At 61.8% G+C, this 57,671-nt stretch carries 50 protein-coding genes (2 of these 50 running past the window's edge); 17 read left to right on the forward strand and 33 right to left on the reverse strand.

From position 1 onward, the window contains the following. The 4 genes from cyoB to hmpA all read right to left on the reverse strand — a co-directional run. Window positions 1–701: the start of a cytochrome o ubiquinol oxidase subunit I gene (gene cyoB, locus BBI10_RS16280; RefSeq protein WP_065990059.1), read on the reverse strand. The gene continues 1,318 nt to the left of window position 1, outside the view; only the first 701 of its 2,019 coding nucleotides appear in the window; it begins with the start codon at window positions 699–701; the stop codon falls past the left edge of the window. 3 nt (window positions 702–704) lie between these two features. After that, complete coding sequence (cyoA, locus tag BBI10_RS16285; RefSeq protein ID WP_065990061.1) at window positions 705–1,640, reverse strand: ubiquinol oxidase subunit II; 936 nt, start codon at window positions 1,638–1,640, stop codon at window positions 705–707. 470 nt (window positions 1,641–2,110) lie between these two features. Further along, window positions 2,111–2,620 (reverse strand): disulfide bond formation protein B, encoded by a 510-nt coding sequence (locus tag BBI10_RS16290; protein WP_065990066.1) that lies wholly within the window; start codon window positions 2,618–2,620, stop codon window positions 2,111–2,113. A 331-nt stretch (window positions 2,621–2,951) separates the two neighbouring features. Beyond that, entirely contained in the window at window positions 2,952–4,133 is a 1,182-nt protein-coding gene (hmpA, locus tag BBI10_RS16295; protein WP_065990068.1) for an NO-inducible flavohemoprotein, read from the reverse strand. Between the two features lie 287 nt (window positions 4,134–4,420). On the opposite strand from hmpA, the gene BBI10_RS16300 reads away from it, so the two are divergent. Genes BBI10_RS16300 through BBI10_RS16310 form a run of 3 tightly spaced genes read left to right on the forward strand, consistent with a single transcriptional unit; the run spans window position 4,421 to window position 6,195 of the window. Then, window positions 4,421–5,317, forward strand: a complete 897-nt coding sequence (locus tag BBI10_RS16300; RefSeq protein ID WP_065990071.1) for a chemotaxis protein — start codon at window positions 4,421–4,423, stop codon at window positions 5,315–5,317. A 41-nt stretch (window positions 5,318–5,358) separates the two neighbouring features. Next, entirely contained in the window at window positions 5,359–5,820 is a 462-nt protein-coding gene (locus tag BBI10_RS16305; protein ID WP_065990072.1) for a GNAT family N-acetyltransferase, read from the forward strand. Between the two features lie 48 nt (window positions 5,821–5,868). Further along, entirely contained in the window at window positions 5,869–6,195 is a 327-nt protein-coding gene (locus BBI10_RS16310; RefSeq protein WP_065990073.1) for a hypothetical protein, read from the forward strand. A gap of 86 nt (window positions 6,196–6,281) precedes the next feature. Here BBI10_RS16310 and BBI10_RS16315 read toward each other — a convergent pair whose 3' ends face one another. From BBI10_RS16315 to BBI10_RS16345, 7 genes are all read right to left on the reverse strand, one after another. Further along, window positions 6,282–6,524, reverse strand: a complete 243-nt coding sequence (locus BBI10_RS16315) for a hypothetical protein (protein WP_065990075.1) — start codon at window positions 6,522–6,524, stop codon at window positions 6,282–6,284. A 109-nt stretch (window positions 6,525–6,633) separates the two neighbouring features. Further along, window positions 6,634–7,626, reverse strand: a complete 993-nt coding sequence (locus BBI10_RS16320; protein ID WP_065990077.1) for a fimbrial protein — start codon at window positions 7,624–7,626, stop codon at window positions 6,634–6,636. Window position 7,627: 1 nt separating this feature from the next. Further along, window positions 7,628–8,407: a fimbrial biogenesis chaperone gene (locus tag BBI10_RS16325; RefSeq protein ID WP_065990081.1), complete on the reverse strand. Its 780-nt coding sequence runs from the start codon at window positions 8,405–8,407 to the stop codon at window positions 7,628–7,630. Next, the gene (locus tag BBI10_RS16330) at window positions 8,398–10,851 is read right to left on the reverse strand and encodes a fimbria/pilus outer membrane usher protein (protein WP_065990082.1); all 2,454 of its coding nucleotides are present in this window, start codon (window positions 10,849–10,851) and stop codon (window positions 8,398–8,400) included. The genes BBI10_RS16325 and BBI10_RS16330 overlap by 10 nt, the downstream gene beginning before the upstream one ends. A 260-nt stretch (window positions 10,852–11,111) precedes the next feature. Beyond that, window positions 11,112–11,855, reverse strand: coding sequence for a fimbrial biogenesis chaperone (locus tag BBI10_RS16335; RefSeq protein WP_065990083.1), 744 nt, complete (start codon window positions 11,853–11,855; stop codon window positions 11,112–11,114). A 72-nt stretch (window positions 11,856–11,927) separates the two neighbouring features. Beyond that, a complete protein-coding gene (locus BBI10_RS16340) occupies window positions 11,928–12,512 on the reverse strand; it encodes a fimbrial protein (RefSeq protein ID WP_065990085.1) in 585 nt (194 codons plus the stop codon). A 338-nt stretch (window positions 12,513–12,850) separates the two neighbouring features. Next, window positions 12,851–13,180 carry a hypothetical protein gene (locus tag BBI10_RS16345; RefSeq protein WP_065990086.1) on the reverse strand — a complete coding sequence of 110 codons (330 nt, stop codon included), beginning with the start codon at window positions 13,178–13,180 and terminating at the stop codon, window positions 12,851–12,853. Between the two features lie 301 nt (window positions 13,181–13,481). Between BBI10_RS16345 and BBI10_RS16350 the strand changes: the two genes are divergently transcribed. The 4 genes from BBI10_RS16350 to BBI10_RS16365 are packed head-to-tail and all read left to right on the forward strand — an operon-like array spanning window position 13,482 to window position 19,868. Continuing rightward, window positions 13,482–14,642, forward strand: a complete 1,161-nt coding sequence (locus BBI10_RS16350) for an efflux RND transporter periplasmic adaptor subunit (RefSeq protein WP_065990088.1) — start codon at window positions 13,482–13,484, stop codon at window positions 14,640–14,642. After that, the gene (locus BBI10_RS16355; protein WP_065990089.1) at window positions 14,639–17,782 is read left to right on the forward strand and encodes a multidrug efflux RND transporter permease subunit; all 3,144 of its coding nucleotides are present in this window, start codon (window positions 14,639–14,641) and stop codon (window positions 17,780–17,782) included. The genes BBI10_RS16350 and BBI10_RS16355 overlap by 4 nt, the downstream gene beginning before the upstream one ends. A gap of 54 nt (window positions 17,783–17,836) precedes the next feature. Beyond that, window positions 17,837–18,514 carry a heavy metal response regulator transcription factor gene (locus BBI10_RS16360; protein ID WP_065990091.1) on the forward strand — a complete coding sequence of 226 codons (678 nt, stop codon included), beginning with the start codon at window positions 17,837–17,839 and terminating at the stop codon, window positions 18,512–18,514. Further along, window positions 18,504–19,868, forward strand: coding sequence for a heavy metal sensor histidine kinase (locus BBI10_RS16365; protein WP_065990093.1), 1,365 nt, complete (start codon window positions 18,504–18,506; stop codon window positions 19,866–19,868). The genes BBI10_RS16360 and BBI10_RS16365 overlap by 11 nt, the downstream gene beginning before the upstream one ends. Before the next feature lie 499 nt (window positions 19,869–20,367). Here BBI10_RS16365 and BBI10_RS16370 read toward each other — a convergent pair whose 3' ends face one another. After that, entirely contained in the window at window positions 20,368–20,793 is a 426-nt protein-coding gene (locus tag BBI10_RS16370) for a hypothetical protein (protein ID WP_065990095.1), read from the reverse strand. A 268-nt stretch (window positions 20,794–21,061) separates the two neighbouring features. Continuing rightward, the gene (locus BBI10_RS16375) at window positions 21,062–21,403 is read right to left on the reverse strand and encodes a zinc ribbon domain-containing protein YjdM (protein ID WP_065990097.1); all 342 of its coding nucleotides are present in this window, start codon (window positions 21,401–21,403) and stop codon (window positions 21,062–21,064) included. Window positions 21,404–21,555: 152 nt separating this feature from the next. Here BBI10_RS16375 and BBI10_RS16380 point away from each other — a divergent pair, with 152 nt between their 5' ends. Beyond that, window positions 21,556–21,990, forward strand: a complete 435-nt coding sequence (locus BBI10_RS16380) for a DUF1810 domain-containing protein (RefSeq protein ID WP_065990098.1) — start codon at window positions 21,556–21,558, stop codon at window positions 21,988–21,990. A gap of 12 nt (window positions 21,991–22,002) precedes the next feature. Here BBI10_RS16380 and BBI10_RS16385 read toward each other — a convergent pair whose 3' ends face one another. The 5 genes from BBI10_RS16385 to pmbA all read right to left on the reverse strand — a co-directional run bounded on the left by BBI10_RS16385 (window position 22,003) and on the right by pmbA (window position 25,950). Continuing rightward, window positions 22,003–22,890 (reverse strand): ZIP family metal transporter, encoded by an 888-nt coding sequence (locus BBI10_RS16385; RefSeq protein WP_065990099.1) that lies wholly within the window; start codon window positions 22,888–22,890, stop codon window positions 22,003–22,005. A 29-nt stretch (window positions 22,891–22,919) separates the two neighbouring features. Beyond that, complete coding sequence (locus BBI10_RS16390; RefSeq protein ID WP_065990100.1) at window positions 22,920–23,531, reverse strand: superoxide dismutase; 612 nt, start codon at window positions 23,529–23,531, stop codon at window positions 22,920–22,922. A gap of 1 nt (window position 23,532) precedes the next feature. After that, window positions 23,533–23,994: a hypothetical protein gene (locus BBI10_RS16395; RefSeq protein ID WP_065990102.1), complete on the reverse strand. Its 462-nt coding sequence runs from the start codon at window positions 23,992–23,994 to the stop codon at window positions 23,533–23,535. 11 nt (window positions 23,995–24,005) lie between these two features. Further along, entirely contained in the window at window positions 24,006–24,437 is a 432-nt protein-coding gene (locus BBI10_RS16400; protein WP_244160381.1) for a FagA protein, read from the reverse strand. 166 nt (window positions 24,438–24,603) lie between these two features. Then, the gene (gene pmbA, locus BBI10_RS16405; RefSeq protein ID WP_065990104.1) at window positions 24,604–25,950 is read right to left on the reverse strand and encodes a metalloprotease PmbA; all 1,347 of its coding nucleotides are present in this window, start codon (window positions 25,948–25,950) and stop codon (window positions 24,604–24,606) included. Window positions 25,951–26,043: 93 nt separating this feature from the next. Between pmbA and yjgA the strand changes: the two genes are divergently transcribed. Then, the gene (yjgA, locus tag BBI10_RS16410; RefSeq protein ID WP_065990105.1) at window positions 26,044–26,565 is read left to right on the forward strand and encodes a ribosome biogenesis factor YjgA; all 522 of its coding nucleotides are present in this window, start codon (window positions 26,044–26,046) and stop codon (window positions 26,563–26,565) included. A 48-nt stretch (window positions 26,566–26,613) separates the two neighbouring features. Here yjgA and tldD read toward each other — a convergent pair whose 3' ends face one another. The 8 genes from tldD to mreB form a co-directional block, all read right to left on the reverse strand. Continuing rightward, window positions 26,614–28,056 carry a metalloprotease TldD gene (tldD, locus tag BBI10_RS16415; protein WP_065990106.1) on the reverse strand — a complete coding sequence of 481 codons (1,443 nt, stop codon included), beginning with the start codon at window positions 28,054–28,056 and terminating at the stop codon, window positions 26,614–26,616. Between the two features lie 2 nt (window positions 28,057–28,058). After that, window positions 28,059–28,910 (reverse strand): carbon-nitrogen hydrolase family protein, encoded by an 852-nt coding sequence (locus BBI10_RS16420; RefSeq protein ID WP_065990108.1) that lies wholly within the window; start codon window positions 28,908–28,910, stop codon window positions 28,059–28,061. A gap of 505 nt (window positions 28,911–29,415) precedes the next feature. Beyond that, complete coding sequence (locus BBI10_RS16425; RefSeq protein ID WP_065990109.1) at window positions 29,416–33,231, reverse strand: YhdP family protein; 3,816 nt, start codon at window positions 33,229–33,231, stop codon at window positions 29,416–29,418. Between the two features lie 190 nt (window positions 33,232–33,421). Beyond that, window positions 33,422–34,879 carry a ribonuclease G gene (gene rng / locus BBI10_RS16430; RefSeq protein ID WP_037012596.1) on the reverse strand — a complete coding sequence of 486 codons (1,458 nt, stop codon included), beginning with the start codon at window positions 34,877–34,879 and terminating at the stop codon, window positions 33,422–33,424. Further along, on the reverse strand, window positions 34,876–35,487 hold the full coding sequence (locus BBI10_RS16435) for a Maf family protein (RefSeq protein WP_065990110.1): 612 nt from the start codon (window positions 35,485–35,487) through the stop codon (window positions 34,876–34,878). The genes rng and BBI10_RS16435 overlap by 4 nt, the downstream gene beginning before the upstream one ends. A 338-nt stretch (window positions 35,488–35,825) precedes the next feature. Beyond that, a complete protein-coding gene (gene mreD, locus BBI10_RS16440) occupies window positions 35,826–36,317 on the reverse strand; it encodes a rod shape-determining protein MreD (protein WP_065990112.1) in 492 nt (163 codons plus the stop codon). Next, on the reverse strand, window positions 36,317–37,459 hold the full coding sequence (mreC, locus tag BBI10_RS16445; protein ID WP_244160382.1) for a rod shape-determining protein MreC: 1,143 nt from the start codon (window positions 37,457–37,459) through the stop codon (window positions 36,317–36,319). Before mreC ends, mreD begins: the two co-directional genes overlap by 1 nt. 234 nt (window positions 37,460–37,693) lie before the next feature. Then, window positions 37,694–38,731 (reverse strand): rod shape-determining protein MreB, encoded by a 1,038-nt coding sequence (mreB, locus tag BBI10_RS16450; protein WP_020292894.1) that lies wholly within the window; start codon window positions 38,729–38,731, stop codon window positions 37,694–37,696. Window positions 38,732–38,938: 207 nt separating this feature from the next. Here mreB and gatC point away from each other — a divergent pair, with 207 nt between their 5' ends. The 5 genes from gatC to BBI10_RS16475 all read left to right on the forward strand — a co-directional run bounded on the left by gatC (window position 38,939) and on the right by BBI10_RS16475 (window position 43,696). Beyond that, window positions 38,939–39,226, forward strand: a complete 288-nt coding sequence (gatC, locus tag BBI10_RS16455) for an Asp-tRNA(Asn)/Glu-tRNA(Gln) amidotransferase subunit GatC (protein ID WP_065990114.1) — start codon at window positions 38,939–38,941, stop codon at window positions 39,224–39,226. A 15-nt stretch (window positions 39,227–39,241) separates the two neighbouring features. After that, window positions 39,242–40,693, forward strand: a complete 1,452-nt coding sequence (gene gatA / locus BBI10_RS16460; protein WP_065990116.1) for an Asp-tRNA(Asn)/Glu-tRNA(Gln) amidotransferase subunit GatA — start codon at window positions 39,242–39,244, stop codon at window positions 40,691–40,693. An 11-nt stretch (window positions 40,694–40,704) separates the two neighbouring features. Beyond that, complete coding sequence (gene gatB / locus BBI10_RS16465; RefSeq protein WP_065990118.1) at window positions 40,705–42,150, forward strand: Asp-tRNA(Asn)/Glu-tRNA(Gln) amidotransferase subunit GatB; 1,446 nt, start codon at window positions 40,705–40,707, stop codon at window positions 42,148–42,150. Between the two features lie 73 nt (window positions 42,151–42,223). Continuing rightward, complete coding sequence (locus tag BBI10_RS16470) at window positions 42,224–42,598, forward strand: septal ring lytic transglycosylase RlpA family protein (RefSeq protein ID WP_065990120.1); 375 nt, start codon at window positions 42,224–42,226, stop codon at window positions 42,596–42,598. Between the two features lie 45 nt (window positions 42,599–42,643). After that, complete coding sequence (locus BBI10_RS16475) at window positions 42,644–43,696, forward strand: calcium/sodium antiporter (protein WP_065990122.1); 1,053 nt, start codon at window positions 42,644–42,646, stop codon at window positions 43,694–43,696. A 21-nt stretch (window positions 43,697–43,717) separates the two neighbouring features. On the opposite strand, the gene BBI10_RS16480 is transcribed toward BBI10_RS16475, so the two are convergent. From BBI10_RS16480 to ptsP, 5 genes are all read right to left on the reverse strand, one after another. After that, window positions 43,718–44,659, reverse strand: a complete 942-nt coding sequence (locus tag BBI10_RS16480) for an AEC family transporter (protein ID WP_065990124.1) — start codon at window positions 44,657–44,659, stop codon at window positions 43,718–43,720. 125 nt (window positions 44,660–44,784) lie between these two features. Then, on the reverse strand, window positions 44,785–46,347 hold the full coding sequence (locus BBI10_RS16485) for an alkaline phosphatase D family protein (protein WP_065990125.1): 1,563 nt from the start codon (window positions 46,345–46,347) through the stop codon (window positions 44,785–44,787). Window positions 46,348–46,656: 309 nt separating this feature from the next. Beyond that, window positions 46,657–48,387 (reverse strand): PTS fructose-like transporter subunit IIB, encoded by a 1,731-nt coding sequence (locus tag BBI10_RS16490; protein ID WP_065990127.1) that lies wholly within the window; start codon window positions 48,385–48,387, stop codon window positions 46,657–46,659. 16 nt (window positions 48,388–48,403) lie between these two features. Beyond that, window positions 48,404–49,342, reverse strand: a complete 939-nt coding sequence (gene pfkB, locus BBI10_RS16495) for a 1-phosphofructokinase (RefSeq protein ID WP_065990129.1) — start codon at window positions 49,340–49,342, stop codon at window positions 48,404–48,406. Next, on the reverse strand, window positions 49,342–52,203 hold the full coding sequence (gene ptsP / locus BBI10_RS16500; protein ID WP_065990133.1) for a phosphoenolpyruvate--protein phosphotransferase: 2,862 nt from the start codon (window positions 52,201–52,203) through the stop codon (window positions 49,342–49,344). Before ptsP ends, pfkB begins: the two co-directional genes overlap by 1 nt. A 352-nt stretch (window positions 52,204–52,555) precedes the next feature. Between ptsP and cra the strand changes: the two genes are divergently transcribed. The 3 genes from cra to BBI10_RS16515 all read left to right on the forward strand — a co-directional run bounded on the left by cra (window position 52,556) and on the right by BBI10_RS16515 (window position 54,879). After that, a complete protein-coding gene (gene cra, locus BBI10_RS16505; protein WP_065990136.1) occupies window positions 52,556–53,551 on the forward strand; it encodes a catabolite repressor/activator in 996 nt (331 codons plus the stop codon). A gap of 5 nt (window positions 53,552–53,556) precedes the next feature. Further along, entirely contained in the window at window positions 53,557–54,336 is a 780-nt protein-coding gene (locus tag BBI10_RS16510; protein ID WP_065990137.1) for a TatD family hydrolase, read from the forward strand. 93 nt (window positions 54,337–54,429) lie between these two features. Beyond that, window positions 54,430–54,879, forward strand: a complete 450-nt coding sequence (locus BBI10_RS16515) for a low affinity iron permease family protein (protein WP_065990139.1) — start codon at window positions 54,430–54,432, stop codon at window positions 54,877–54,879. 73 nt (window positions 54,880–54,952) lie between these two features. Here BBI10_RS16515 and garD read toward each other — a convergent pair whose 3' ends face one another. Both garD and BBI10_RS16525 read right to left on the reverse strand, forming a co-directional pair. Next, entirely contained in the window at window positions 54,953–56,506 is a 1,554-nt protein-coding gene (gene garD, locus BBI10_RS16520; RefSeq protein WP_065990140.1) for a galactarate dehydratase, read from the reverse strand. 12 nt (window positions 56,507–56,518) lie between these two features. Beyond that, a protein-coding gene (locus tag BBI10_RS16525) for an MFS transporter (protein WP_065990145.1) crosses the window boundary here: on the reverse strand, window positions 56,519–57,671 show its 3' portion. It continues 218 nt past the right edge of the window; the window shows 1,153 of its 1,371 coding nt (coding positions 219–1,371); its start codon lies off the right edge, out of view — the gene reads right to left on this strand; its stop codon occupies window positions 56,519–56,521.

A 57,671-nucleotide genomic window follows, 5' to 3' on the forward strand; every position in this document is an offset into this window, starting at 1 on the left:
CAGGTGCAGGTCCAGGTGAAGATCGGCATGTCCATCAGTTTCATGCCAGGGGTGCGCATCTTCAGAACGGTGACCAGGAAGTTAACCCCGGTTAACGTCGTCCCCAGTCCTGAGAGCTGCAGTGCCCAGATGTAGTAATCCACACCCACGCCCGGGCTATAGCCGAGTTCGGAAAGCGGTGGATAGGCAACCCAGCCAGTGCGTGCGAACTCGCCGACGCCCAGAGACACGTTCACCAGAATCACGCCGGAGATCAGCAGATAGAGGCTCAAGGAGTTCAGGAACGGGAAGGCAACGTCGCGAGCGCCGATCTGCAGAGGCACGACGATGTTCATCAGGCCGGTGAAGAAAGGCATCGCCATGAAGATGATCATGATCACACCGTGAGCGGTGAAGATCTGGTCATAGTGCTCAGGCGGCAGGTAGCCGGGCGAGCCTTCAGTGGCCATGGCCAATTGCGAACGCATCAGTACGGCGTCGGCAAAGCCGCGCAGCAGCATGACCATTGCAATGATGATGTACATGACACCGATTTTCTTGTGGTCGACGGACGTCAGCCACTCGGTGTAGAGGTAAGTCCATTTCTTAAAGTACGTGATCAGGCCCAACAACGCCGCGCCACCGATCGCGATCATGGCGACCGTGATCATGACTATCGGCTCGTGGAACGGAATCGCGTCCAGACTTAATTTACCAAACATTGCTTACTCCTCTGCCTGCGCAGCTGACTGCTTACCCATGTCCATCTCTTCCGTACCTGCTACTTCTTTCTTCTCATGGACAATCTTGCCCGGCTTCATACCTTCATACTTGTCGATGATGATCTGGAACAGGTTCGGAGTGACCGAGGAGTAGAGTTCAACGGGGTTACGTTCGCTAGGCTTGGCCAGCGCGGCGTATTCGGCCGTTGCCAGTGTTTTAGGTGAGTTCTTGACGTCGGCAACCCAGGTGTCGAAATCAGCCTGTGAGGTGGCTGTCGCCTTGAACTTCATGCCGGTGAAACCTGCGCCACTGTAGTTGGCGGAGATGCCATCGAACTCGCCGTTTTCATTGGCGATCAAGTGCAGCTTGGTCTGCATGCCGGCCATCGCGTAGATCTGGCCGCCCAGTGCAGGGATGAAGAACGAGTTCATGACCGAATCGGACGTGATGCGGAAATTGATCGGCGTGTTGGCCGGGAACACGATCTTGTTGACGGTGGCGATGCCCTGTTCCGGATAGATGAACAGCCACTTCCAGTCCAGTGCGACCACTTCAATGGTCAGCGGCTTGACGTCCGACTCGAGTGGGCGGTAAGGATCCAGCGCGTGGGTCGACTTGTAGGTCACATAGCCGAGCACGATGATGATGGCCAATGGAACCAGCCAGACCACCAGTTCAATGCGGGTCGAATGCGCCCAGTCAGGCGTGTACGTCGCGCTCTTGTTCGTAGCGCGATACTTCCAGGCGAAGATGATGGTCATGAAAATGACCGGCACCACTACCAAAAGCATCAGCAAGGTAGCAGTGATGATCAGGTCACGCTCTTGAACGCCGACATGCCCTTTGGGATCCAGCAGGGTGTAATCGCACCCGCTGAGCAGGAGCATGCTGAAAAGGGCCAAGAAGCCAAAAAACCTGGGGTACCTTTTTTTACTCATCTCACGACCTCTAAAAGCAGCTTTCGCATCGCAGTTGGGTTTCGACCGCCAACACTTCACCCTGCCAGGTGCTGGCAAATGCTTGGATTGAAAAGGGGCCTGTCAGGAAGCATGTGGGCCTCACAACAAATCCGGGTTGAGCTTTGGTTTCTTATTCGAATGGTGGCACCCGCTAATGCGGACCAGATCCTTTGGCGCAGACATTCAGAACGTGACTCAGGAGGCCATTCGAACCGCGTCTACTAGAGCGAAAAGACGCTCAATAACCTCGATTTACACCGTCCCGCAAATGAGGGGGGGCGTGAATTGGGGGCGATTGTAGATACGTAAAGTTTTATTGACTATAAGTTTCTGCGCAACAGTTAATTTCGGAATCGGTAAAAATGCGGTGTTATGTCGCACCCTGAAAAGGCGGAAAGCCCCGGTTCCCGTGGAGGAGCACAGGGGCTTTGTTACGCAACACTTTGTAATCAGCGTGCTTTCATCCTGTTACGAATGATTCCCGCCGGAACCAGCACGACAGTCAGAACAAACGCTACCAATGCCCACTGCGCCAGAGACAAACCGAGAACTGGCGGATATGGCGTCTCGCAGAAACCACCTACCTGAAAGCCTAGCGGAAATAGCGACGCCAGAGGCAGACCGTCGACGATCGGCTGAAGCACGTCGATCCCGCAGCTCTCTGTCGGATGGGTCTGGATATACACATGACGCCCCGCTGCAACGAGGCCGCCCACTGCGCTCAAGGTGACCAGCGCTTCACAGATCGTCAGGCTCAGACGCCCGGGCATCGCTGCGCCGATGAACGCAAACACCGCGATGAACAACAGCGCATATCGCTGCAGAATGCACAGCGGGCAAGGCGCTTCGCCCAGCACCACCTGCATGTACAGGGCGCCGCCGATCAGGGCCAGGCAGATGATCCCGAGCACCACCAGAAGCTGCTTTTCACGCCGCAGGTACACCATCTCGTCAGTCATTCACATATCCTTTGAATTGGAGTCATCCGGATCGACGGATGCGTTGTGTTGCGGCCCGGACGCCCCGGAAAGCCGGCGATTCTACCACCGTCGTGCCCGTCCGTTCACAGAACGCCCGCCGTAGCACAACAGCAGCAGGCCAACGCCCGGCACCGCAACCGGCGCAATGGTGGACACTTGCGCATTACCTGAGCGTTAACATCCCCATACACAGCCCCCACCCGGCCTGACACCTTGCTTATATATAGAAGAGTGCGGCTTTTTGTCGCAGACGCGCATCGCCGCGAACTCCTTCTATATATATGTAGGATGCGTCTAATTGTCGCAGCGATCATTCCAGCGCCGATGCAGGCCCGAAGAATTCGTAACGCGTCTGCGCATCGGGTACGCCCGCCGTTTTCAATTCACGCTTGATCGCAGACATGAAGCCTTTGGGCCCCAGAAAGTAGGCGTCAACATCCCGGTTCTCCGGAAGCCACTGTTCCAGCCGCGTCTGATCGAGAAGCCCTGTCCCATGGGGTGCGGGGCTTACGCCATCATCTTGCGCGTAGCAGTAGAAACGCTTGAGTTGGGGATGCCGGGTGGCGAGGTTTTCGATCCAGTCGCGAAACGCGTGCACCGAACCATTGCGAGCGCAGTGGATGAAGTAGATCGGACGCTGGGTATGCAGCGCGGCTTCCAGCATCGCCAGGGTCGGCGTGATGCCGACGCCGCCGCTGATCAACACCAGCGGTTTGTCGCTGTGGGTCAGGATGAATTCCCCTGACGGCGGAAACAGATTGATGCTGTCCCCCAGCTGCAGGTGATCGTGAAGGTAATTGGAGGCAACGCCGCCAGGCTCGCGCTTGACGCTGATGCGGTACTGATTGTTCCCCGCAAGCGCTGACAGCGAGTAGTTCCGGCGGATTTCTTCGCCCCCCACCTGCAGTTGCAGGCCGATGTACTGGCCGGCAGTGAATTGCAGAATCGGGTGGCCGTCTGCGGGGGCGAAGTAGAACGAAGTGATTTCTGCGCTCTCCGGTGTCTTGGCGACGACCTTGAATTCCCGTGCGCCGCGCCAGCCGCCCACTGCCTGGGCCTTCTCGTCGTAGATGGCTTTTTCTGCACCGATCAAAATGTCGGCGAGCTGGCCGTAGGCGTTGCCCCACGCGGTAATCACCTCGTCAGTGGCGATCTCGGCACCCAACACTTCGCGAATGGACTCAAGCAGACATTCCCCGACGAGAGGGTAGTGCTCGGGAAGGATCTGCAGTGCCACGTGCTTGTTGATGATCTTGGCGACCAGATCGCCCAGCTGATCAAGCTGATCGATGTGCCGCGCATACATCAATACGCCGTTCGCCAGCGCGCGTGGCTGATCCCCGCTCACCTGGTGGGCCTGATTGAACAGAGGACGCACCTGCGGGTATCGATCGAGCAGCATTTTGTAGAAATGGGTGATCAGCGCTTCGCCCCCGCTTTCCAGCAGTGGCACTGTCGACTTGACGATGGCACGATCCGATGCAGACAACATAGAAAACTCCTGAGAAAGAATGAGCTGGCAATACCTCGGCAGTTCATGAACCGTGCCAGCTGTTCGACCCCCTGAAACCGGCCTCCGCGAAGAGGTTGAGTCAAGTTGACTCCTCGCATTGCGTGTCAAAATGACCCTGACGAGGTCAATTTGACTGTGCAGGATGTGCACCGAAATGAGCCTTCAGGTCGAAAGGGTTAAAGCCTGACTTGCGCAGGTCGATAAACCGTCATCGAAAGCTTTTGGCCGATTCCACGCGGCCAGGCAACGCATCACAGAAGGTTTATATGTCCAAGAACGTCCGCGCAGATTCACTCTCGCTTCTGCTGTTCACGTTACGCAGCGGAAAGCTGATGGCGATCAACCTGCTCAAGGTCAGTGAAATCATCCCCTGCCCTCCCCTCACGCGCTTGCCCGAATCCCACCCGCACGTCAAAGGCGTCGCGACCCTGCGCGGCAACCCGCTGTCGGTGATTGACCTGAGTCGCGCGATTGGCGAGCGTCCGTTGGTGGACCCGGATGGCGGCTGCCTGATCGTCACCGATGTCAGCCGCTCCAAGCAGGGGTTGCATGTACAGGCCGTCAGCAAGATCGTTCACTGCCTGACCACTGACATTCGCCCCCCACCCTTCGGCTCCGGCAACAAGTCGTTCATCACCGGCGTGACGCAGGTGGACGGGACGCTGGTTCAGGTGCTGGACATCGAGAAGGTCATTCACGGCATCGCGCCGGCGCGGATCGTCGCCGAACGTGCCGAGCTGAGTACCGAAGACGCTGCCGTGCTGGCCAAGGCGCGCATTCTGGTGGTCGATGACAGTCAGGTGGCGCTGCAACAATCGGTGATCACCCTGCGCAACCTGGGCATCGAATGCCACACCGCCCGCAGCGCGCGGGAAGCCATTGATCAGTTACTTGAACTGCAAGGCACGGCGAAGCAGATCAACGTCCTGGTGTCCGACATCGAGATGTCGGAGATGGACGGCTACGCGCTCACCCGCACACTTCGGGAGACCCCGGACTTCCAGGAGCTGTACGTCCTGCTGCACACTTCACTGGACAGCGCGATGAACGCCGAGAAGGCCAATGCCGCCGGCGCCAACGCTGTTCTGACCAAGTTCTCCTCGCCCGAGCTGACACGATGCTTGATCGAAGCCGCCCGCACGGTCGAAGCTCAGGGAATCTGAGACCGGCCACAGGCGATGCCTCCACTGCGCATTACTGGCTGATGCGCCGCCACCTTGTCCCAGCCCCTGACGATGCGGTCTGGCCCGCTGGTGTGCGCCCCGTTGAGCTCAGTGCGCAGAACGCCCCGGCGGTTCATCAATTGCTGATGCTGGGACGCGAATACGGCGGCGGCCGGGCGCCCGACTATGCCACCTGGCTGGACGCCTTCGAGACTGATCCCGAGTTTGACCAGGCGCTGTGTTTCGTTGTGGAGGATGCTCAAGGCGTGGTGGCCGTGGTGCAATGCTGGACCAGCGCGTTCATCCGCAATCTGGTGGTTCACCCGCGCGCGCACCGTCAAGGCCTGGGTCTGGCGTTGCTGAATCAGGCGTTCTCGGCCTTCCGCCAGCGGGGCGAAGGCCACGTCGATCTCAAGGTGATGGAAAGCAACCTGGGCGCACGCCGACTGTATGAGCGCGCCGGTATGCAATATATTCAGCGCCACGAACTCGAACCGCGCTGAATCTGCGCCGAGACGCGTTCCCCCCTCATGCCATGGAGAGCCCTACCCATGAAGATGCACGCCGCGCTGTTACTCGTTCTCACCGCCTGCGCCGCCGGCCAGGCCAATGCCTCCAGCCCGGACGCCTGGGCCGGCTTCAACAAAACCCTGGTCGACAGTTGTGTCAGCGCCAGCTCCCTGAAGAATGCCAAACCTGCCGGCGCCGATGCGGCCTTCGATGACAGCGTCGGCTTCAACGCGCTGTTGATCAAAGGCCAGTACAAACAGGCGTTCATGAAGAACAAGACGGGCACCGAGCTGTGCCTCTACGACCGCAAGAACAAGAAAGCGGTGATCACCGAATGGGATAACGTCACCACGTTGCCGAAGAAGTAAGGCTCAGTATCAGGACAGTTTTCGTAAAGAAGCATGACCACGGCGGGGGTCGGATGACCCTGCCGTGCGCGCCAGCGAAGGTGTGATCAGCGCTTGCCCATCGACCGACGGGTGCCTGATGGCGCGACGCCCGGACGCTTGTCGTGGTTCGATTTGCCCGAGCCTTTGTAGTGCTGCTGGTCCTTCTTGGCCTGCAGCAGCTCGCCCGGTTTGAACGGGAAGCTGAAGGCCGGGATCGCAGGTTTTGTGTCCGCCGCCGCAGCGTTGGCGTCGACCGAAGCGTGCGAATCACGAGCATCAGGAGCGGGCGTGTGTTCGGGGGTGGTCATGAAAGCTCCGGAATGGCAGACGTTCGAGAATACGGGCGGCGCCCGAGGGCCGCGCAGCATACCTGAATCGCCAGCGGATCGCTTCTGCCAACAGACCGGCTGCGCGCGCCTATTTGTAGAACAGATCCACCATCACTTCCGCCGAAAACGGGCCTGCGGTCGGCTTACTGGTTTGCCAGAGCAGCTCGGCGTTGAAGTCAGCGGTCTCCGAGTAATTGCCCTCCAGCAGATCGGTCAGGTGGAAGGGTTCGAGGAACGGCACGGGCGAGCTGTCCCGGGCATGGGTGATGCGAACGCCGATGCTGTCGTTGTTGATGGGCACCAGCACGTCGCCCTTGAGTGTTCCAGACACAGGCGTGATGCGCGCATTGAGGCTGAACGGCGATTCGCAGGTGCGGCTGGTCGCCAGGGCGAAGCGTTGAAAGGTGGCGACTTCTCCCACCCGTACGTTGCGGATGGCCACGTCGCCGAAATCCACGGTCTCGGGCATGACTCGCAACTCAGCATCGCAGGCGACGAAGCGCAGCCCCTCAAGGTTGTTGATGACGTAGCTGAGCGTGCGGTCTCCCCCCGGACTCTGCCCGCTGCCAGCCTCGAGCTGGAACAATCGATAGTCGTGCAGATCACTGGCGACGCCGGAGGGCGGGGTCGGACCGTACTTCTGGATGAACACCGAAAACGCCAGGTTGAACGCGACGCTCGGGCAGGCCGAGCTTGCCTCCGTGCAGGCTGGGGCTTGTTGACGCGTGGGAATACGCCCGCTGGTTTGCACGAAGTCGACGCCGCTCAACGTGAGTCCGGCGCGAATGCCTTGTCCGATCTGCAGGTTGTCAGGGTTCAGATAAATCAACACATCCTCGGGACCACCCGGTTCGTCCCTCGCACATTCGACGGCAAGGTTCAGTCGCTCCGAACGCCAGACCGCGCTGCCATCGGGCAGATTCGCCGGGATGGCGACGGTGCTGCCGAGGTCCGCGCGCACCACCGTCTCGCCGGCGCCCTGGGTCTTGCAGGTCAGCGCCAGTGCGCAGCCGGGCATCAACAGCATCAGCAGCGGCGTCGTCAGCAACGTCAACCACCCTCGGATGATGGTTCTTTTCATGTCAGCATTTCCCTATGGGTGAGTGTGAATCCGGCGTGCGCAGCGGCACCGTGAACGGCTGCCCTCCCTGAAGCGGCGCACAGTAATCGCGCTGTCCCCCGTAATCAGTCATGGCCTTGAAACTCAGGATGAAGGGCACCGGGACTTTTGTGCCGAGGACAGGGAGGGGCAGCGATGCGTCCGAAAAAGGCGCCAGCAACCGGTGGTCTGCGACCTCGATTCCATTGAGGCGCAGGTCCAGCAGCGAAACGTGATACGGCGTCGGGTTGCGCACCGAAAGCCTGTGGCTCGCCGATGGCGCGCGTTGCCAGAGGAGCGTTTGTGCCGCATCCGCCGGGTCGCCGGTCAGCCCCGCTGGCCGATAGAACACGTTGATGCGCTGGCGGATGGCAATGCTCAACTGCTGAACCGCCGGGCTGCGCCGAGGGATTTCCAGCACGAACAGGTGCAGCATCGATTCCCGGTCCTGGGGCATGCCGATGCCTTCATACAGCAGGCGCAGGGTCTGCTTGCCCTTGGCTGGCAGGCGCACCAGATGCGGGGTCAACGCGAACGGCAGGTCGGCCGCACGCCCATCGCCTGGCTGATCGTCGCCGCGGGGCGCATCGAGCCAGGCCTGAATCAAGGCCTCGGCATCACTGCGGTTGCTGACCTCGATCGTCGCCTCCTTGTCGCGACCGTCGAAGATCAACCGGGTACCTGACAGCGAGACCGCGCCTTGGGCCATGCCGCTGATCACGGCCAGAAATAACCCTGACAGACAGGCGCGTTTCATAGGCATTGCACCTTCAGGCGATCGTAGCTGCGATGGGTTTCCTTGGGCGGCAGCACGAACGATGCACGGCACTGCTGATCGGTCCATTTGACAATGAGTTCGCCGCTGTCCCGCTCGCTCAGCACCAGCGCACGCCCGCTGGGGTCGACGGTTGCCAGCGGCTTGCCCTGCTCGTCTTCCACCGCTGCGCCCATGGGCAAGCGGCTGCCATCGGCCCGCACCAGTTCGAATTGCACACGCCGGCCGATTGCCGTGCGAAAGCTGATCAGGGGAGCCGCGCCGCGTCGGGGCACGACTTGGTCCACGGCATTTTCCAGCTCGACATCGGCGCCCAACTGGCGAGTATCGAGGTTGACCCAATTGGTTCGATAGGGCTGGGCGTAAGGCAGGATGGCATAGCCGTTATCGGCGGTTTCGACGTTGCTGAAATTGCTCAGCCGCGCACCGCTGACGTCTTTTACCTGCACCAGAGCGAAGGTCTCGCCCAGGGGCTGGCCCAAATTCACCCCGCCGCCGTGAGCAACCACCGAACCCGAAGCGCCCAGGCTCAACGCCTGATAATCCCTGCCCTGTCCGTAGCCCGCATCGAAACGCCCGTAGGCCGTGGTGGTGCTGAGCTTGCCGAACCCTGACGACCCAGACTCACTGTCGTAACCCGCCTGTACCGAGTAGAAGCTGTTGCGGTCGTCGAAGAGTTGCCCGTTGAGGCCCGACTGCACGCTGGACGCGCCGGAGCTGTCGCGAACGGCATTCCCGAACACCCGCGACGAACCGGATTCGCTCCCCAGCGGCAGGCTCAATGTCAGCGCGATACGGTTGTCCGATCGATTGTCTCCGCTGCGCTCGAAGGTCTGGTTACGCTCGACCGACAGGCTGTAGCTGAGGCTGCGCCACGCCGAGTTCCACGACAGAAAAAACTGGCGCGTCTTGCTGCCCCGGTCCCAGTAACGTTGTTCGGATCCGGTAAAGCTTAGCGACGCGCCCTGCGCCGGCAGCGATTGGGTCAGGCTGATTTCGAGGCGATCCTTGGCCCGCGCGCTGGCGGATCCGTCACGCGCCTGCAACGCATCCACATGGTCGTCGAACGTCAGGTATTGATTCGTTGAATAGCGATAGCCGGCCACGGCGAGGGTGGTTTGGGTCAGGTCCAGCGTGTTGGCGTAGCGCACCCGCAGGCTCTGCCCGCTGTAGCGTTGCTCACGCTGGCGGCTGAGGGATTGGGTCACGTCCAGCGACACCGCGCCGAGCCCGGTGTTAACGCCCGCCCCGATGTTGCCGGCCTGGTAATCCTCGGCGATTTGCACGCCGCCCGCTGCCGTTACCCGCTCGGTCAGGCCGTACACCGCTGTGCCGGAGGTGAAGCCGGGAGAGAGACCGTCCTCGGTGTTGCTGTCGTATTGGCCGGCGGCGAGGCTGTAACGCAACGCGCCTTTGGGCACCATGATGGGCAGCGATGCGTAGGCCTGGACGAACACGCGCTTGCTGCCGTCGGCTTCGACCACCGTCACTTCCAGATCGCCGTTCGACCCGCTGGGATAGATGTCGGTGATTTCGAACGGGCCCGGCGAGACGTTGCCGCTGTACAGCATGAAACCGTTCTGACGCACTTCCACCAACGCGTTGGTGTCGGCGATGCCACGAATGACCGGCGCGAAAATTCGCTCGCTGTCGGGCAGCATGCCTTCGTCGGACATCACCATGGCGCCGAGGAATCGAACGCTGTCGAAGACTTGCGAATCGGTAAAGGTTTCGCCCAGGGTCAGCTGGCCTTTCATTGCCGTGAGGTCGCGCTGCACGAAGGTCCGGTTGCTGCGAAAGCGGTACGGCTGATCATTGCCATAGGTCAGCGAGGACTCGTTGCGCAGTCGCCAGGCACCGAGGTTCACGCCGTTGCGCAGGCTCAGGTAATACTGATCCTGGGCGTGAGAGCGACCCTGGCCACTGCGGGTACGGCGCGCGCCGCTGAAGTTGTAATTGACGAAACCGACCGTCTCGCCCTCGTCCCATAACTCCGGCGGCACGTAGCCGCGAGCGCTGCGCAACATCATGGCCTGGGGAATGCTGATGTTCAGACGCAGGCTCGCCGGCTGGTAGTCGACGCGGGCGAATTCGACCCGCGCCGGGAGATCGAAACATTCCGTCGACGAGGCATCGCCGGCGTGCACAGCCTCCGGATTCATGCCGAACTGGCGAAGCATGTCCAGGGTGAGGCAGGCCTCGACGGTGCCTTTTGCAGGGTTGGCGATGAAGCTGATGTCACGCCGCCCGCTCAGCACACGATTGACGTAGACATCCACCCGATAGGTCCCGGGGACCACGCTGTTACCGTGCAAAAAGGTCGCGAGATCAGCAGGCTGATCGGTGCCCTGGATGAACGAGGTGTTGAATTTCACATCGGTCGCGGCGCTGGTTTGATCAGTCATTGCAGTCGCGGACGAAGCCAGTGCCATGCCTGCCGAGGCAAGAATAATCCTCGCCAGGGGGCTGATCCGGACAGGCAGGTGCGCCAGATGTCTGCGGTCGATGCGGGACGAGCATGCTGCGATCCGTGCATCTCCCTGGGTGTGATCTCGGGGTTCCATTGGCTGGTTTCACTCGTGTTCTCGATTCCGACGCGCTGGCAAATCATGTTTGGCAGGCGCAAGGCGCTGGAGCCGCATGACTGCGACCGAAGAAAGACCTGGGTAAAATCCGGCCCGCGACTGAGTGGCTACTCGGCCCGGGTAATGACGTTGGCGGCCTTGATGGCTTGAGTCGTCTGGCCACCGGACACCTTTGCGGTGTACGGCTCCTGCGCGCCGAAATCGTTGATGCTGATGAACCGCAGGTCCACCGCGTGACCACTGGCCGATTGAGTAAGCGGCAATTGAACGGTCTGCTTTGGCGCCAGCATCCTGCTGTCCGCCTTGAACAGCGTCTTGCCCTGCTGGCGGGCGTCGATCTGAATCATCGAAACGTGATACGACGTCGGATTGCTGACTTCCAGCTGGCCGTCATGCATGCGCCATTTGAGGTTTTTGGCAGCGTCGAGCGGATCGTCACTCAAACCAGCGGGCCGGTAGAAGAGTTTGATGCGCTGACGAATCGCAATCTGCAGCTGATTATCCTTCGCCGATTGCGGGATCTCCTGGACGTTGAGCCAGAACACCGACTCGCGATCCTGAGGCAAACCTTCGCCGGCGTAGATCACCCGAATCATTTGCCGGGCACTGCCCGCCATTCGCGCCAGCGGCGGAGTGACGACAAAAGGCAGATTCTCGGTGTCGTTCTGCGCTTCGAGCCATGACTGGGCGAGGATGTCAGCCGTCCCGCTGTTGTTCACAACGAAACTGACTTCCTTGTCTTTGGCTTGGTAGATGACACGCGTGGTGTTGAGCACGATACCCGCCTGCGCCGGGGCAGCCAGGAGCAGGCCCAGCCATAGGGCCGAGCCGCGAATGAAATCAGGAAACATGGTGAGACCGTCTTGGGCTGTGGGGTGGACACGCCAGGAAGGCGAGCGAGCTACGCCCGCTCGCCCGCTACATCACTGGTAATCCATCACGAACGGCAGGAAGCCGTCGGCATTACCCGGGTTGGTGGCCGCGCCGTTGAGGACGTACACCGCACCGAAGTTGATCTCGGCGGTCGCGCCATCGGCACCGTCCTTGACCAGTGGCGTGTCGATGGTTTCGTTGCCGCTCAGGTCCATCAACTGATTGGATGCATTGAGCAGACCGATGCCCACACCGTCCGCCGCGCCGGTGGCCCGCAGCAGTTTCTGATCGAGGTTATCCAGACCGCTGCCCTGGCGAGCAACGAAGCGCATGTTCACAGTGTTGTATTGAGAGGCGCCGCCGGTGCAATTGACCAACAGCTGGATGGGCGATGCGGTTTCAAGTTTGTTGTCGGCGAAGAGACCGATGTCGGAAAACGAGACGTTGCCTAGGTCTACGTTGATCTCGCCGGGGTTGTTGCCAGGGGTGGCGCCCGTTCCGGCGCCGATGTCACACGTGATATTGGTCAGGGTACCGGTGAAAACAAGTTTGCCGTTGTTCGCAGCATTCGCGGTCCCGGAAATGCCAAGCCCCATTGCGGCCACGATAGCCAGGGTAAGAGAAAGCTTTTTCATATAACGACGTTCCTTGTGTCGATTCGTGTGTGCCCAAAAGGACGACACGAACTATAAGCAGCGTCTTCAAGGTCGGCTGTCAGGCGATCTACCTCTTTTGGATTGAAAACACAGTTGCGCGTGTGGGACCTTTCAGTAGGAGGTGACGCTTCTGTGTCAGACCCCAGGCAGGCCGCGGCTTGCGGCATTACGTCCTCAGAAAACCTGAGGCGAACGTTTGCACGGTGCCCCGAAAGGCCTGGCCGCAGACGAGCCCCTTTAAAGCGTTCACCCACAAAAAACCCGGCTCGATTGAGCCGGGTTCGTCAGCAGATAGCTTCGGGTGAGCGCGAAAGCGCTTATGGATAAGTCAGCGTGACGATGCCCGCATGAGCCTCAGACCCGGCTGCGGACAGCGCGTTGTACGTCACCTGTACGGGCCCGACTCGCTGAGCGCACGCGTCATCACCACGGCTTGCGCCCAAGGTGAGATAAGTGTCGGCTGGCAAGGTATTAAAGGAGCCGGTTGAAGACGGAGCGCTATAAACCTGCGCGTCGCACGTCGCATTGACCACGCTACCGTGAAACATTAGCGCGCCTTGGGCAGCCCAGGCGGCAGGCGCCGTCATGGCACACGCACCGATGACCGCGATCGAGAAAAACAGCGAAACAGCCTTTTGGCTTTTCATCGCACTACTCCGGAGTAGGGACCTGCTGAGCGAAATCAGTCCAGCCCCTGGTGAACCAGCATTCAGAACTCACGAAGTTTATGTAGGAATTTTCCCCGTCACAGTAGAACTCGTTCATCGAAACTCGTGGCTTCTATCTGGGTATCGCCCTGCGGCGTTGTTTCTTTACCCACGTTCATCGTCTGCCCTTATTCACCTGACAATATTGACAGGCAGCAGTCATTTTGCTGACCGGGTCAAAGGGTTATAAAGGACGCTCTCGGTTACCCGCCCCTCATTCACTGGTTGGCCCTGTCCCTGTATGCAGAAGAAGAACAACGTTGTGATGCTTGCGACCCTGTTGGTCGTGCTCGTGGTGATAGGCGTCTGGGCAGTGACACGTCCCGCGGCAAAGAAGGTCAGCGCCCCGGTTGCCGTGCCGGTGCGCGTGATCAACGTCATGCAGGAAGACGTGCCGCGTTACGTCACCGGCATCGGCTCGGTGCTGTCGCTGCAAAGCGTGGTGATTCGTCCTCAGGTGGACGGGATTTTGACCAGGGTGCTGGTGAAGGAAGGGCAGCAGGTCAAGGCGGGTGATCTGCTGGCGACCATCGATGATCGCTCGATCCGCGCCGCACTCGATCAGGCCAAAGCGCTGTTGACCCAGAGCCAGGCGCAGCTGAACGTGGCCAATGTCGACCTCAAGCGCTACAAGCTGCTGACCGTCGACAACAGCATCTCGAAACAGCAGTACGATCAGCAGCAAGCGCTGGTCGACCAACTCAAGGCCACGGCGCTGGGCAATCAGGCGTCGATCAATGCCTCGCAAGTGCAGCTGTCCTACACGCAAATACGCTCGTCGGTGACAGGTCGGGTCGGCATCCGCAACGTCGATGAAGGCAACTTCCTGCGCGTCAGCGATGCGACCGGGCTCTTCTCGGTGACGCAGATCGACCCGGTGTCGGTGGAGTTTTCCCTGCCGCAGCAGATGCTGCCCACGCTGCACGATCTGATTGCCTCCAACACGCCCGCACCGGTCAATGCCTACCTCGGCGAAGGCGCAACTGGCACGCTGCTGGGTCAGGGGAAGTTGCTGTTGATCGACAATCAGGTGGCGGCCAGCACGGGCACCATCCGCGCCAAGGCGATATTCGACAATGCGGACGAGAAGCTGTGGCCAGGGCAGCTGGTGACCGTGCGCATTCAGACCGCCATCGATCGCAATGCCCTGAAGGTTCCGCCACAGGTGGTGCAGCGCGGCATCGACCAGCATTACGTGTATCGGGTCAAGGGCGACACGGCCGAGGTGGTGCCGGTCAAGGTGCTGTATCAGGACAGCGACCTGATGCTGATCAGCGGGGTGGAGGCCAATGACGTGCTGGTCAGCGACGGTCAGTCGCGTCTGAAAAACGGTTCGCACATCGAGGTGGTCAAGGGTGATCCTGTGGACACCCTGGCCGACTCCACCGGGGCGGCGAAATGAACAGCCGCGGGTCCATTTCCGCGTGGTGCGTCAACCACCCGATCGCCACGGTTCTGCTGACCTTCGCGCTGGTGCTGCTGGGCTGCATCGCCTTCCCTCGCCTGCCGGTGGCGCCGCTGCCGGAAGCCGAGTTTCCGACGATTCAAGTGGCTGCGCAGTTGCCCGGCGCCAGCCCGGAAACCATGGCATCGTCGGTGGCGACACCGCTCGAAGTGCAGTTCAGCGCCATCCCCGGCATGACCCAGATGACGTCGAGCAGCGCGCTGGGCTCCACCAACCTGACGCTGCAGTTCACCCTCAACAAAAGCATCGACACCGCCGCGCAGGAAGTGCAGGCGGCCATCAACACGGCGGCCGGCCGTTTACCCGCAGACCTGCCGACGCTGCCAACCTGGCGCAAGGTCAACCCGGCGGACAGCCCGGTGCTGATCCTCAGCGTCAGCTCGAACCTGATGCCCGCCACCGAACTCAGCGACGTCACCGAATCCCTGCTGGCGCGTCAGTTGAGTCAGATCGATGGCGTCGGACAGGTCAACATCACCGGTCAGCAACGTCCGGCAATTCGTGTGCAGGCGGCGCCTGAAAAACTTGCGTCCATCGGGCTGACCCTCGCCGATCTGCGGGAATCCCTGCAGCAGACCAGCCTGAACCTGGCCAAGGGCGCGCTGTACGGCAAAGACAGCATTTCCACCCTCGCCTCTAACGACCAACTGTTTCAGGCAAAGGACTACGAACAACTGATCGTTTCCTACAAAGATGGCGCACCGGTTCATTTACGTGACGTGGCGCGGGTCATCAACGGTTCGGAAAACGCCTACGTGCGGGCCTGGTCCGGGGATCAGCAGGGCGTGAACATCGTGGTGTTCCGCCAGCCCGGCGCGAACATCGTCGAGACGGTCGACCGGGTGCTCGGCCAGTTGCCCAAATTGCAGGAAATGCTCCCGGCGTCGGTGGACGTCTCGGTGCTCAGCGACCGCACCAAAACCATTCGTGCATCGCTGCATGAAGTGGAGATGACGCTGTTGATTGCCATCGCGCTGGTGATCGCGGTCATGGCGCTGTTCCTGCGCCAGCTCTCTGCGACGCTGATCGTGACCGCCGTGCTGGGCGTGTCCCTCGTTGCCAGTTTCGCGCTGATGTACGTGCTCGGCTTCAGCCTGAACAACCTGACACTGGTGGCCATCGTGGTGGCGGTGGGGTTTGTCGTCGACGATGCGATTGTCGTCGTGGAGAACATCCACCGGCACCTGGAAGCCGGCGAAAGCAAGCGCGACGCGGCGATCAAAGGGTCCAGCGAAATCGGCTTCACCGTGGTGTCGATCAGCTTTTCGCTGGTCGCGGCATTCATTCCGCTGCTGTTCATGGGCGGCGTGGTCGGCAGGCTGTTCAAGGAGTTCGCGCTGACCGCGACATCGACCATTCTGATTTCGGTGGTGGTCTCGCTGACCCTGGCGCCAACCTTGGCGGCACTGTTCATGCGCGCACCGAAACACGATCCCCACGCCAAGCCCGGCTTCGGCGAGCGACTGCTCGCGCGGTATGCCCGCGGCGTGCGCTTTGCCCTTGCGCACCAGCGATTGATGCTGGGTATTTTCGGCCTGACGTTGGCGCTTGCGGTGGTCGGCTATGTGCTGATCCCCAAGGGATTTTTCCCGGTTCAGGACACCGGCATGGTGCTGGGCACCAGTGAAGCGGCGGCGGATATTTCCTTCCCGGACATGATCGAGAAACACAAACAGCTGGCGAAAATCATCGCCGCGGATCCGGCGGTCAAGGCGTTTTCCCATTCGGTCGGTGTCAGCGGCAGTAACCAGACGATCGCCAACGGCCGGGTGTGGATCGCCCTCAAGGACCGTGCAGACCGTGACGTTTCCGCCAGCCAGTTCATCGACCGGATCCGGCCGAAACTCGCGCAGATCCCCGGCATCGTCCTGTACCTGCGCGCGGGGCAGGACATCAACCTGAGTTCCGGTCCGAGCCGCGCGCAGTACCAATACGTGCTCAAGAGCAACGACGGCGCGCTGCTGAATGTCTGGACGCAAAAGCTGACCGATAAACTGAAGACCCTGCCGGCCTTCCGCGACCTCTCCAACGACCTGCAACTGGGCGGCAGCGTCACGCACCTCGACATCGACCGCAGCGCCGCCGCGCGTTTCGGCCTCACCACGGCGGACGTCGATCAGGCGCTGTACGACGCCTTTGGTCAGCGCCAGATCAACGAATACCAGACCGACATCAACCAGTACAAAGTCATCCTGGAGCTGGAGCCGCAGCAGCGCGGCAAGGCCGAAAGCCTCAATTACTTCTACCTGCGCTCGCCGCTGACCAATGAAATGGTGCCGCTGTCGGCGCTTGCCAAGGTCGGCGCGCCGAAGATGGGACCGTTGTCGATCAGCCATGACGGCATGTTCCCGGCCGCGAACCTGTCGTTCAACCTGTCGGCGGGCGTTGCCTTGGGTGATGCGGTGGTGCTGCTCGATCAGGCGAAGAACGAGATCGGCATGCCCGCCTCGATCATCGGCAACTTCCAGGGCGCGGCCCAGGCGTTCCAGAGTTCGCTGGCCAACCAGCCGTGGCTGATTATCGCGGCGCTGGTAGCGGTGTACATCATTCTGGGCGTGCTGTATGAAAGCTTCGTCCATCCGCTGACGATCATTTCCACCCTGCCCTCCGCCGGTATCGGTGCGCTGTTGCTGCTGTGGCTGATGGGTCAGGACTTTTCGATCATGGGCCTGATCGGGATCGTGCTGCTGATCGGCATCGTCAAGAAGAACGGCATCCTGCTGGTGGACTTCGCGCTGGACGCCCAGCGCAATCGAGGCATGTCCCCGCGTGACGCCATTTATGAAGCCTGTCTGACGCGCTTTCGGCCCATCATCATGACCACGCTGGCGGCATTGCTCGGCGCGCTGCCGTTGATGCTCGGTTATGGTGTCGGTGCGGAGCTGCGTCAGCCCTTGGGCATTGCCGTTGTCGGAGGGTTGCTGGTGAGCCAGGCGCTGACGCTGTTCACCACGCCCGTGATCTACCTGCAACTGGAGCGACTGTTCCACCGCCCGCGTCAGACGCCTGCTTCGACAGCGCCGGGCGCGACAGCATCCGGTAAGCCGGCGGTTGCGGAACTGGCCACTGAAAAGTAAGCCGTTGAAACCAAGTACCTAATAAGCAAGCAGTGAAAAAGTGAGCGTGGACCGATGCGTGTCCTGATTATCGAAGACGAAGAGAAAACCGCCGATTACCTGCACCGGGGCCTGACCGAGCAGGGTTACACCACCGACGTCGCGCGCGAAGGCATCGAAGGCCTGCACATGGCGCTGGAAAGCGACTACGCGGTGATCATTCTCGACGTCATGCTGCCCGGCCTCGATGGCTATGGCGTGCTGCGAGCCCTGCGTGCGCGTAAACAGACGCCGGTGATCATGCTCACCGCCCGCGAGAACGTCGACGATCGCATTCGCGGCCTGCGCGAAGGGGCTGACGATTATTTGGGCAAGCCGTTTTCGTTTCTGGAGTTGGTGGCTCGCCTGCAGGCTTTGACCCGGCGCAGTGGCGGCCACGAGCCGGTGCAGATCAGCGTCGCTGATTTGTGGATCGACCTGATCAGCCGCAAGGCCACGCGGGCCGGCGCACGTCTGGATCTCACGGCGAAGGAGTTTTCGCTGCTGAGCGTACTGGCTCGGCGTCAGGGGGAAATCCTGTCGAAGACGTCGATTGCCGAGATGGTCTGGGACGTGAATTTCGACAGCGATGCCAACGTCGTCGAAGTCGCGATCAAACGCCTGCGTGCCAAGCTCGACGGGCCGTTCGAGCAAAAACTGCTGCACACCATTCGCGGCATGGGTTACGTGCTGGAGAGCCGTCGTGTCGACTAATTCCATCGCCCTGCGCCTGAGCGGCATGTTCGCCCTCGTGGCGCTGCTGGTGTTTCTGTTGATCGGCTGGGCGCTTTACCTGCAAGTGGACAAGGGCCTCGGGCTGTTGCCGGAAGCCGAAGTCGACGCCCGTTACAGCGTGCTCGAATCGGCCGTCCAGCGTTATGGAACGCCCGAGCACTGGGCCAAAATCAACGCCAAGCTCAGGCTGCTCAGTGAGGAAGACAAACGCCTGCGCTTTTGGGTGGTCAGCGACAACCCGACCTATGAATTCGGCAACCCGGACACCGAGATCCGCGCTTTCGCCAAAGGCCCGCTGGGCATGCGCGACTTGAACCTGAGCGGCCATGATTACCCGTTCAAAGTGCTGGTCAGTCAGTTCCCGGCGAAAGATCAACGTCCGCCGCTGCGTTTTCTGACAGCGGTGGACACCGAAACCTTCTGGCAGACCCAACATTCCCTGCTCATCGCGCTGATCAGTCTGGCCGCCGTCGGCATCCTGCTCGCGTCTGCTCTGGGTTACTGGGTGGCGCGCATCGGCCTGAAGCCGCTGACGGAGTTGTCTCTGGAGGCGCGCAAACTGACGCCGCCACGACTGAGCGGGCGCCTGAAATTGTCGCATCTGCCGCCTGAACTGGATCAGTTCGTGACCTCGTTCAACTCGACGCTGGATAGGGTCGAGCAGGCCTATTCACGGCTGGAGTCATTCAACGCCGACGTTGCCCATGAACTGCGCTCTCCCCTGACCAACCTCATCGGTCAGACCCAGGTGGCGCTGACCCGCGGGCGCTCGGCCGAGCATTACTTCGAGGTGCTGCAATCCAACCTCGAAGAGCTCGAACGGCTGCGCTCGATCATCAATGACATGCTGTTTCTGGCCAGCGCCGATCAAGGCAGCAAAGCCACTCAACTGACCCAGGCCTCACTCGCCCAGGAAGTGGCGAAGACCCTGGATTATCTGGACTTCATTCTGGAAGACGCCCAAGTGCATGTTGAAGTGCGGGGTGATGCCAACGCGCCCATCGAAACCGCGCACTTGCGCCGGGCGCTGATCAACCTGCTGCACAACGCGGTGCAGCACACCTCGCCGGGGCAGTTGATTCAGGTGGATATTCGCGATGAGGGCGATCACGTCAGCATCGGCGTGACCAACCCCGGCGCGCCGATCGCCGGGGAACATCTGCCCAAACTGTTCGAGCGCTTCTATCGCGTCGATGCCTCGCGCAGCAACAGCGGCGCCAACCACGGGCTTGGCCTGGCGATCGTCAAAGCCATCGCCCTGATGCACGGCGGCACCGTGTTCGTGCGCAGCGAGCATGGAGTGAATACGTTCGGGATTAATTTGCCGAGTTGAGGCGGGCATCTGGGTTGGCGTGCGGAAAAACCATGCCGCACACAATCCATTGTGGGAGTGAGCTTGCTCACGAAGCGGTGGGTGCATCCGCATCGTCTTCAGCGGCCGGAAGGCAGTCTTCGCGAGCAAGCTCACTCCCACAGGTCCAGCAGCGTCACCGAGCTACCGACTTCACCCCCTTGATGATCGTTCCCACGCTCTGCTTGGTAACGCCGCCGGGGATGCTCCGCGTTTGAATAACGCGGAGCATCATGAGCGGCATTCCCACGCGGAGCGTGAGGAACGATCACAGCGCACAATAGCGAGGCCGCATGAATCGCACCTACCGACTAAGCTCTGCGCTTTTTCAACTCGCGCCTCAAGCGCGTGTTGTCCACGGCAAGCGACACAACTATCAAAGTGCTCAGTAGCTCAAAACCGCTCAGCCCGGCGTAGTGCCAAAACACCCAAGCGGCAAAGGCGACGATCACCGCGACTGTCAGTAGCAAGACTGAGTCTTTCACACTACATGTCCCAAGAATCGATAAGTGGTTTTGCCCGGAGTGGCGGCTTGGTATATGCCTGGATACATGTGTAGGCAATGGACAAGCCAGTCAGTCCTCAGGTTATGTGTTTGGGCGGTGAGAAGCACGTCGGATAAAGTCGCGCCGTTACCAAGCACTCTTCCGGTAGCAACGGCAATGCTTCCAATCACCGCACCCAAATAGAACGCCGCCGAGCATGCTCCGACGATTGCCAGTTGCTCTAATTTGGTACCCGCGCGCAAAAGCTCATTAATGGTCACTTTTTTACCGAATTTCTCGACCTGGCTGAGAAGCGTCGTCGCTGTCGCAACCGCGCTCGTGACAGAGCCAAAAAGCGATTGAGGCGCAGGCAGGCCCATGCTCTCCATGTTTTCTTTGAAGTACTGGTAGAAATCTGACACCGAAGCAATTCCCGCATAACCAATCCAAGGTGGCAGATGCTATGGGACTTGCGGCGGGATGGATGGGCGGTAATGCCACTCTGATGGTAGGAAGTTTCCGAACCCCTAGGAGGATCAGGCCTACATAATTTCGAAGTTCGTTCCCAAGTCCGCCTCCACATTAAAGGAACTCGGAGAGTCATGAGCGGCATGCCCACACGGAGCGTAAGGAACGATCAGCAGGTAAACCGTGAGGAACGATCAATCTGCCGATCAGGCCGGACGGCGATCAACCCTTCTTCACAAACTCCGACTTCAGCTTCATCGCGCCGATGCCGTCGATTTTGCAGTCGATGTCGTGATCGCCGTCCACCAGGCGGATGTTTTTGACTTTGGTGCCGACCTTGACCACCAGCGACGAGCCTTTGACCTTCAGGTCTTTGATGACTGTGACGGTGTCGCCGTCCTGCAGGGTGTTGCCCACAGCGTCCTTGATCACCTTGGTGTCATCGCCCGCTTCGGCGCTGGCGCCGTCAGCCGACCACTCGTGGGCGCATTCCGGGCACACGAGCTGGCTGCCATCTTCGTAGGTGTACTCGGAACTGCATTTTGGGCACGGCGGTAAGCTCACGGCGGATCTCGCATCAGAGGAATAGGCGCAGGATTATAAGGGTTTTTACGCGGTTGAGGAGCAGGCGCCTGAAAGTGCTGGAAACATCACTCGCTGCTGTAGTCTCAATCGCAAGCGCGGCGAGGTGCCGCGATCAGGGCGAGGCGTCAGCAATGAACGATTCATTTGACCTGCAACGATTTGTCGAAGCGCAAGCGTCGATGCACGAACGCGCACTGGCGGAACTGAAGTCCGGGCGCAAGCAGTCGCACTGGATGTGGTTCGTGTTCCCGCAACTGGCCGGTCTGGGCCACAGCGACATGGCTCGGCGGTACGCGATCAGTGGGCGTGACGAGGCGATTGCCTATTTGCAGCATCCGGTATTGGGCGAACGGTTGGCGCGCTGCTGCGAGGCGTTGCTTGAATGGAAAAACCGCAGCGCAATGCAGATCATGGGCTCGCCGGATGACATGAAGCTGCGATCGAGCATGACGCTGTTCGCAGCGGTGGCGCCGGATACGCCGGTTTTCCAGCAGGTGCTTGAGGCGTTTTTCGACGGCAAGCCGGATGCCGTCACGCTGTCGAAGCTGGGCGGAGGCAGGCTGTAGCCGCCCGCCCCCTCAGGCCAGCGCCGTGTCCATCACCATCATCAAGCAGAACCCGACCAGCAATCCGAAGCTGGCGATTTTGTCGTGACCGTTGCGGCGGGATTCGGGGATGACTTCGTGGGTCACCACCAACAGCATCGCCCCCGCCGCCAACGCCAGTCCTACCGGCAACAGTAACGCAGCCACCTCCACCAGCCAGGCGCAGAGCACGGCGAACACCGGCTCGACCAACCCAGACGCCGCGCCGATCAAAAACGCCTTGAGCCGCGACATGCCGGCAGACGCCAGCACCAGCGCGATGACCAGCCCTTCCGGCACGTCCTGAATGGCAATACCCATTGCCAGGCTGTCGGCGTGGGCCAGACCACCACCCGCCGACACGCCCACCGCCATCCCTTCGGGAATGTTGTGGGCAATGATGGCGATGACAAACAGCCAGATGTTCGAGGGGATCGTCGGTTTCCCGGCCACCTCCGATAACGGTGACCCTCTGGAAATCAGCGTGTCGACCAGAAACAAACCGGCCGCGCCGAGCAGTATCCCGAAGCTGATCAACGCTCCCGCGCCCCACGGGGTAAAGCCCAGATCATGGGCCGCGCCCAGGCCCGGCACAATCAACGAAAACGCTGTCGCCGCCAGCATGATGCCGGCGCCGAAACCCAGCAGGCCATCGGACACTGCCACCGGCATGCCGCGGATCACCAGCACCGGCACGGCGCCCAGGGCAGTGCCCAACGCGCAGATGGCGCCGCCTTCCAGCGCTCGCAACATTCTCGGCTCAAGTGCAACCCATGAGAGTCCCTGGGCCACCAGCAGAGCGGTGCCCACGAGGACCAGAATCGAGCCCAATGCCAGCCGCAATAACCGCACGCTGCCGAGAGCCAGTATGTCCGAACGCATAAATCGCCTTATCCGGGGTCTGGTAGGGATCAGCCGAGCGCCGCTGCGTAGCGCTTGGCAACTTCATCCCAGTTGACGACGTTGTAGAACGCAGCGATGTAGTCCGGACGACGGTTCTGGTAGCGCAGGTAATAGGCGTGCTCCCAGACGTCCAGCCCGAGGATCGGCGTGTTGCCCTTCATGAGCGGGCTGTCCTGATTGCCGCTGCTTTCCACGATGAGTTTTTTGTCCGGCGTGACGCTCAGCCAGGCCCAGCCGCTGCCGAAGCGCGTCAACGCTGCTTTGGTGAAAGCGTCCTTGAACGCCTCGAATCCGCCCACTTGCTCGTCAATCGCCTTCGCCAGCGCACCGCTTGGCACGCCGCCACCTTGGGGGCTCATCACCTCCCAGAATAGCGAATGGTTGGCATGCCCGCCGCCCTGATTGATCACCGCCGGGCGCAGTTTTTCCGGAAGCTCGGCCACGCTGGCAACCAGCTTCTCGATCGGCCACTCCGCGTATTCGGTGCCCTCGACGGCTGCGTTGAGGTTGTTGATGTAGGTCTGGTGGTGCTTGCTGTAGTGAATTTCCATGGTCTGCGCGTCGATGTGGGGTTCGAGCGCATCGTAGGCGTAGGGCAAGGCAGGCAAGGTAAAGGGCATGTCAGTGGACTCCATACGAGAGGGTGCCGGCGCGAGCGGCGTGGTGCTGAAGCGCCGAGCGGGAATGTTCGCCGCGGCTGTTGAGCAGGCGTTGGGTGCGTGGGTACTCGCCGTATTGGCCGACGAAACCCAAGAGTTCGCTGTAGGTTTTATTACTGTGCCGCAGCGCTGCCTGTCGCAGGGCGGGCGTCATTTGCGGGTCCTGAATCACATTCAGCATCCGCTGATGCACGGCGCAGAGGTATTCGGCGCTCTCCTCGGGCTGACCCAGACTCAGGTGCAGATCCGCCAGGTTGTGATGAGAAATCACGAACGCCGCAACGGCCTCATCGGCGACGCTCCAACGGTCGAAGAGCACCTGCGCCAGCGCGAGGGCTTGCAGGTACAGCTCGCGCGCATCGATCAAGTCGCCTCGGTTAAAGCAACTGTTACCGCTCAGGATGGTACGTTTCCATTGCTCCATGGCGCAGGTCCTCACGAGTGGCGCCGGCGATCAAAAGCCGTCGGCAGGGCGTTTTGCGGATTCGATGGCGCGGGGTCGGTCAGAGGAATCGACGGCAGCAGTGCGCAGGTCGCCAGACGCTGAGCGAAGGCCTGAACCCGTTGCTGTTGCGCAGCGGATTTGGCGAGCGCCTGCATGTCACGCAGCGGACGCCATGCCTGGTCCAGGCACAGACAACGCCAATGCCAGGGCAGCGCGGTGTCGCTGGCGGTGTCGACCAGCAGGCGAAAGGTGCTTTCACAGATGAGGGATTTGGGCGTGGCGGTGAAGCGCGCCAGATAGCGGCCTTCCGCAAGGTAGTGTTCGATGAGCCGCGGCTCGTCCGGATCCAGCGCGCAGCGAATCCGCAGACTCAATGCGCGCCAGTGTTCCAGGTACGGCGACTCGTGCAGAACAGTGCCCATGACCGAGGCCCACTTAACGAATGAGATTTATTATTAAATGAGTTTAAGAATCAACACAACCCCGGAGATGTATTGAGTCAGCTGCAGTGTCTGAAAGCGCCCATAAAAAAGGCCCGCACCGAAATCGGGGCAGGCCTTGGGGGTGAAGCGCTAACGCAGAGCGGAATCAGCTACCCGCCACCATCATCTTCTCGATCAGCACAGAACCGGTGCGGATGTTGCTGCGCAGCTCCAGATCACTGCCCACGGCAACGATTTGCTTGAACATGTCGCGCATGTTGCCGGCGATGGTCACTTCCTGAACCGGGAACTGGATCTCGCCATTCTCGACCCAGAAACCCGCAGCGCCACGGGAATAATCGCCGGTGACCATGTTCAGGCCGCTGCCCATCAACTCGGTGACCAGCAGCCCGCGCCCCATGCGGCGGATCAGCGCCGCCTGGTCTTCGGTGCCGTGGCTGACGAACAGGTTATGCACGCCACCCGCGTTCGCGGTGCTCGGCAGGCCCAGTTTGCGGCCCGAATAGGTGCTGAGGATGTAGGAAACCAGATCGCCATTTTCGACAAACGGCTTGGCGTAGGTCGCCAAGCCATCGCCGTCGAACGCGGAACTGCCCATGGCGCCGATTAGATGCGGACGCTCGTCGATGGTCATCCACTCGGGGAACAGACGCTGACCGATCGCGCCTTCGAGGAATGAAGACTTGCGGTACAGGTTGCCGCCAGAGATCGCGCCCAGCAAACTGCCGAACAGACCGCCCGCCAGCTCGGCGGAGAACAGCACAGGCACTTCGCAGGTCGGCACCGGCCGCGCGCCCAGCCGGCTTGCGGCACGCTCGGCGGCTTTCTGGCCGATCAGCCGGGCGTCCATCAACAGCTCGCCACGGCGATTGACGTCATACCAGTAGTCGCGCTGCATCTGCCCTTCGCCTTCGGCGATCATCACGCAGCTCAGGCTGTGGCGGGTCGACGCGTAGCCGCCGATGAAGCCGTGGCTGTTGCCATAAACGCGGCAGCCCTGATGCACGTTCAGCGTGGTGCCGTCGGCGTTCTTGATCCGGCTGTCGGCGTCGAAGGCGGCCGCTTCACAGACCAGCGCACGTTCGATGGCCTGCTCGGGGGTGATGTTCCACGGGTGATAAAGGTCGAAATTCGGCTGGTCTTTGGCCATCAACGCAGCGTCGGCGAGCCCCGAGGCCTCGTCTTCCGACGTGTGCTTGGCGATGGCCAGCGCGGCGGCAACGGTCTCGCGAATGGCGTCGGGGCCGCTCGCGGAAGTGCTGGCTGAACCCTTGCGGTGGCCTACGTACAAGGTGATGCCGAAACCTTGATCGCGGTTGAATTCGACAGTCTCGACTTCGCGCTGGCGAACCGTGGTGGACAGGCCCTGCTCCAGCGACACGGCGACTTCACACGCGGTCGCGCCCTGACGTTTGGCTTCAGCGACGATCTGCTCGACCTGCTGTTGCAATGCCGGCAAAGCCTGCGGGCCGACGCTTTCTGATGCACTCATGACGTTCTCCATCAAATTCTGATTTCAGCAGCCGGGCCGGACAACCGGGCCCTGACTGGTTATCATGGCGGCGTTTATTTGCGGACGGCCCCCATGGTTGATTCTTACGACGACTCCTTCGACGGAGAGAAAAGCAAAACCCAGGTCAAACGAGAGCTTCACGCTCTGGTGGAGCTGGGCGAACGCTTGACGACATTCAAGCCCGATGTGCTGGCCAAGCTGCCTCTGACCGACCCTCTGCGTCGGGCACTGGCCGATGCTCCCAAGCACACCGCGCACATTGCGCGCAAACGCCACATTCAATTCATCGGCAAGCTGATGCGCGATCAGGATCTGGATGAAATCCTGGTGCTGCTCGATCAGCTTGACGCCTCTACGCGCCAGTACAACGAGCGCTTTCACAATCTGGAACGCTGGCGTGATCGCCTGGTGACCGGTACCGACGACGTGCTTGAGCAGTTCGTCAGTGAGTACCCGGACGCCGACCGTCAGCAACTGCGCTCGCTGATCCGTCAGGCTCAGCATGAAGCTGCGCAGAACAAGGCCCCTACCGCGACCCGCAAAATTTTCAAATACATCCGCGAGCTAGACGAAAGCAAACGCGGACTGCGCTAGAACTGCTGCGCCGTTTGAATCACTCAACCGGCGCAAGCCCCTCGATTATCAAGCCCCGCCTGTGCCGCCAACGGTGATCGCATCGATCTTCAGCGTCGGCTGACCGACGCCTACCGGAACCGATTGACCGTCCTTGCCGCAGGTGCCGACGCCGCTGTCCAGGGACAGATCGTTGCCGACCATCGACACACGGCTCATGCATTCCGGGCCGTTGCCAATCAGCGTCGCGCCTTTGACCGGCGCGGTGATTTTGCCGTCTTCGATCAGATAGGCCTCGCTGGTGGAGAACACGAACTTGCCGCTGGTGATGTCCACCTGCCCGCCGCCGAGGTTGGCGCAGTAGATGCCGCGCTTGACCGAGGCGATGATTTCCGCCGGATCGCTCTGGCCGCCCAGCATGTAGGTGTTGGTCATGCGCGGCATCGGCAGGTGTGCGTAGGACTCGCGACGGCCGTTGCCGGTGCGCGCGACGCCCATCAACCGTGCGTTGAGCTTGTCCTGCATGTAGCCCTTGAGCACGCCATTTTCGATCAGCGTGGTGCACTCGGTCGGGGTGCCCTCGTCATCGACGGTCAGGGAGCCACGGCGATCGGCCAGGGTGCCGTCATCGACGATGGTGCAGAGTTTCGACGCAACCATTTCGCCCATGCGGCCGCTGTAGGCCGAGCTGCCCTTGCGGTTGAAGTCGCCCTCAAGGCCGTGGCCGACGGCTTCGTGCAGCAATACGCCGGACCAGCCGGAGCCCAATACGACCGGCAAGGTGCCAGCCGGCGCCGGAATGGCTTCCAGATTGACCAGCGCCTGACGCAACGCTTCACGGGCATAGCCCATCGCACGGTCGTCGCTGAGGAAATAACGGTAATCGGTGCGTCCGCCGCCGCCGTGTCCGCCGCGCTCACGACGGCCGTTCTGCTCGACGATCACGCTGACGTTGAAACGCACCAGCGGACGTACGTCGGCGGCAAGACCGCCGTCAGTGGACGCCACAAGAATACGTTCCCAGACACCGGCCATGCTCACGGTGACTTGCTGAATACGCGGGTCCAGCGCACGGGTGGCGGCGTCGACGCGCTTGAGCAGTTCGACCTTCTCGGCGCGGGTCATGACTTCCAGAGGGTTGTCCGGCGCGTACAGCTGGGCGACGTCCTGGGTGGTGAACGCCTGAACCCGGCCGTTCTGGCCCGCGCGGGAAATCGAGCGAGCGGCCCGGGCCGCCTGGATCAGGGCTTCATGAGTAATGGCGTTGCTGTAGGCGAAGCCGGTTTTCTCGCCTGACTGCGCGCGTACGCCGACGCCCTGGTCCAGGTTGAAGCTGCCTTCTTTGACGATGCCGTCTTCCAGTGCCCAGGACTCGGAAATCTGCCCTTGAAAATACAGGTCGGCGGCGTCGATGCCTGGACCGGCCAGCTCGCCGAGCACCGATTGCAGGTTGTCTAAGCTCAGGCCGCCTGGTGCCAGAAGGTGTTCGCTGACAGAGGACAAGTGGCTCATATTCACTCCGGGGTATTGGCAGGTCGCACGGCGGCCTGCGAAAAAAATCGCCGGTGATTCGCTACCGGCATGCGCGCCCGTATGGACGCTTGTTCGACGCTGTCTCGTTCGGCCAGCAGCACGGCTTCACCCTGCGCCTGCTCGGCCAGCACGCGGCCCCATGGATCTATGATCGCCGCATGCCCAAATGTTTCTCTCGGCCCCGGATGAATGCCGCCTTGGGCCGCCGCCAGCACATAGCACTGGGTTTCGATGGCCCGGGCGCGCAGTAGAATCTCCCAGTGCGCCGCGCCGGTTACGGCGGTAAAGGCCGACGGCGCGGTGATCAGTTCAGCCCCGGCTTCCCGCAGCGCGGTGTACAGCTCCGGGAAACGCAGGTCGTAACACACCGAAAGCCCCAGGCGCCCGACCGGCGTGTCCGCCACCACCACGTTGTTGCCATGGGCGTAATCGTCGGATTCCCGGTAACGCCCTCGCGCATCGGCAACGTCGACATCGAACAAGTGCAGCTTGTCGTAACGCGCGACTTGCCGGCCCTGATCGTCAATCAGCAACGAACACGCCGTGACCTTGCCATCCGGCTGACCTTCCGGCGGCAGCGGCAATGTCCCGGCCACTATCCATAAGGTGAGGTCGCGAGCGGCAAGTTTCAACCATGGCAGGATCGGACCTTCGCCAAGGGCCTCGGCGCGGCCGATGGCAGCGATATCACGACGGCCCATGGCAGCGAAGTTTTCCGGAAGCACCGCCAGTTTGGCGCCCGATGCAGCGGCCTGTTCCAGCAGCCGGCGCGCCTGAGCCAGATTGCCGAGCACATTGCTCTGGCTGACCATCTGAATGACTGCGAAGGACATACACGCTCCCCGATCGATAGAACTGCACTCTACTCCAGGCGCCGACGATTGGGCTCGTTCGAAAGCCCCAATTCGACAGCCAACCTTAGTGGGACCGGCTTTAGCCGGGAAGGCGTCGGGTGTTACACCGCAGAGTTTGGCCAACGGAGACAGATTAATTTACGGTGAAGCGCTGTAAATAAATCAATCCCCTCTCCCCTGTTCCCGGCTGAAGCCGGTCCTACAAAAGCACGCGGTCCTCACTGACACCGCATTTACCCAGTGGGACCGGCTTTAGCCGGGAAGGCGTCGGGTGTTACACCGCAGAGTTTGGCCAACGGAGACAGATTAATTTACGGTGAAGCGCTGTAAATAAATCAGTCCCCTCTCCCCTGTTCCCGGCTGAAGCCGGTCCTACAAAAGCACGCGGTCCTCACTGACACCGCATTTACCCAGTGGGACCGGCTTTAGCCGGGAAGGCGTCGGGCGTCACGCTGCACAGGTCTGCGTCGTGCCAAGGCAGTGATTACTGCGGTTTCTCGAACGGCTTGTCGAAGGTGATCTTCGGTTCTTTCCAAGGACCTTCGACCTTGTACTGCACGCTGGCAAAGCGCGACACGCGATCGCCCAGCAGCTTGTCGACGAGGAATAACGCGCCGCCAATCGCCGGTGCGCCGACGATCAACGCGGCAATCGGCAAGTTATTGGTCACCGGCAGGGTCACCAGCAGCTTGGCGTTGACGCGGTCGCGGACCATGTCCAGCGTGCCGTCGAGCTCCAGATTGGTGGACGGGCCGGTCATGGTGATCGGGTCGCGGGTGACGTATACGCCATCGCTCGCCACCAGGAGCCCTTTGACCTTGTCGTAACTCAGGCCCTTGCCCAGCAGGTCGGAGAAGTCCAGACGCAGACGCCGGCCAATGGAGTTGAAGTTGAGCAGGCCGAACACCCGCAACGCCTGCGCCCCCCCCTCGACCTCAACGAACTGGCCGTTCTTGAGCGTCGCATCCAGGCTGCCGGAATAGCGCTTCAACCCCACCCAGGCGGGCGAGCCCGGCCAGCGACCGTCAGCGTTCAGCTCGAACTCCTGACTGGTGACCGTAGGCGCGAAACCCCAGGCCTTGAGCACATCCGCGAGATTCTTGCCGCTCACCTGGCCCTTGAACCAACTGCTGGTCGTCCCCGGTGTACCTTCCCAACCGCCATTACCCAGCAGCGCAATGCCTTTGAGGCCCAGATTCATGTCGGACATCTGGATACCGTTCGGCGTCGGGCGGATCTTGAGCGACCACGCCCCCATCAATTGATCGCCCTGAAACAGCTGAGTGATCTTGATGTTCAGCGCGGGAATATTGCGCGGGTCCACGTCCGCCAACGGGTCCGGCGCGTTTTCAACGACTGCCGCGTTGGGGTCCGGTGCAGGCAAGCGTACATACAGCAGACTGATGTCGATCGGCGCGGCTTTGCTGTCCGGCAACGTCGCAGTGCCTTTTACCTTCGAGCTGTCCAGCGACAGCGCCCATGCGGCACTGCTGCGCTGGAGCTGAACGCCCACTTGCTCCAGCGTCGTGCCCATCGCGGTCAGCTTGCCGATCTGCAAATCGACGCTGTTGAGTAATTGCTTGGCGCTACCCCCCGGGTCATTGCCGGCATACCGCTCAGCCATGGCTTGCCAGGGCGCGATGTCCAGTTCCGACAACGAACCGCGAACGCGCAATCCCTTGGCGTCCGGCACGATCGCCCCGCCTTCGCCGAGGAAGAGTTCGCCACGGCCGTCGCCGAATTTGCCCGGCGGCGACGCAAACGCGAGATTGGCGATATTGCCGTAGCCGACGTCGATGCGCCGCTCCGGGCCTTGCAGGTTCATGCGCAAATCGGTGTCGCGCGCATCATCTGCGGTTTTGCCGAAGGGCGCCGGCAAATCGACCGCCAACCCTTTTAGATTCGAGTTGATCTGCAGCTGACTGGCGTTGCCGCTCAATGTCAGTTGCAACTGGTAGGGCAGATCGCCTGAGATCGGCAACGGCTGCGTCACGCCCAGCCAATCGGTCAGGCGCTTGCTGGCGATCTGGCTGCTGGCGGTAATACGCGTCACCGGTGCTCCCGGTTTGCCTTCGGCGAAAATCTCGGCGTTCACCGGCTTGTCAAAGGCGACGGCCTTGACGTTCTTGCCGCTCAGGCCTTTGGTGTAATCGAAACGGAAATCGCCGCGCAGTTGCGTCAGCTCCAGCACCGGATCGGCGAGCTTGAGACGCGAATTGTCGGTACTGAAATCGACGACGACTTTGGGCTCTTGGCCCTTCACCAGCGGTATATCCAGGTTGATATGCCCCTGCAGCGGCCCTTCTGCCTGCCAGCCCGCGAAGGTCTGCCCGGTGCCGATTGGCGCTTCCTGGAGAATCTTCATGCCGTCCTGGAGGCTGCCTTTCAGATCCCCGTCCACCAGCAAATGGCTGGACTGGCCCGCCGGAACATGGGGAATGTCCACCGCGACATTGCTGACCTGGGTGTTCAGCAACTGCCCCTTGTTGGCCCGAATGCGCACGCCACTGTTTTCGACGAAGACGTCACCGTCGACATTGTTCAGCTGCGGCCATCCCGGCTGGAACGCCAGGCTCGCGTTGCGCACCTTGAAAAACAGGCTGATAACCCGCGCCACGTCAGGCGCATCTTTGCTGATCGAGCCCTGATACTGGAAGAAACCCTGATCGACGTTGCCACCCAGAATTGCGGTGCGCAACCACTGATCAAGGGACGGGCTGAGCACGGCAGGCAGGTATTTGGAGGTGTAGCGCCCGTCGCCGTCGACCAGCCCGACGCGCAGGTCCATGTAGTCTTCCTGGCTGTGATCGAAGTGCAGGCGAATCAGGAAGTCGCTGGCAATATTGCCCTCCTCCCCCTGAACCTTGATGTACGGTGCAATCAGCGTGAAGCCCTGATCGTCCAGCGACCAGGTCAGCTTTGCATTGGCGTGACGGTACTTCCATTCGTTACGGAAGATCGGGTCCAGGTGCAGCATGAAATCATCCGTGTCGAGGCGCAGTTCGCCCTGACCCAGATCACCGCTGATCGCGCCGCTGACGTTCCCCGCCGCCGGCGCGCCGTGGTAGGCGTCGAAACCGACCTTGTCAAGATTGGCGGCGAAGCTCACTCGTTTTGGCGGCTCGGCCTGCGGTCGGTAATCAACCAGCACGTTGCGCAGGCCCCCGGTGACTTTCAGGCGGTCGACCGCCACCATCACCTTGTCAGGCAACGGCGCCAGTGAGTCGAGCAGCGGCGTGATCGGCGTCAGATCAAGCCGGTCGGCCTGCACGTGCCACAGCTCTTCGGCATCGGCCGTCGCAGCAGTCTGCTGCAGATCAACGCGGCTTTCCCAGCGCTTGCTGTTCAGGTCCATCGCCAGCGAGTCGAGCGTCGCGCTGAAGCCTTTTTCGTCGCGCACAAACCAGGCGTTAAGGGCCAGATTGTCAATGCGTGCAGGCTTGCGGTCGGCGTACGAGCCTTTGAACTGCGGCGCATTCAAGCGGGCGACGGCGCTTTGCAGATTGCCCTTGCCCCAGTTCAGCCACAACTCGCCGCCGGCCTTGAGCTTCTGAATTTTCCAGTCGCGGGTCAGGCTCTTCGGCAACCACTGCGACCACTCGCTTTGCGGCAAGCTCAGGTAGGCCTGGGCCTCGCCGTCGCGCCATTGATGGGCGCGCACCGTGGAGCGCACGTTCAACGACAATGGCTGGCCGTCGGGCAGGTTCAGGCGCGCGTCGAGGCGCTGATGCAGACTGCCGGTCTTCAGCGTCAGGCTCACATAGGTCAGCGTCAGGGGCGAATGATCATAGGGCTGCAAGGTGATCTGGCTGTCGAATAGCGACAGGTGCGAGACCATCTGCATCTGATTGAGGATTTGCTCGGGATCGGTCACCTGATCGGGCTGTACGGGCAGGCCCTGCAGTGCCCAGTGGCCGTTCTGGTCTTCTTTCAGACCAATCTGCAGGCCGTCCAGTTCAAGGCGTTCGAGACGCACTTCGCGGGTACGCAGGCTGGCGAGCAGGTCGGGCATGGCGCGCACGTGATCGAGCCGAACGGCGTTGCCGCCCTCGCCGATCATCACATCACGCGCAACAAAGATGGGGGCGAAGCCGCTCCAGCTGCCTTCCAGCCGACCGATGCTCACCGGCATGCCCAGCGCCGCCTGCGCCTTGGCTTCCACGTCGGCGCGGTATTCGGCCACCATCGGCACCAACTGACGGCCGACGCTCACGTACAGCGCGACCAGCACCACGAAAAGGGCGCACAGACTCAGCCCCCAACGGGTCAGCACAGCCAGAAACCGCGTCAGACGTTCCATGTCGCTGCGCCTCCGCAAAAACCGCCTGCACATGGCATCAGGCCCAATCGTGCAGGTGCGGGTACGTCCAGGTTGTGCTCAATCGCCACGCGTTGTTCTCTTTGGACGGCATCCGTTCCGTCTGCCTCAAGGGCACTGTTTTCTGTTTTCAGCTGCGCGGCCACTGGGCAGCACGGCGCATCACGCACTCTCAGAGCAGCACGACGTCATATTGTTCCTGGGAGTACATGGTCTCGACCTGAAAGCGAATGGTCCTGCCAATGAACACTTCCAGCTCGGCCACGTTGCCGGATTCTTCGTCGAGCAGCCGGTCGACCACTTTCTGATTGGCCAGCACGCGGTAGCCCACCGCCTGATAAGCCCGGGCTTCGCGCAAAATCTCGCGGAATATCTCGTAGCAGATGGTTTCCGGGGTCTTCAGCTTGCCACGGCCCTGGCAACTGCTGCACGGCTCGCACAGCACTTGCTCCAGACTTTCCCGGGTGCGCTTGCGGGTCATCTGCACCAGGCCCAGCTCGGTGATGCCGATGATGTTGGTTTTGGCGTGATCGCGCTCGAGCTGTTTTTCCAGGGTCCGCAGCACCTGGCGCTGATGCTCGGCGTCTTCCATGTCGATGAAATCAATGATGATGATGCCGCCGATGTTGCGCAGCCGCAGCTGTCGGGCAATGGCGGTCGCCGCTTCAAGATTGGTCTTGAAGATGGTCTCTTCGAGGTTGCGATGACCGACAAACGCACCGGTGTTCACGTCGATGGTGGTCATGGCTTCGGCGGGATCGATGACCAGATAGCCGCCGGACTTGAGCGGCACCTTGCGGTCCAGCGCCCGCTGAATTTCATCCTCGACGCCGTACAGGTCGAAAATCGGCCGCTCGCCGGGGTAATGCTCAAGGCGATCGGCGATTTCCGGCATCAGCTCGGCGACAAACTGGGTGGTCTTCTGGAAGGTCTCGCGGGAATCGATGCGAATCTTCTCGGTGCGCGGGCTGACCAGGTCGCGCAACGTGCGCAGCGCCAGGCCCAGGTCTTCGTAGATCACGCTGGCCGGGCTGATGGTTTTGATCTGCTCGCCAATCTGGTCCCACAGCCTGCGCAGGTAGCGGATGTCCATCATGATCTCGTCGGCGCCCGCACCTTCGGCCGCCGTGCGCAGGATGAAACCGCCCTTCTCCTTGATCCCTTCCTTGGCGACGCAATCGCTGACCACTTGTTTCAGGCGCTCGCGCTCGGCTTCGTCCTCGATTTTCAGGGAAATGCCGACGTGGGCGGTGCGCGGCATGTACACGAGGTAGCGCGACGGGATCGACAGTTGCGTCGTCAACCGCGCGCCTTTGCTGCCGATCGGGTCCTTGGTGACCTGAACCACCAGGCTCTGTCCGTCGTGGACCAGCGAACTGATGGTCTCCACGGCCGGGCCTTCGCGCATGGAGATTTCAGATGCGTGAATGAACGCCGCGCGGTCCAGCCCGATGTCGATGAACGCCGCCTGCATGCCAGGCAGCACGCGCACGACTTTGCCCTTGTAGATATTGCCCACGATCCCGCGACGCTGGGTGCGTTCGACGTGCACCTCTTGCAACACCCCGTTCTCAACGACGGCCACGCGCGATTCCATCGGCGTGATGTTGATCAGAATCTCTTCACTCATGACTTGTCACCTTCCGGGCGTTGCCAACAGGGTATGCCGAAACGCTGGAGGATTTCTGCGGTTTCGCACAAGGGCAGGCCGACCACGGCGGAATAACTGCCACTGAGGTTTTCCACAAACACCGCGCCCAGCCCCTGGATACCGTAGCCGCCGGACTTGTCGCAGGGCTCGCCGCTGGCCCAGTAGCGGCGGGCCTCGTCTTCCGGGATCGCCCGAAAGCGGACACGGCTGGTAACGGTTCGGGTTTCGCAGCGTTCTTCGTGCACCACGGCGATGGCGGTCAGGACTTCGTGTTCCCGGTTCGACAATGCGGCCAGCATCGCCAGCGCCTCGGCTTCGTCCGCCGGTTTGCCCAGGATGCGGCCGTCGAGGACCACGGCGGTGTCGGCGCCCAGTACGCAGGCGGTCGGGTAGGCGGGATCGTTGGCGAGCTGCAGCAGCCCGGCGTCCGCCTTGCCACGGGCCAGCCGCAGGACGTACGCGGCAGGGGTTTCGTTGGCCAGAGGGGTTTCGTCGATGTCGGCGCTGAGGGTCGTGAACGGCACGCCGATCTGGGTGAGCAGCTCACGACGGCGCGGGGAGCCGGAGGCAAGAAGAAGGTGGGGCATGGGACGTCTCCGTGTCGTTGATCACAAGCGTAGCCTTGGTGCACACCGCTGAAGGGAGGGTGCTCGCGCCGGCCTCTTCCCTTGTAGGACCGGCTTCAGCCGGGAAAGCGCCAGGTGTAACGCCGCAACATTCAGCTGCCGGGGACAGATTAATTTACGGTGAAGCGCTGTAAATAAATCAGTCCCCTTTCCGCGTTCCTTTCCGTTCCTTCATCCTGTAGGACCGGCTTTAGCCGGGAAAGCGTCGGGTGTCACGCCGCAGGATTGGGGTGCTCACACTGGCCTCTTCCCGGCTGAAGCCGGTCCTACAAAAACTGGCAGATGCCGCTCCCAATTACTTAGTTGATCTTCAAACGCAGGCGTAACCCCCGCAGTCCGTAGCTGACCCATGGCCAGAGCAATGCGCTGACCAACGCCGGCAACACCAGCGCCAGGGTCGGTTGACGGTTGCCGGTCAGCGCGCTCAGCCACAGCTGCACCAGCTGCGCGAGGCCGAAAATCACCAGGATCACCAGACACTGCTGCCACATCGGGAACATGCGCAAGCGCTGCTGCAGCGACAGCACGAGAAAGGTAATCAACGTGAGGATCAACGCGTTCTGCCCCAGCAACGTGCCGTACAGCACATCCTCGGCCAGCCCCAGCATCCACGCCGTGACCATGCCGATCTTGTGCGGCAACGCCAATGCCCAGAAGGCCAGCAGCAAGGCCAGCCACAGCGGGCGAAATATTTCCATGAACTGCGGCAGCGGCGAAACGCTGAGCAGCAGGCCGATGGCGAAGGTCAGCCAGACCACCCAGCCGTTTCGTGCGGGAGCGTGACGCGCCATTATTCTTCCCTCTCGCGTGGAGCGGCCGGGGTCGCAGCAGGCGTCGCCGGTCGGGTGGCGGCAGGTTTCGCCGCAGGTTTGGCGGGCGGCTTGCTGGTCGCGGGCTTGGCAGGCGTGGTCGCCGCCGGTTCAGTGGTCGCCGGAGCAGACGCGCTGTTGGCGTTGGCCGGCGTCGACGAAGCACTGTGTCCGGCAGGCTTGGGCACGGTGGCCGGAACGACCGCCTTGTTCGGCGTGGCAGCAGGGGCGGCACCCGGCACAGTGGCCGAGGGCACCGCCGCCGGGTCGGCCGTCTGACGATCAAGGGATTCCTGCTGCTGCGCGGCGTCGGCAGCGCGCTCTTCAGGGGAACGGCCGTCCGAGAACACCAGCAACAGATAACGGCTGCGATTCAGTGCGGCGGTGGGCACCGCCCGGACGATGGCGAAAGGCTGGCCGGAGTCGTGGATCACCTCTTTGACCGTCGCCACCGGATAACCCGCCGGGAAGCGCTGACCCAGGCCGGAACTCACCAGCAGGTCGCCTTCCTTGATGTCGGCGGTGTCCGCCACATGGCGCAGCTCAAGACGTTCAGGATTGCCGGTGCCGCTGGCAATCGCGCGCAGGCCGTTACGGTTCACCTGCACCGGGATGCTGTGAGTGGTGTCGGTCAGCAGCAGTACACGGGACGTGTAGGGCATCAACTCGACCACCTGCCCCATCAGGCCGCGCGCATCGAGCACTGGCTGGCCGAGGACTACGCCGTCGCGCTCACCCTTGTTGATGATGATCCGGTGGGTGAACGGGTTGGGGTCCATGCCGATCAGCTCAGCGACTTCGACTTTCTCGTTGACCAGCGCCGACGAATTCAGCAGCTCGCGCAAGCGCACGTTCTGCTCGGTCAGCGCCGCCAGCTTTTGCAGGCGGCCCTGCAGCAGCAGGTTCTCGGTCTTGAGTTTTTCGTTTTCGGCGGCGAGCTCGGTGCGGCTGCCAAACTGGCTGGCAACGCCCTGGTACAGACGCTCGGGCAGATCGGCAATCCAGTAAGACTGCATCAGCACCAGTGACATCTGACTGCGGACAGGTTTGAGCAGGGTGAAACGCGCGTCCACGACCATAATGGCCACAGACAGCACGACCAGCACCAGTAGACGGACGCCCAGAGACGGACCCTTGGAAAAAAGCGGTTTAATGGGCCGCTCCTTCCAGAGATGCGCGCAGAGGTGCGTGAGTTTTGCTGTGCTTATTCATGCGACATGAAACCGGCCTGATGCGGGTTGGTGGAAATGCAGGGCGTCAGACTTGCAACATCGCTGCGCGACGTCAACAGGTCGGACACGAACAGGCAGCACGGTGAGGTGCTGCCCGTTAAGCGCAACATGCTGCGTACCGGCGACTTATTCGCTGGAGAGCAGGTCCATGGTGTGCTTGTCCATCATTTCCAGCGCACGACCACCGCCACGCGCAACGCAGGTCAGCGGGTCTTCGGCCACGATCACCGGCAGACCGGTTTCCTGGGCCAGCAGCTTGTCGAGGTCACGCAGCAACGCGCCACCACCGGTCAGCACCAGACCGCGCTCGGCGATGTCCGAAGCGAGCTCTGGCGGAGACTGTTCCAGTGCGCTCTTCACGGCCTGAACGATGGTTGCCAGGGATTCCTGCAACGCTTCCAGCACTTCGTTGGAATTCAGGGTGAAGGCACGTGGCACGCCTTCAGCCAGGTTGCGACCGCGTACGTCGACTTCACGCACTTCGCCGCCCGGGTAGGCCGTGCCGATTTCCTGCTTGATGCGCTCGGCGGTGGATTCGCCGATCAGGCTGCCGTAGTTGCGACGCACGTAAGTGATGATCGCTTCGTCGAAACGGTCGCCACCCACACGGACGGACTCGGCATACACCACGCCGTTCAGGGAGATCAGCGCGATTTCGGTGGTACCACCACCGATGTCGACAACCATCGAGCCGCGGGCCTCTTCGACTGGCAGGCCGGCACCGATGGCCGCCGCCATCGGCTCTTCGATCAGGAATACTTCACGTGCACCGGCGCCCAGAGCGGATTCGCGGATGGCGCGACGCTCGACCTGGGTGGATTTGCAAGGAACGCAGATCAGCACACGAGGGCTTGGCTGCAGGAAGCTGTTCTCGTGAACCTTGTTGATGAAGTACTGAAGCATTTTTTCGCAGACGCTGAAGTCGGCGATGACGCCGTCTTTCATCGGGCGAATGGCGGCAATGTTGCCCGGGGTACGGCCCAGCATCCGCTTGGCTTCCATCCCGACAGCAACAACGCTCTTCTGATTTCCGTGGGTCCGAATGGCCACAACTGATGGTTCATTCAGCACAATGCCGCGCTCACGCACGTAAATAAGGGTGTTGGCAGTGCCCAGGTCGATGGAAAGATCGCTGGAAAACATGCCACGCAGTTTCTTGAACATGGGGAAAGGACCCTAGGCAACGCGTGGGTAAAAAAGTGCGGCAAACTCTAACAACGACAGGGATTTTGGGCAAGGAGCCAATATGTTAAATTGGCTGTTTTTCCGAGCACTACCCTGGAAGATCGCGGCCTTATGACCGTTTAAAGGGCGTAGTGTTCCGCAATCTGACGTACGGCTCACCCCGTGCGCATTCCACTGGAGAACCCCATGGCGCTTGATCGCTCCGACGTGGAAAAAATCGCTCATCTGGCCCGACTTGGCCTCAATGACGCCGATATCCCGCGTACTACTGAAGCACTTAACAGCATTCTCGGGCTGATTGATCAGATGCAGGCGGTCGATACCACCGGCATCGAGCCCCTCGCGCACCCCCTTGAAGCCTCGCAACGTCTGCGTGTAGACGCCGTTACCGAGATCAATCATCGCGATACCTATCAAGCCATCGCACCAGCGGTCCAAGACGGCCTTTATCTGGTTCCGAAAGTCCTCGACTAAGGGAATGTGCCTGCAATGCATCAAATGACTCTGGCAGAGATCGCTCGCGGACTCGCCGATAAAAAGTTTTCTTCCGAAGAATTGACTCGCACTCTGCTGGCGCGCATCGCCCAGCTGGATCCGCAGCTCAATAGCTTCATTACCGTCACCGAAGACCTGGCGATCACCCAGGCCCAGGCTGCCGATGCCCGTCGCGCGGCAGGTGAAACCGGCGCGCTGCTGGGGGCTCCCCTGGCGCACAAGGACCTCTTCTGCACCAAGGGCATTCGCACCAGCTGCGCGTCGAAGATGCTCGACAACTTCAAGGCGCCCTACGACGCCACCGTGGTTGCCAGCCTCGCCGCCGCCGGCACCGTGACCCTGGGCAAGACCAACATGGACGAATTCGCCATGGGGTCGGCCAACGAATCCAGCCACTACGGCGCGGTGAAAAACCCGTGGAATCTGGATCACGTCCCGGGCGGCTCCTCTGGCGGTTCGGCAGCAGCAGTTGCCGCGCGTCTGCTGCCAGGCGCCACCGGCACCGACACCGGCGGCTCCATTCGCCAGCCTGCTGCACTGACCAACCTGACCGGCCTGAAGCCGACTTACGGTCGCGTGTCGCGCTGGGGCATGATCGCCTACGCTTCCAGTCTCGATCAGGCCGGCCCGATGGCGCGCACCGCTGAAGACTGCGCGCTGCTGCTGCAAGGCATGGCCGGCTTCGACGTCAACGACTCCACCAGCATCGACGAGCCCGTCCCGGATTACAGCGCCGGCCTGAACGCCTCGCTGCAGGGCCTGCGCATTGGCGTGCCGAAGGAATACTTCAGCGCCGGTCTCGACCCGCGCATCGCCGATCTGGTCATGGCCAGCGTCGAAGCGCTGAAAAAGCTCGGCGCAGTGGTCAAGGAAATCAGCCTGCCGAACCTGCAACACGCGATTCCGGCTTACTACGTAATCGCGCCGGCCGAGGCCTCTTCCAACCTGTCGCGTTTCGACGGCGTGCGCTTCGGCTATCGCTGCGAAGACCCGAAAGACCTCACCGATCTGTACAAGCGCTCCCGTGGCGAAGGCTTCGGCCCTGAAGTGCAGCGCCGGATCATGGTCGGCGCCTACGCGCTGTCGGCCGGTTACTACGACGCTTACTATCTGCAGGCGCAGAAGATTCGCCGCCTGATCAAGAATGACTTCATGAACGCGTTTGCCGAAGTCGACGTGATCCTCGGCCCGACCACGCCGAACCCGGCATGGAAAATCGGCGCCAAGAATGCCGACCCGATCGCTGAGTACCTGGAAGACTTCTACACCATCACCGCCAACCTCGCGGGCCTGCCCGGCCTGTCGATGCCTGCCGGTTTCGCCGACGGCCTGCCGGTGGGCGTGCAATTGCTGGCGCCGTATTTCCAGGAAGGCCGCTTGCTGAACGTTGCCCATCAATATCAGCAAGTAACCGATTGGCACACCCGCTCGCCGGCTGGCTTCTAAGGAGAAAACACATGCAATGGGAAGTCGTCATCGGGCTGGAGATTCACACCCAGCTCACCACCCAATCGAAGATTTTCTCCGGTAGCGCCACCACGTTCGGCTCCGAGCCGAACACGCAGGCCAGCCTCGTCGATCTGGGCATGCCCGGCACGTTGCCGGTGCTGAACAAGGAAGCCGTGCAGATGGCGGTCAAGTTCGGCCTGGCCATCGACGCCGAGATCGGTCAGCACAACGTGTTCGCCCGCAAGAACTACTTCTACCCGGACCTGCCGAAGGGCTATCAGATCAGCCAGATGGAATTGCCGATCGTTGGTAAAGGCCATCTGGATATCACCCTGGAAGACGGCACCATCAAGCGCATCGGCGTGACCCGCGCCCACCTTGAAGAAGATGCGGGCAAGAGCCTGCACGAAGACTACAGCGGCATGACCGGCATCGACCTGAACCGCGCCGGTACGCCGTTGCTGGAGATCGTTTCCGAGCCGGACATGCGTTCGGCCAAAGAAGCGGTTGCCTACGTCAAGGCGATGCACGCGCTGGTTCGCTACCTTGGCATCTGCGACGGCAACATGGCCGAAGGCTCGCTACGCTGCGACTGCAACGTGTCGATTCGCCCGAAAGGCCAGGTTGAGTACGGGACGCGCTGCGAGATCAAGAACGTCAACTCGTTCCGCTTCATCGAGAAGGCGATCAACAGCGAGATCCAGCGCCAGATCGACCTGATCGAAGACGGCGGCAAGGTCATTCAGCAGACCCGCCTGTACGACCCGAACACCAACGAAACCCGCGCCATGCGCAGCAAAGAGGAAGCCAACGACTACCGTTACTTCCCCGATCCCGACCTGTTGCCGGTGATCATCGAAGACGCGTTCCTGGAGCAGACCCGCGCGACCCTGCCGGAACTGCCGCCGCAGAAACGCGAGCGTTTCCAGTCGCAGTTCGGCTTGTCGCTGTACGACGCCAGCGTGTTGGCTTCGAGCCGCGAACAGGCAGACTTCTTCGAAAAGGTGGTGAGCATTTCCGGTGACGCGAAGCTTGCGGCCAACTGGGTGATGGTCGAGTTGGGTTCGTTGCTGAACAAGCAAGGCGTCGAGATCGACGAGTCGCCGGTCAGCGCTGAACAGTTGGGCGGCATGCTGCTGCGCATCAAGGACAACACCATTTCCGGCAAGATCGCCAAAATGGTGTTTGAAGGCATGGCTAATGGCGAAGGCAGCGCCGACGAGATCATCGATCAGCGCGGTCTGAAGCAAGTCACCGACAGCGGCGCCATCGAGTCGATGCTGGACGACGTCCTGGCTGCCAACGCCGAACAGGTCGAGCAATACCGCGCGGCCGATGAGGCCAAACGCGGCAAGATGTTCGGCTTCTTCGTCGGGCAAGCGATGAAGGCATCCAAAGGCAAGGCCAACCCGGGCCAGGTCAACGAACTGCTGAAGCGCAAGCTGGAAGGCTGAGTGCGTTCACGCTAGCGGTTGTTCCCGCGCCTGGCGCGGGAACGATCAACACTTTCTGTAGAGACCCTGCCCCATGCGGCGAATCCTCGGCGCTTGCGCCCTGCTCTCTCTGCTGGCCGGCTGCGCCAGTGACGGCATCATCGACCCGCACGGCTACAACGCCACCGGCGGCGCCTCGTATTACGGCTCGCAACATCAAGGTCAGCGCACCGCCAGCGGTGAACGCTTCGACGCCAATTCACTGACCGCCGCGCACCGGCAATTGCCGTTCGGCACGCGCGTGCAAGTCACCAATCTGGACAACGACCGCAGGGTCATCGTCCGCATCAACGACCGCGGCCCGCACACCCGGGGGCGGCTGATCGATGTGTCACGTGCAGCCGCCGCGCAATTGGGTATGCTGCGCAGCGGAACCGCCCAAGTGCGGGTACAAGCCCTCGACGACTGACTGGTGCCCTGAATTCTTGCCCTAACGAATCTGCCCCTGCCCACGCTGATCGAGCTGGCCTGCGGCCTGCTGTTGATGATCATCGGCGCACAACTGTCAGTGCGCGCCGCTGTGGCCCTGGCCGCCCTGCTCAAAACCCGCCCGCTGTTCCTCGGCCTGACCGTCGTGGCGCTGGGCAGCAGTGCCCCGCAACTCGCGGTCGGGCTGCAAGCGGCGTTCACTGACAGCACCGACATTGCGGTCGGCAGCGTCATTGGCAGCAATATTTTCAACGTGCTGGTCACGCTCGGGCTGTCCGCACTGATCATCCCGCTGCGCGTGGCCCGGCAACTGGTGCGCGTCGATTTGCCATTGATGATTGCGGCCACCGCCCTGGTCGCAGCGCTGGCGTGGAATGGCGAGCTGAGCGCGCTGGATGGCGTCGTGCTGTTGATGGGCATGGCGGCGTATCTGTTCGTCGTGGTCCGTCAGTTCGCCCACGGCGCGCGGCATGTGGCGAGAACGGACCTTGAACCGCGCCGACGCATTTGGCCGATGCTGGGCCGGCTGGCGCTGATGGCCTGCGGCCTGGCGCTGCTGACGTTCGGCAGTCACCTTCTCGTCGGCGCGGCGGTTTCGGTAGCCCTGGACCTGGGCCTGTCGGAACGGGTGATCGGCCTGACCGTGATCGCGGTTGCGACCTCGCTGCCGGCGTTGATGACCTCGCTGGTCGCGGCATTGCGCGGCGAGCGGGATATCGCGGTGGGCAACATCATCGGCAGCAACCTGTTCAACCTGCTGGGCGTGCTCGGCATCACGGCGTTGATCTCCACCGGGCCGTTGTCGATCTCGCCCAATGCGCTGGATTTCGATTTGCCGGTGATGCTGGGCGTCGCGGCGCTGTGCGTCCCGCTGTTCTATTCGGGGTATCGGATCACCCGGCTGGAGGGGCTGTTGTTGCTCGGGCTTTACGCGGTGTACGGGCTGCACATCGTGTCGTTTACCACGGGCATGCCCCTGGCCGAGCGGCTGGAGCGTTTGATGATTCACTACGCGCTGCCGGTGATTGCGCTGTGTATCGTCGTGGGAACGGTGCGGGCGTGGCGGCGTCAGCATTGATGGGCGACAGGCCTACTAAGACTAAATCCACCCGCCCCATTGCAGAATGAATATCCCGACGTTGGTCGTGACCGCTGCTGCCAGGGTGGTCATGACGATGATCGACGCGGCCAGTTCGTGGTTGCCATTGGCCGCGCGGACCATGACGAAACTGGCCGATGCCGTCGGGGCGCCGAAGTACAGAAACAGAATCCCAAGCTCCGCGTCACGGAAACCCAGCAGCCACGCGCCCAGCGTGCAGATCAGCGGCAGCCAGACCATCTTCATCAGGCTCGCGCTGATCGCCAAGGTGCCGCTCTCTCGCAACGACTTCAATGACAGCGTGCCACCGATGCACATCAGCGCCAGCGGCAGGGTCATCTGCGCCAGGTAGCTGCCGGAGGTATCGAGCCATTTGGGGAGCGGGATCTGGAAGTAGGCGAACGGCGCCGCGACGACAATGCTGATGATCAGCGGATTGGCCATGACGCTTTTTGTGATGCTCCACGGGTCGGACTTGATCACCGGGCTGTAGACCGCCAGCACGACGGTGGACAGGGTGTTGTAGAAAAGAATGACCAGCGCCGCGAGGATCGCACCGAGGGAAATGCCGTAGTCGCCATACATGCTCGCGGCCAGGGCGAGGCCGATCACGCCGTTGTTGCCGCGAAACGCCCCTTGGGTGTAAGTCCCACGCTCGGCGAACGGCACGCGGTAAATGGCCCACCCCCACGACAACGCGAAACCCGCCAGCGTGGCGACGATGAAGTAGATCAGCACGCCCGGCTGAAACGCCGCGTGGAGGTCAGCGTGAATGATCCCCAGAAACAGCAGCGCCGGCATGGTGCAGTTGAACACCAGCGACGATGCGGTGTGGATAAAGCTGTCGTTGATCCAGCCCACGCGCTTGAGCAACACGCCGAGAAACAGCATCGCGAAGACCGGCGCGGTGATGTTCAGGGTTTCCAGAAAGATTGCCAGCATGCACGCCAACCCTGAGCCGTCGTTAGGTGCCTAATGATAGGCCAGCGGCGCGGGAAGTGTTACCGGCAATTACCTGGTTATCGTACGACTGATCAATAAGCCGGACCGCGTTGCCTGTCGGGGCGTCAGGCCTGGCTGGCAGGTTGCAGCCTCTTCTCAAACACCGAAACCCCGTCCAGATCCCGCAGTGTCACGGTCATTTCCCCGCTTTGGCCGTCAATGTTCACCTCACCAAAAAACTGGAAGCCGGCGAAGGGTGAAGTGTTCTGCGCTGGCGGAGCCTTCTGGAATACCAACTCGGGCCCGAAGGTCTTGTCCAGGGTATTAGGCCCGTAACTGCCCGCATTCAAAGGCCCGGCCACAAACTCCCAGAACGGGTCGAAATCCTGAAACACCGCCTGATCGGGGTGGTAGTGGTGCGCCGCGCAGTAATGCACATCAGCCGTCAACCAGACGGTGTCGCGGACCTTCTGCTGGCGCAGGAAGCCCAGCAGTTCGGCGACTTCTTGTTCGCGGCCTTTCGGCGCGCCGTCGTCGCCGTTGGCGATGGCCTCCCAACGCATCACGCCGGGGCTGATCTCGCCGTCGGGCACGCCCAGGCCGATGGGCATGTCAGCGGCAATGACTTTCCACTGAGCCCCAGAGGCTTGAAGTTCGCGCTTGAGCCAATCCAGTTGCTCGCGGCCCAGAAAGGCAGTGGTCGGCCCCGGCTTGTCGGCCAGATTGGCGTCGTTGCCGTCGCGATAGCTGCGCATGTCGAGCACGAACACGTCCAGCATCGGGCCGTAAGCGATCTTGCGATAGACCCGCCCGCCGTTGTCGGCGCTCTGCAGGCGCATCGGCGCATATTCGAGGAACGCCTGTCGCCCGCGCGCCGCCAACAGCCGGATGTCCTTGACCTTGTAGCGGTCGTCGAGCTGCTTGCTCGGTGACCAGTTGTTGGTCACTTCGTGGTCGTCCCACTGCCAGATCTGCGGGACCTCGGCGTTGAAGCGCCGCAGGTTTTCGTCCATCAGGTTGTAGCGGTAGGCACCGCGGTATTCGTCGAGGGTTTCGGCGACCTTGCTCTTCTCTTCCGTGGTGATGTTGCGCCAGACACGCCCACCCTCGGTGACCACCTCGGCAGGCACCGGGCCGTCGGCGTAAATGGTGTCGCCGCTGTGGATGAAGAAGTCCGGCAAGCGCAGACGCATGGCTTCGTAAATGCGCATGCCGCCGATCTCGGGGTTGATGCCGAAGCCCTGGCCGACGGTGTCGCCGCTCCAGACGAAGCGGATGTTGCGGCGATTGACCGGCACGCTGCGCAGATGGCCGAACCAGGGTTCGCTGGCGACGCCGGTTTGCGCGTCCTCGAAGAACACGCGGTAGAAGATGGCTTGATCCGCCGGCAGGCCGGTCAGTTCGACGCGCGCGGTGAAGTCAGTGCGTGGGTCGGCGAGCAGCGAGACCGTGCGGCGGGGGTTGCTGAACATGCTGCGGGTGTCCCATTCGACCACCATCCGCGCAGGCCGGTCGCTGCGGCTCCAGACCATGGCACGGTCGCCGAGCACATCGCCGGACTGCACGCCGTCGGTCATCTTCGGGCGATCCTTGACCGACGCAATGACCGCAGGCGCGAGCCCCGGCAACAACAATCCGGCGCCAGCGGCCTGGATGATACGGCGGCGAGTCAGGTCGAACCGGGACATGTTTATCCTCCTCAAGGGAATGCCAAAAGGAGGAAGCTAGCAGCGGATTGTTTGCAGGAGATGACAGGGAAGTGGCGGGAGGCTGGACGTTGACGCTGAATGGCACTAATCCAGCGCCATACTCGGCCCCTGTGGGAGCGAACTTGCTCACGAAGGAGCCCGAACATCCAACACATCGCCGCACGCCGGACCACGCACTTGTAGAACTGGCTTAAGCCGGGAAGGCGTCGGCATTCACACCAAAGATCTGATGGCGAACACACCGGCCTCTTCCCGGCTAAAACCGGTGCGACATGAAAGCGCCAGCGGTTAGGCGTTGGCGGGCACCGCGTCCAGTTCTGCCGGTTCAGGTCGTTTCAGCAGCGCGTATAGCACGCCGGTCACGACGCTGCCCGCCACGATCGCCAGCAGGTACAGCAGCGCATGGTTGATCGCGTTCGGAATGAGCAGCACGAACAACCCACCGTGGGGCGCCATCAGTTTGCAGCCGAAGAACATCGACAGCGCACCGGTCAGCGCGCCGCCCGCGATGCTCGCCGGAATCACCCGAAGCGGGTCTTTCGCGGCAAACGGAATCGCGCCTTCGGAGATGAAGCACAGCCCCAGCACGAAGGCCGCTTTCCCCGCTTCACGCTCGCTCTGGGCAAACTTGCGCCGGGCGATCAATGCCGCGATGCCCATACCAATTGGCGGCACCATGCCGGCCGCCATCGTGGCCGCCATCGGCGCGCCGCTGCTCGAGGCCAGCAAGCCCACCGAAAACGCGTACGACGCCTTATTGATCGGCCCACCCAGATCCACGCACATCATCGCGCCCAGCAGCACGCCGAGCAGCACCGCGTTGGCCGTGCCCATGGTGTCGAGGAAGTGGGTCAACCCTTCGAGCATGCCGGCGACCGGCTTGCCCACCACGTAAATCATTACCAGCCCGGTGAACAGGCTCGCCAGCAGCGGAATGATCAGAATCGGCTTCAGCGCTTCGACACTCGCCGGCAGCTTCGCGTAACGATTGACCGCCCAGGCGCTGTAGCCCGCCAAGAATCCCGCAATGATCCCGCCAATGAAGCCGGCGCCCAGGGTGCTCGCCAGCAGCCCGCCGATCATCCCTGGCGCAAGGCCCGGACGGTCGGCAATGGAATACGCGATGTACCCGGCCAGCAACGGCACCATCAACTGGAACGCCGCGCCCGCGCCGATCTGTTTCAGCGCAGCCGCCAATGTCCCCGGTTCCTCGGCCGCGTGAATGCCGAACACGAACGAAAGAGCAATCAGCAAACCGCCGGCCACCACCATCGGCAGCATGAAAGACACGCCGGTGAGCAGGTGTTTGTAGACACCGGTCTTCTCTTTTTTGGAGGACGCCTTGGACGTTGAAGCCGTGGACTCAACCTCCGCCTCCGCCAGCGCTTTTTTCAGCGTCGCGTCGGCCTGCTTGAGCGCAATACCGGTGCCGCAGCGATAGATGCGCTTGCCGGCGAAACGCTCGGTAGCGACTTCGATATCACACGCCAGCAGCACCACGTCGGCGTCGGCAATGGCCTGGGCGCTGAGCGGATTGCGTGCACCGACCGAGCCCTGCGTTTCCACCTGCAGGTCGTAGCCGAGCTTTTTCGCCGCCTGCTGAATCGCCTCGGCGGCCATGAAAGTGTGGGCAACGCCGGTCGGGCATGCCGTCACCGCCACCAGACGCGGCTGCGCGCTGGACGTGGCAGACGGGGCGGAAGTCGCGGTGTGCTCGGTCGCCAGCGCCGACGCTGAACGCAGAAAGCCGTCGGCATCCTGCAACGCCTGTGCGGGCGTGGCCTGATACAGGCGCTTGCCGGAAAAACGCGTCAGGTCCAGCGCGCCGGTGTTGACCACCAACACCCAGTCCGCCGCTTCGATGTCGCCCGGCGACAGTTGCTTTTCCGGATGACGCGGATCGTGGATCTCGACGCTGGTGCTCCAACCCTGGCGTTGGGCCGCCGCATCCAGCAGACGGGCACTGAGGACGCTGCTGATTTTGCCGTTCGGACAGGCCGTAACGATGGCTAACTTCATCACACTTCCTCTCTTGTTATGCCGTCAGGACGCGGACGTTGACGCCGCTTTCCAGACGTTTCAATTGCGCCGGATCATTGATGCCGAAGCCGATCTGAGTGACGGCCATGGCCGCAATGGCCGTGGCAGTCCGCAAGGTTTGCTCGGGTTTGTGCCCAGACAGCAAGCCGTGAACCATCCCGGCCAGCAGCGAATCACCCGCGCCGACGGTGCTGGCGACGGTGACTTTGGGCGGCAATGCCTGCAAGGCCACGTTGGAACTGAACCAATGAACGCCTTCCGAGCCCTGGGAAATCACCACGTGCTCGATGCCGCGCTGGCGCAGGTCGGCTGCGGCCTCTGCTTGCGCGGCGATGGAAATGATCGGCGCATCAAGGGCGTCGGCAAGTTCTTCGGTGTTGGGTTTGATCATCCACGGCGACGCTTCCAGTCCAGCGCGCAACGCTTCGCCGCTGGTGTCCAGCGCCACTTTCAGGCCCATCTCGTTGAGGCGCAGCAACAACGTTTTCAACCACTGGGGGCTGACGCCACGGGGCAGACTGCCGGCCACGACCACCGCATCAAAACCCGACGCGATCTGCTCGACCCGAGCGGCCAGCGCCTGTTGCGCCTGCGCGCTGACTTCCGGGCCCGGGCCGTTGAGGTCGGTAATACGGCCGCTGCTTTCCGCCAGCTTGATGTTGCTGCGGGTCTCGCCCGGCACCCGCACGAATTCATCGACGAAGCCGCGCTTCGCAAACAGAGTTTCGAACGGCTGCTGGTTATCCACGCCGAGGAAACCGGCAACGGTCAGCTCGTGGCCCAGATCAGCCAGCACCTGGGCGACGTTGATGCCCTTGCCCGCCGCGTGGCTGAGCATGGCGTCGCTGCGGTTGACCTGGCCGATCTGCAAGGGGCCCAACTGCACGGTCAGGTCCAGCGCCGGGTTCATGGTCAATGTCAGTATTTTCGCCATTACAGCCCCTCCACGAGGGCACGCACGTCCGCCGCGCTGCCAACGGCCAGGGCCGCCTGCGCAAGTTTCCGGGCTTCGATCAGATTCAATTCACGGACGCAGGCTTTGACTTCGCCGATGCTCCGCGCCGAGACGCTCAATTCATCCACACCCAGACCGACCAGCACCGGCACGGCCAGCGGGTCGGCGGCCAATTCGCCGCAGACCCCCACCCATTTGCCATTGGCATGGGCCGCGCGCACGGTGATGTCGATCAGTTGCAACACCGCCGGGTGCAGGCCATCGGCCTGGGCAGACAGGGTCGGGTGACCGCGGTCGATGGCCATTGTGTACTGGGTCAGGTCGTTGGTGCCGACGCTGAAGAAGTCCACTTCCTTCGCCAGCACCGGCGCCAGCAACGCCGCCGATGGCACTTCAATCATGATGCCCAGTTGCAGGTCGGCCACCGGGATCTCCAGACGCAGACGCTCGGTCATGTCGCGGGCCTGACGCCACTCTTCGACGGTGCCCACCATCGGAAACATGATGCGCAGCGGGCGATTGTCTGCCGCACGCAGCAATGCGCGCAGCTGGATTTCCATGATATCCGGGCGCTGCAAGGTCAGGCGAATGCCGCGCACGCCGAGAAACGGGTTTTCTTCTTTATCGATGGGCCAGTACGGCAGCGGTTTGTCGCCGCCGACGTCCAGGGTGCGAACCACCAGCGGGCGACCGTCGAGGTCTTTGAGCACGCGACGGTATTCCGCTTCCTGGGTCGCTTCATCCGGCGCGGAGCTGTGGGCCATGAACAGCAACTCGGTGCGCAGCAGGCCAATCCCTTCGGCGCCCTGCTCCACCGCTGCCGGCGTACCGGCGCTGTCACCGATGTTGGCGAAGACCTCAACGGCGTGGCCATCCTGGGTGATCGCAGGCTCCATGCGCAGGGCAGCGGCAGCCTTGAGCCGTTGCTCGCGGGTGTCACGGTCCTGCAAGGCGCGCTTCAGGGTCGCGTCGTCCGGCGCGACGTCGAGACGCCCGCGCTGGCCGTCGATCAACAGTTGCGTGCCGGACTTGATCAGCAATACCGCATCGCCCGCACCGACCAGCGCGGGGATGCCCAACGCCCGGGCAACGATGGCGCTGTGGGCCGTAGCGCCGCCGCGCGCGGTGAGAATGCCGGCGACACGGGCAGGGTCAAGACGTGCGACGTCGGACGGGCCGACTTCATCCATCACCAAAATGTACGGTTCTTCCGGCTCAACCAGGTCCTCGACGCCACAGATCTGCGCCAATACGCGGCGACCGACATCCCGCAGGTCAGCGGCACGTTCCGCCAGCAGCGCATCTTTGAGCTGTTCCTGCTGACGGGCGGCGGCCTCGATCACGTTCATCCATGCCGCAGCGGCGCTTTCGCCTTGTTTCAAGCGCTGCGCCACTTCGTCGACCAGTTCGGGGTCGGCGAGCATTTCCTGGTGAGTGACGAAAATCTCGCGAATGGCCTTCGCCGTGCTGCGTTGAATCAATTGCTCGATGTCGAGGCGCACCTGCGCCAGCGCGCTGTGCAGACGTTCGTGCTCAACGCTTTGCGATTCGCCCTGGGCCGGGTAATCGAACACTGGCAGAACATGCACGTGGGCCGGGCCGACGGCGATGCCGGGCGCCGCAGGAACGGCCTGGATGTGAGTGCCCGCAGCCGGCGCGCTGAGGGTTTTCTCAACAATCGTCGGGGCGGGTGCGGGCTCACTGTGGGCCGGCAACGGTTCGATCTCTTCGCCCAGACCTTCGAGCACTGCGGCGATCAACGCAGGCAAGGCATCGGCGGCAATGGTCGGCTCGGCAATGAACTCAAGGGACTGACCGCGCTGTACGCCGAGGCTCAGCAGCTTGCTCAAGCTCTTGGCCGACACCGGATTCTCGGTGCCATCGACGATGCGCACGCGGATGTCGCCCTCAAAACCCTTGGCCAACTGCGCAAGGATTTTCGCCGGACGCGCGTGCAGACCGTGGGCATTGGCCAGGGTCACGCGCTCGCTCGGCCAGTCCGGCGGCACTTCGCCGCCCAATGCCTGAAGCACGGCGCGGCTGCTGGTCGCCTCGCCCAGTACGTGGCCGCGACCTTCGATCAGCAACGCGCATAGACGTTCGAGCAACGCCTGGTGGGACTCACCCAAGCTCGCGAGGCAGAACAGGCCGGTCAGCGACTGGCCCAGATGACGCATGGGTTTGTCCGGGGTGACGAACGCCAGGCCGGGCTTGTTGACCATCTGTTCGCTGTGCAGCCACCAGAGGCCTTCGCCCAACGGCAGTGGCTCGACCTGCTGCAGCACCGCTGCGAAGCCGTTGTTCACACACTCGGCCTTGCGCAGAAGACGCGCGCCGCGCCAGACCAGTTCTTCGAAATCATCGACCATAACGCCCAGGCTGATCATCTGCGCATCGAGGGCCAGTTCTTGTGGCGCACCCTGCAGCAGTTTGAGCAGCGACTCGGGGTCCTTCGCCTGACGCAACGCTTCGCCCAGGTCGTTTTCACCGAGTGCGCGGGTCAGCAACTGGAGCAAGCGCAGATGCTCGTCGGACTTGGCGGCGATGCCGATGGCCAGGTAGACCATTTGCCCGTCGCCCCAGTCCACCCCTTCGGGGAATTGCATCAGGCGCACGCCGGTGGCGAACACCTGGTCGCGGGTCTCTGGCGTGCCGTGGGGAATGGCAATGCCCTGCCCCAAAAAGGTCGAGCCCTGTTGCTCACGCGCCTGCAAGCCTGCAAGGTAGCCGGCAGCCACCAGGCCGTCGGCAACGAGCAAGTCAGCCAGCAGTTGCAACGCGGCGGGCTTGTCCACCGCCGACTGGTCCATGGAAATTTGCTCTATGGTCAGCTCGAGCATTGCGTTCTCCTGTGCTGCGCGGGGTCGCGCCAGATTCTTGTTGTAGGACCGGTCGTACACACCGATGACTGACGGTTTGCGAATATTGAATGCGGCATTCAGAGGCCCGATTGGGCAGAAAGTGCCATAAACAGGCCTGCTGAATCGTTTAATCTGAAGTGCCGCGCACGTTACTTGATAATTCCGGCGGTTTGAAGCTCATCCGGTCGAATCGTGTAGGAAACATCCCGTGCGGGTCACAAGCTTCCTACAAGGCGACGGTCTGCTGTCATGATGGCTGTTAATCGGTGAAAATCCCTGCCACGGTAGTTCAGCTCCCACTTTTGCTTCTCATCACGAAAGGATGCCCGGCTTGAAACTCAGTGATATTGCGCGTCTGGCCGGTGTTTCTGTGACCACGGCCAGCTACGTGATCAACGGAAAGGCCGAACAGCAACGCATCAGCAGTGCAACGGTCGAGCGCGTGCGCGCGGTGGTCGACGCCCATGGCTTCAGGCCTAACCCGCAGGCGGCCGGGCTGCGCAGCCGGCATACCCGCACACTGGGCTTCATCCTGCCGGACCTGGAAAACCCCAGCTACGCACGCATCGCCAAGCAACTGGAACAGGGCGCTCGCGCGCGCGGCTACCAATTGCTGATCGCCAGTTCAGACGACGATCCCATCAGCGAGTTGCAGTTGTTGCAGCTGTTTCGTGCGAGACGCTGCGATGCGCTGTTCGTCGCCAGTTGCCTGCCGGCCAGCGATGACAGCTATCGCGCGCTGCAGCAGCAAGGAACGCCAGTCATCGCCATCGACCGGGAGATGGACCCGGCACACTTCTGCTCGGTGGTCAGCGACGACCACGACGCCAGCCAGCAACTGACCCGCAGCCTGCTGGAGATAAAACCCCGACACATCGCCTTGCTTGGCGCGCAGCCCGAGCTGAGCGTCAGTAAGGCGCGGGCCAAGGGCTTCGAAGACGCGCTGGAGGGTTTCGAAGGCTCGGTCATCAGCGAGCACGGCGACGCGTTCAGCCGTGACTGCGGCCTGCAACTGGCCAGCGATATGTTCGATCGGCTGGGTTATTTCCCGGACGCGCTGATCACGACGTCCTACGTCCTGCTGCAAGGGGTGTTCGACCTGCTGCACCAGCGGCGCCTGAACCCGGACCAACTTCACCTGGGCACGTTCGGTGACACGCAACTGCTGGATTTCCTGCCGCTGCCGGTCAATGCCATGGCCCAACAGCACCACTTGATCGCCGAAAAAGCCCTGGCCCTGGCCCTGTCGGCCATTGAGCAGGACCAGTACGAACCGGGCGTGCATGCCATTGTGCGGACGTTCAAGCAGCGGATTCACGAGGCGTAAGCAACGTGCGACTGATCGACACCCATACACACCTGGATTTCGACGATTTCGATGCCGACCGCAACGACGTACTCGCCAACAGCCGGCAGCTGGGTGTGGAGCGCCTCGTGGTGTTGGGCGTGTATCAGCGCAATCTGCAGCGAGTGTGGGATCTGGCGCTCAGTGAGCCGTCGGTGTACGCCGCGCTGGGCTTGCACCCGGTGTTCCTGGAAGAGCATCAGCCCGAGCATGTGCAGCAACTGCGCGACTGGCTGACGCGTCTGGCCGGGCATCCCAAACTGTGCGCGGTGGGCGAGATCGGTCTGGATTACTACATCGAATCCCTGGACCGCCCGCCACAACAGACCTTGCTCGACCAGCAGTTGCAGATGGCAGCGGACTTCAACCTCCCCGCCCTGCTCCACGTGCGCCGCAGCCATGCCGACACCCTCGCCGCACTCAAGCGCTTCAGGCTCAAGCGCTGCGGTATCGTTCACGCCTTCGCCGGCAGCCGCGAAGAGGCGCGGGAATACATCAAGCTGGGTTACAAACTGGGGCTGGGCGGTGCGGCGACGTGGCCGCAGGCCTTGCGCATGCATCGGGTGATCGCCGAGTTACCGCTGGACAGCGTCGTGCTGGAAACCGACTCGCCGGACATGGCGCCGGCGATGTTTCCGGGCATGCGCAACAGCCCCGAGCATCTCCCCGACATTTGCGCCGCCATCGCCGAGCTGATGAAAATCCCTGCCGACACGCTGGCCGCAGCGAGCACCGCCAACGCGTGCGAAGTGTTCGGCTGGGTCTGAAGTCTGTCGCCGATTTCATGTTGTAAGAAGAAATTTCAAAGACGCAGCGTGGTCCCTTGGGTACCTCTCTAGGCTCACAAAGGAAACCCGTTAATGAAATTCTCGAAGTTCGCGCAGGCCTTGTCGCGGTGGTCCGGCAGCCCACGAACCTTCCTGGTGGCAATCGCGCTGATTTGCGTGTGGGCCGCGACCGGGCCGCTCTTCCACTACAACGACACTTGGCAACTGATCATCAACACGTCCACGACGATCATCACCTTCCTGATGGTTTTCCTGATCCAGAACACCCAGAACCGCGATACCGATGAGTTGCATATCAAAATCGACGAACTGCTGCGCGTGACCAAAGATGCACAGAACGCCGTGCTGAGCCTGGATAATCTCAACCAGAAGGAACTGCACGCGCTGCGCAAGAAGTACAAGGCGATGGGCAAAGGCATTGAGTTTGATCACGCCGAGGCGTTTCCGGAGCCGGAGCCTGAGGCGGGTGAGGAGGCCGGTACATCCGCTAAATCTTCAGCGGCTGCAGTGACTTCTTCGTGAGCACGCTCACTGCCACATGAACCGTGATCCAGCCGGGCTCAGATGCCCGGCTGGTAAAGGGCTGAATGCCGGCTTAGGTAATCGGCGCCGGGTTGAACAGGGTGATGTCGTTGTGCAGACGATACTTCTCGGTCCAGGTCGTCTTCTTGCCACTGGCTACGTCCAGATAGAAGTGAAACAGCTCCCAACCCAGATCCTCGATGCTTGCACGCCCGGTCGCAATGCGCCCGGCATCGATGTCGATCAGGTCCGGCCAGCGCTGGGCCAGCTCGGTACGGGTCGACACTTTCACCACCGGTGACATCGCCAGACCGTACGGCGTGCCGCGCCCGGTGGTGAACACGTGCAGGTTCATCCCGGCCGCCAGTTGCAACGTCCCACAGACAAAATCGCTCGCCGGCGTTGCGCAGAAGATCAGGCCTTTGCGCGTCACCCGTTCGCCAGGGCCAAGCACCCCGTTGATCGCGCTGCTGCCGGATTTGACGATCGACCCCAGCGACTTCTCGACGATGTTCGACAACCCGCCCTTCTTGTTCCCGGGCGTGGTATTGGCGCTGCGGTCCGCTTCGCCCTTGGCCAGATAACGGTCGTACCAGTCCATCTCGCGAACCAGGCCTTCAGCGACTTCCATGTTTTCCGCACGGGAGGTCAGCAGGTAGATCGCGTCACGCACCTCGGTCACTTCCGAGAACATCACGGTCGCGCCCGCGCGCAGCAACAGGTCCGAGGCGTAACCCAGCGCGGGGTTGGCGGTGATGCCGGAAAACGCATCGCTGCCGCCGCACTGCATGCCCAGAATCAATTCCGACGCCGGCACGGTTTCGCGACGACGCTGGTCGAGCTTCTTCAAGCGGGTCTCGGCCAATTCCATGATCTGCTCGATCATTTCGTTGAAGCCGTGCTTGGAGTCTTGCAAGCGATACAGCCAAGGCTCGCTCAGGTCGACCGAGGCATCGCCCGTGTGCATGACCTGATCGGCCTGCAGCTTCTCGCAGCCCAGGCTGATCACCAGCGCTTCGCCACCCAGGTTCGGGTTGCGCGCCAGATTGCGCACGGTGCGGATCGGGATGTACGCGTCCTTGGCGGTGATGGCGACGCCGCAGCCGTAGCTGTGGGTCAGCGCCACCACGTCATCGACGTTCGGGTATTTGGGCAGCAGTTCTTCGCGGATGCGCTTGACGGCGAAATCCAGAACGCCGGTCACGCACTGAACGGTCGTGGTAATGCCGAGGATATTGCGCGTGCCGACAGTGCCATCGGCGTTGCGATAGCCCTCGAAGGTGAAGCCTTCCAGCGGCTCACCGGGGACCGGCACGGCGTCGGACATCGGCAGGCTGTCCAGCGCTGGCGCTGACGGCATGCGCAGCTGATCTTCCCTGACCCAACTGCCCTTCGGGATCGGCTGCAGCGCATAGCCGATGGTGTGGCCGTAACGAATGATCGGCTCCCCTTCGGCGATGTCCACGGTGTTCACCTTGTGGCTCTGCGGCACATTGTCGACGGTCACCAGACCGTTATCGAATTCAGTCCCCGCCGGGACGCCCTGGTCATTGACCACGACGACGACGTTATCAAGCGCATGCAGGCGAATGTAACGCGGCGAGTCGGCATGTTGGATCAAGTTCATCACGGTTTTTCCTCAGAGTTTCGCTTGAGAAAGCTCGGCTTCACTGGCCGGCAAGGCACCCTTCTTTGGGGTTTCCTTGAGTTCTACACGTTTGATTTCACCGACGATGAAGATGTAGCTGATCACTGCCACCAGCGCGTTGGCGCCGACGAACACCAAGGCCCATTTGAACGAACCGGTGGTGCTGATGATGTAGCCGATGACGATCGGGGTGGTGATGGAGGCGATGTTACCGAACATGTTGAACAGACCGCCGCTCAAACCGGCGATTTGTTTCGGCGACGCGTCGGACATGACCGCCCAGCCCAGTGCGCCCACGCCCTTGCCGAAGAAGGCCAGTGCCATGAAGCCCACGACGACCCATTCGACATCGACGTAGTTGCAGGTCACGATCGAGGTCGACAGCAGCAGGCCACCGATGATCGGCGCCTTGCGTGCGAAGGTCAGCGAATGGCCTTTGCGTAGTAGGTAGTCGGAAATGATCCCGCCCAGTACGCCGCCGATGAACCCGCAGATGGCCGGCAGCGATGCAATGAAGCCCGCCTTGAGGATGGTCATGCCCCGCTCTTGAACCAGGTACACAGGGAACCAGGTCAGGAAGAAGTAGGTGATGCCGTTGATGCAGTATTGAGCCAGGTAAATCCCCAGCATCATGCGGTTGGTCAGCAACTGACGCACGTAGTCCCATTTGGGACCGCTGGCGGAGCCTTTACCCTTGTCCTGATCCATGTCGACCATGCCGCCGTTGTTGGCGATGTGATCGAACTCTTCCTTGTTGATTTTCGGGTGGTTGCGCGGACTGTGGATAACTTTCAGCCAGATCAGCGAGAACAGGATTCCGATGCTGCCCATCACGATGAACACATGCTGCCAGCCGAAGGTGTAGACGATCCAGCCCATGATCGGCGCGAACAGCACGGTGGCGAAGTATTGCGCCGAGTTGAAGATGGCCGAGGCCGTGCCGCGTTCAGACGTCGGGAACCAGGCCGCCACGATACGGGCGTTGCCGGGAAACGACGGTGCTTCGGCGAGGCCCACCATGAAGCGCAGGGCGAACAGCAGGAAGATGGCGGTCGAGAGACCGAATTCACCGACGTAGCCTTGCAGCACGGTGAACAGCGACCAGGTGAAGATGCTCATTGCGTAGACTTTCTTGGAGCCGTAA

The organism is Pseudomonas graminis (assembly GCF_001705435.1).
In the GTDB taxonomy this organism is placed as follows: Bacteria; Pseudomonadota; Gammaproteobacteria; order Pseudomonadales; family Pseudomonadaceae; genus Aquipseudomonas; species Aquipseudomonas graminis_B.

Excerpts from the sequence above, each read along its gene's own strand:
- BBI10_RS16425 (WP_065990109.1), bottom strand. The coding sequence starts at position 33,231 with ATGGAACGTCTGACGCGGTTTCTGGCTGTGCTGACCCGTTGGGGGCTG.
- gatC (WP_065990114.1), top strand. The coding sequence starts at position 38,939 with ATGGCGCTTGATCGCTCCGACGTGGAAAAAATCGCTCATCTGGCCCGA.
- BBI10_RS16345 (WP_065990086.1), bottom strand. The coding sequence starts at position 13,180 with ATGAAAAGCCAAAAGGCTGTTTCGCTGTTTTTCTCGATCGCGGTCATC.
- BBI10_RS16290 (WP_065990066.1), bottom strand. The coding sequence starts at position 2,620 with ATGACTGACGAGATGGTGTACCTGCGGCGTGAAAAGCAGCTTCTGGTG.
- ptsP (WP_065990133.1), bottom strand. The coding sequence starts at position 52,203 with ATGCTCGAGCTGACCATAGAGCAAATTTCCATGGACCAGTCGGCGGTG.
- garD (WP_065990140.1), bottom strand. The coding sequence starts at position 56,506 with ATGAACTTGATCCAACATGCCGACTCGCCGCGTTACATTCGCCTGCAT.
- BBI10_RS16435 (WP_065990110.1), bottom strand. The coding sequence starts at position 35,487 with ATGCCCCACCTTCTTCTTGCCTCCGGCTCCCCGCGCCGTCGTGAGCTG.
- gatA (WP_065990116.1), top strand. The coding sequence starts at position 39,242 with ATGCATCAAATGACTCTGGCAGAGATCGCTCGCGGACTCGCCGATAAA.
- gatB (WP_065990118.1), top strand. The coding sequence starts at position 40,705 with ATGCAATGGGAAGTCGTCATCGGGCTGGAGATTCACACCCAGCTCACC.
- BBI10_RS16305 (WP_065990072.1), top strand. The coding sequence starts at position 5,359 with ATGCGCCGCCACCTTGTCCCAGCCCCTGACGATGCGGTCTGGCCCGCT.
- BBI10_RS16490 (WP_065990127.1), bottom strand. The coding sequence starts at position 48,387 with ATGAAGTTAGCCATCGTTACGGCCTGTCCGAACGGCAAAATCAGCAGC.
- cyoA (WP_065990061.1), bottom strand. The coding sequence starts at position 1,640 with ATGAGTAAAAAAAGGTACCCCAGGTTTTTTGGCTTCTTGGCCCTTTTC.
- BBI10_RS16335 (WP_065990083.1), bottom strand. The coding sequence starts at position 11,855 with ATGTTTCCTGATTTCATTCGCGGCTCGGCCCTATGGCTGGGCCTGCTC.
- BBI10_RS16470 (WP_065990120.1), top strand. The coding sequence starts at position 42,224 with ATGCGGCGAATCCTCGGCGCTTGCGCCCTGCTCTCTCTGCTGGCCGGC.
- pmbA (WP_065990104.1), bottom strand. The coding sequence starts at position 25,950 with ATGAGTGCATCAGAAAGCGTCGGCCCGCAGGCTTTGCCGGCATTGCAA.
- BBI10_RS16355 (WP_065990089.1), top strand. The coding sequence starts at position 14,639 with ATGAACAGCCGCGGGTCCATTTCCGCGTGGTGCGTCAACCACCCGATC.
- BBI10_RS16300 (WP_065990071.1), top strand. The coding sequence starts at position 4,421 with ATGTCCAAGAACGTCCGCGCAGATTCACTCTCGCTTCTGCTGTTCACG.
- BBI10_RS16315 (WP_065990075.1), bottom strand. The coding sequence starts at position 6,524 with ATGACCACCCCCGAACACACGCCCGCTCCTGATGCTCGTGATTCGCAC.
- BBI10_RS16330 (WP_065990082.1), bottom strand. The coding sequence starts at position 10,851 with ATGGCACTGGCTTCGTCCGCGACTGCAATGACTGATCAAACCAGCGCC.
- BBI10_RS16320 (WP_065990077.1), bottom strand. The coding sequence starts at position 7,626 with ATGAAAAGAACCATCATCCGAGGGTGGTTGACGTTGCTGACGACGCCG.
- BBI10_RS16310 (WP_065990073.1), top strand. The coding sequence starts at position 5,869 with ATGAAGATGCACGCCGCGCTGTTACTCGTTCTCACCGCCTGCGCCGCC.
- BBI10_RS16340 (WP_065990085.1), bottom strand. The coding sequence starts at position 12,512 with ATGAAAAAGCTTTCTCTTACCCTGGCTATCGTGGCCGCAATGGGGCTT.
- BBI10_RS16390 (WP_065990100.1), bottom strand. The coding sequence starts at position 23,531 with ATGCCCTTTACCTTGCCTGCCTTGCCCTACGCCTACGATGCGCTCGAA.
- mreB (WP_020292894.1), bottom strand. The coding sequence starts at position 38,731 with ATGTTCAAGAAACTGCGTGGCATGTTTTCCAGCGATCTTTCCATCGAC.
- BBI10_RS16400 (WP_244160381.1), bottom strand. The coding sequence starts at position 24,437 with ATGGGCACTGTTCTGCACGAGTCGCCGTACCTGGAACACTGGCGCGCA.
- rng (WP_037012596.1), bottom strand. The coding sequence starts at position 34,879 with ATGAGTGAAGAGATTCTGATCAACATCACGCCGATGGAATCGCGCGTG.
- yjgA (WP_065990105.1), top strand. The coding sequence starts at position 26,044 with ATGGTTGATTCTTACGACGACTCCTTCGACGGAGAGAAAAGCAAAACC.
- mreD (WP_065990112.1), bottom strand. The coding sequence starts at position 36,317 with ATGGCGCGTCACGCTCCCGCACGAAACGGCTGGGTGGTCTGGCTGACC.
- BBI10_RS16325 (WP_065990081.1), bottom strand. The coding sequence starts at position 8,407 with ATGCCTATGAAACGCGCCTGTCTGTCAGGGTTATTTCTGGCCGTGATC.
- hmpA (WP_065990068.1), bottom strand. The coding sequence starts at position 4,133 with ATGTTGTCTGCATCGGATCGTGCCATCGTCAAGTCGACAGTGCCACTG.
- BBI10_RS16350 (WP_065990088.1), top strand. The coding sequence starts at position 13,482 with ATGCAGAAGAAGAACAACGTTGTGATGCTTGCGACCCTGTTGGTCGTG.
- BBI10_RS16485 (WP_065990125.1), bottom strand. The coding sequence starts at position 46,347 with ATGTCCCGGTTCGACCTGACTCGCCGCCGTATCATCCAGGCCGCTGGC.
- BBI10_RS16360 (WP_065990091.1), top strand. The coding sequence starts at position 17,837 with ATGCGTGTCCTGATTATCGAAGACGAAGAGAAAACCGCCGATTACCTG.
- BBI10_RS16380 (WP_065990098.1), top strand. The coding sequence starts at position 21,556 with ATGAACGATTCATTTGACCTGCAACGATTTGTCGAAGCGCAAGCGTCG.
- tldD (WP_065990106.1), bottom strand. The coding sequence starts at position 28,056 with ATGAGCCACTTGTCCTCTGTCAGCGAACACCTTCTGGCACCAGGCGGC.
- BBI10_RS16385 (WP_065990099.1), bottom strand. The coding sequence starts at position 22,890 with ATGCGTTCGGACATACTGGCTCTCGGCAGCGTGCGGTTATTGCGGCTG.
- pfkB (WP_065990129.1), bottom strand. The coding sequence starts at position 49,342 with ATGGCGAAAATACTGACATTGACCATGAACCCGGCGCTGGACCTGACC.
- BBI10_RS16515 (WP_065990139.1), top strand. The coding sequence starts at position 54,430 with ATGAAATTCTCGAAGTTCGCGCAGGCCTTGTCGCGGTGGTCCGGCAGC.
- BBI10_RS16395 (WP_065990102.1), bottom strand. The coding sequence starts at position 23,994 with ATGGAGCAATGGAAACGTACCATCCTGAGCGGTAACAGTTGCTTTAAC.
- BBI10_RS16480 (WP_065990124.1), bottom strand. The coding sequence starts at position 44,659 with ATGCTGGCAATCTTTCTGGAAACCCTGAACATCACCGCGCCGGTCTTC.
- BBI10_RS16420 (WP_065990108.1), bottom strand. The coding sequence starts at position 28,910 with ATGTCCTTCGCAGTCATTCAGATGGTCAGCCAGAGCAATGTGCTCGGC.